This is a genomic window from Acidovorax cavernicola, assembly GCF_003581445.1.
In genome coordinates, this window is record NZ_QXMN01000004.1 from 1 (window position 1) to 56,536 (window position 56,536).

General features: G+C 68.9%; 52 protein-coding genes and 1 pseudogene (1 of these 53 cut by a window edge). 35 read left to right on the forward strand and 18 right to left on the reverse strand.

The genetic code is table 11. The features are described from left to right. The first annotated feature begins 17 nt into the window (after positions 1-17). Entirely contained in the window at positions 18-6,944 is a 6,927-nt protein-coding gene (locus D3H34_RS05950; RefSeq protein ID WP_147400388.1) for an autotransporter-associated beta strand repeat-containing protein, read from the forward strand. 26 nt (positions 6,945-6,970) lie between these two features. On the opposite strand, the gene D3H34_RS05955 is transcribed toward D3H34_RS05950, so the two are convergent. Then, positions 6,971-8,005, reverse strand: a complete 1,035-nt coding sequence (locus D3H34_RS05955) for an AraC family transcriptional regulator (protein WP_119552523.1) — start codon at positions 8,003-8,005, stop codon at positions 6,971-6,973. 139 nt (positions 8,006-8,144) lie between these two features. On the opposite strand from D3H34_RS05955, the gene D3H34_RS05960 reads away from it, so the two are divergent. From D3H34_RS05960 to D3H34_RS05985, 6 genes are read left to right on the forward strand one after another with little or no spacing between them, the layout of a single operon-like run. Then, positions 8,145-9,704 carry a long-chain-fatty-acid--CoA ligase gene (locus tag D3H34_RS05960; protein WP_119552524.1) on the forward strand — a complete coding sequence of 520 codons (1,560 nt, stop codon included), beginning with the start codon at positions 8,145-8,147 and terminating at the stop codon, positions 9,702-9,704. 60 nt (positions 9,705-9,764) lie between these two features. Beyond that, entirely contained in the window at positions 9,765-10,949 is a 1,185-nt protein-coding gene (locus tag D3H34_RS05965) for a lipid-transfer protein (protein WP_119552525.1), read from the forward strand. Between the two features lie 11 nt (positions 10,950-10,960). Next, positions 10,961-11,401, forward strand: coding sequence for a MaoC family dehydratase N-terminal domain-containing protein (locus tag D3H34_RS05970; protein WP_119552526.1), 441 nt, complete (start codon positions 10,961-10,963; stop codon positions 11,399-11,401). Between the two features lie 14 nt (positions 11,402-11,415). After that, a complete protein-coding gene (locus D3H34_RS05975) occupies positions 11,416-11,844 on the forward strand; it encodes a MaoC family dehydratase (RefSeq protein ID WP_119552527.1) in 429 nt (142 codons plus the stop codon). Positions 11,845-11,884: 40 nt separating this feature from the next. Beyond that, complete coding sequence (locus tag D3H34_RS05980) at positions 11,885-12,715, forward strand: SDR family NAD(P)-dependent oxidoreductase (protein WP_119552528.1); 831 nt, start codon at positions 11,885-11,887, stop codon at positions 12,713-12,715. 10 nt (positions 12,716-12,725) lie between these two features. Continuing rightward, complete coding sequence (locus tag D3H34_RS05985; RefSeq protein ID WP_119552529.1) at positions 12,726-13,514, forward strand: enoyl-CoA hydratase/isomerase family protein; 789 nt, start codon at positions 12,726-12,728, stop codon at positions 13,512-13,514. Between the two features lie 15 nt (positions 13,515-13,529). On the opposite strand, the gene D3H34_RS05990 is transcribed toward D3H34_RS05985, so the two are convergent. Continuing rightward, on the reverse strand, positions 13,530-13,952 hold the full coding sequence (locus D3H34_RS05990; protein ID WP_119552530.1) for a cupin domain-containing protein: 423 nt from the start codon (positions 13,950-13,952) through the stop codon (positions 13,530-13,532). Positions 13,953-14,056: 104 nt separating this feature from the next. Between D3H34_RS05990 and D3H34_RS34900 the strand changes: the two are divergent. The 10 genes and pseudogenes from D3H34_RS34900 to D3H34_RS06040 all read left to right on the forward strand — a co-directional run. Continuing rightward, a pseudogene (locus tag D3H34_RS34900) lies at positions 14,057-14,236 on the forward strand (ArsR/SmtB family transcription factor); the annotation flags it as partial. A gap of 149 nt (positions 14,237-14,385) precedes the next feature. Continuing rightward, positions 14,386-14,880: an SRPBCC family protein gene (locus D3H34_RS06000; protein ID WP_119552531.1), complete on the forward strand. Its 495-nt coding sequence runs from the start codon at positions 14,386-14,388 to the stop codon at positions 14,878-14,880. Between the two features lie 29 nt (positions 14,881-14,909). After that, entirely contained in the window at positions 14,910-16,163 is a 1,254-nt protein-coding gene (locus D3H34_RS06005) for an RNA polymerase sigma factor (RefSeq protein WP_119552681.1), read from the forward strand. Positions 16,164-16,235: 72 nt separating this feature from the next. Then, positions 16,236-16,616 (forward strand): YciI family protein, encoded by a 381-nt coding sequence (locus D3H34_RS06010; RefSeq protein WP_119552532.1) that lies wholly within the window; start codon positions 16,236-16,238, stop codon positions 16,614-16,616. Continuing rightward, positions 16,613-16,999, forward strand: coding sequence for a YciI family protein (locus tag D3H34_RS06015; protein ID WP_119552533.1), 387 nt, complete (start codon positions 16,613-16,615; stop codon positions 16,997-16,999). Before D3H34_RS06010 ends, D3H34_RS06015 begins: the two co-directional genes overlap by 4 nt. Further along, positions 16,996-18,600 carry an MFS transporter gene (locus tag D3H34_RS06020; protein ID WP_119552534.1) on the forward strand — a complete coding sequence of 535 codons (1,605 nt, stop codon included), beginning with the start codon at positions 16,996-16,998 and terminating at the stop codon, positions 18,598-18,600. Before D3H34_RS06015 ends, D3H34_RS06020 begins: the two co-directional genes overlap by 4 nt. A gap of 54 nt (positions 18,601-18,654) precedes the next feature. Beyond that, positions 18,655-18,840, forward strand: a complete 186-nt coding sequence (locus D3H34_RS06025; protein WP_056583411.1) for a hypothetical protein — start codon at positions 18,655-18,657, stop codon at positions 18,838-18,840. A 33-nt stretch (positions 18,841-18,873) separates the two neighbouring features. Beyond that, a complete protein-coding gene (gene aroC / locus D3H34_RS06030) occupies positions 18,874-19,986 on the forward strand; it encodes a chorismate synthase (RefSeq protein WP_119552535.1) in 1,113 nt (370 codons plus the stop codon). Continuing rightward, on the forward strand, positions 19,986-21,176 hold the full coding sequence (locus D3H34_RS06035; RefSeq protein WP_119552536.1) for an MFS transporter: 1,191 nt from the start codon (positions 19,986-19,988) through the stop codon (positions 21,174-21,176). Before aroC ends, D3H34_RS06035 begins: the two co-directional genes overlap by 1 nt. A 32-nt stretch (positions 21,177-21,208) precedes the next feature. Beyond that, on the forward strand, positions 21,209-21,835 hold the full coding sequence (locus D3H34_RS06040; RefSeq protein ID WP_147400389.1) for a hypothetical protein: 627 nt from the start codon (positions 21,209-21,211) through the stop codon (positions 21,833-21,835). A gap of 18 nt (positions 21,836-21,853) precedes the next feature. Here the strand turns inward: D3H34_RS06040 and D3H34_RS06045 are convergent, their stop codons facing one another. The 3 genes from D3H34_RS06045 to aspT (D3H34_RS06055) all read right to left on the reverse strand — a co-directional run bounded on the left by D3H34_RS06045 (position 21,854) and on the right by aspT (D3H34_RS06055) (position 27,002). After that, entirely contained in the window at positions 21,854-23,518 is a 1,665-nt protein-coding gene (locus D3H34_RS06045) for a bifunctional aspartate transaminase/aspartate 4-decarboxylase (protein ID WP_119552538.1), read from the reverse strand. A gap of 55 nt (positions 23,519-23,573) precedes the next feature. Next, a complete protein-coding gene (gene aspT, locus D3H34_RS06050; protein WP_119552539.1) occupies positions 23,574-25,262 on the reverse strand; it encodes an aspartate-alanine antiporter in 1,689 nt (562 codons plus the stop codon). A 66-nt stretch (positions 25,263-25,328) separates the two neighbouring features. Next, a complete protein-coding gene (gene aspT / locus D3H34_RS06055; RefSeq protein WP_350308474.1) occupies positions 25,329-27,002 on the reverse strand; it encodes an aspartate-alanine antiporter in 1,674 nt (557 codons plus the stop codon). A gap of 463 nt (positions 27,003-27,465) precedes the next feature. Between aspT (D3H34_RS06055) and D3H34_RS06060 the strand changes: the two genes are divergently transcribed. The 5 genes from D3H34_RS06060 to D3H34_RS06080 all read left to right on the forward strand — a co-directional run bounded on the left by D3H34_RS06060 (position 27,466) and on the right by D3H34_RS06080 (position 32,686). Continuing rightward, a complete protein-coding gene (locus tag D3H34_RS06060; protein ID WP_119552541.1) occupies positions 27,466-28,479 on the forward strand; it encodes a sugar ABC transporter substrate-binding protein in 1,014 nt (337 codons plus the stop codon). Between the two features lie 26 nt (positions 28,480-28,505). Then, positions 28,506-29,465 (forward strand): ABC transporter permease, encoded by a 960-nt coding sequence (locus tag D3H34_RS06065; RefSeq protein ID WP_119552542.1) that lies wholly within the window; start codon positions 28,506-28,508, stop codon positions 29,463-29,465. Further along, positions 29,465-30,262, forward strand: a complete 798-nt coding sequence (locus D3H34_RS06070; RefSeq protein WP_119552543.1) for an ATP-binding cassette domain-containing protein — start codon at positions 29,465-29,467, stop codon at positions 30,260-30,262. The genes D3H34_RS06065 and D3H34_RS06070 overlap by 1 nt, the downstream gene beginning before the upstream one ends. Beyond that, complete coding sequence (locus D3H34_RS06075; protein WP_119552544.1) at positions 30,255-31,490, forward strand: ROK family transcriptional regulator; 1,236 nt, start codon at positions 30,255-30,257, stop codon at positions 31,488-31,490. The genes D3H34_RS06070 and D3H34_RS06075 overlap by 8 nt, the downstream gene beginning before the upstream one ends. 71 nt (positions 31,491-31,561) lie before the next feature. Further along, entirely contained in the window at positions 31,562-32,686 is a 1,125-nt protein-coding gene (locus tag D3H34_RS06080) for a 3-deoxy-7-phosphoheptulonate synthase (protein WP_119552545.1), read from the forward strand. A 10-nt stretch (positions 32,687-32,696) separates the two neighbouring features. Here the strand turns inward: D3H34_RS06080 and D3H34_RS06085 are convergent, their stop codons facing one another. The 5 genes from D3H34_RS06085 to D3H34_RS06105 all read right to left on the reverse strand — a co-directional run bounded on the left by D3H34_RS06085 (position 32,697) and on the right by D3H34_RS06105 (position 35,106). Then, positions 32,697-33,119: an SRPBCC family protein gene (locus D3H34_RS06085; protein WP_119552546.1), complete on the reverse strand. Its 423-nt coding sequence runs from the start codon at positions 33,117-33,119 to the stop codon at positions 32,697-32,699. Between the two features lie 145 nt (positions 33,120-33,264). Continuing rightward, a complete protein-coding gene (gene map / locus D3H34_RS06090) occupies positions 33,265-34,056 on the reverse strand; it encodes a type I methionyl aminopeptidase (protein ID WP_119552547.1) in 792 nt (263 codons plus the stop codon). Next, positions 34,056-34,313 (reverse strand): ParD-like family protein, encoded by a 258-nt coding sequence (locus tag D3H34_RS06095; protein ID WP_119552548.1) that lies wholly within the window; start codon positions 34,311-34,313, stop codon positions 34,056-34,058. Before D3H34_RS06095 ends, map begins: the two co-directional genes overlap by 1 nt. Before the next feature lie 92 nt (positions 34,314-34,405). Then, on the reverse strand, positions 34,406-34,774 hold the full coding sequence (locus D3H34_RS33870; RefSeq protein ID WP_147400390.1) for a hypothetical protein: 369 nt from the start codon (positions 34,772-34,774) through the stop codon (positions 34,406-34,408). 74 nt (positions 34,775-34,848) lie between these two features. After that, complete coding sequence (locus tag D3H34_RS06105; protein WP_119552550.1) at positions 34,849-35,106, reverse strand: hypothetical protein; 258 nt, start codon at positions 35,104-35,106, stop codon at positions 34,849-34,851. A 197-nt stretch (positions 35,107-35,303) separates the two neighbouring features. Here D3H34_RS06105 and D3H34_RS06110 point away from each other — a divergent pair, with 197 nt between their 5' ends. Next, a complete protein-coding gene (locus D3H34_RS06110) occupies positions 35,304-35,954 on the forward strand; it encodes a hypothetical protein (RefSeq protein WP_119552551.1) in 651 nt (216 codons plus the stop codon). Positions 35,955-35,975: 21 nt separating this feature from the next. Here the strand turns inward: D3H34_RS06110 and D3H34_RS06115 are convergent, their stop codons facing one another. The 6 genes from D3H34_RS06115 to D3H34_RS06140 form a co-directional block, all read right to left on the reverse strand. Then, entirely contained in the window at positions 35,976-36,377 is a 402-nt protein-coding gene (locus D3H34_RS06115; protein WP_119552552.1) for a DUF6194 family protein, read from the reverse strand. Between the two features lie 17 nt (positions 36,378-36,394). After that, complete coding sequence (locus D3H34_RS06120) at positions 36,395-37,414, reverse strand: Bug family tripartite tricarboxylate transporter substrate binding protein (protein WP_119552682.1); 1,020 nt, start codon at positions 37,412-37,414, stop codon at positions 36,395-36,397. Positions 37,415-37,434: 20 nt separating this feature from the next. Next, positions 37,435-38,850, reverse strand: a complete 1,416-nt coding sequence (locus D3H34_RS06125) for a sensor histidine kinase (protein ID WP_286185479.1) — start codon at positions 38,848-38,850, stop codon at positions 37,435-37,437. Then, positions 38,851-39,516 carry a response regulator gene (locus D3H34_RS06130; protein WP_119552553.1) on the reverse strand — a complete coding sequence of 222 codons (666 nt, stop codon included), beginning with the start codon at positions 39,514-39,516 and terminating at the stop codon, positions 38,851-38,853. 188 nt (positions 39,517-39,704) lie between these two features. Continuing rightward, positions 39,705-40,709: a Bug family tripartite tricarboxylate transporter substrate binding protein gene (locus tag D3H34_RS06135; RefSeq protein ID WP_119552554.1), complete on the reverse strand. Its 1,005-nt coding sequence runs from the start codon at positions 40,707-40,709 to the stop codon at positions 39,705-39,707. A gap of 96 nt (positions 40,710-40,805) precedes the next feature. Continuing rightward, positions 40,806-41,600: an IclR family transcriptional regulator domain-containing protein gene (locus D3H34_RS06140; protein WP_119552555.1), complete on the reverse strand. Its 795-nt coding sequence runs from the start codon at positions 41,598-41,600 to the stop codon at positions 40,806-40,808. A gap of 199 nt (positions 41,601-41,799) precedes the next feature. On the opposite strand from D3H34_RS06140, the gene D3H34_RS06145 reads away from it, so the two are divergent. The 12 genes from D3H34_RS06145 (at position 41,800) to D3H34_RS06200 (ending at position 55,221) form a co-directional block, all read left to right on the forward strand. Further along, positions 41,800-42,723, forward strand: coding sequence for a shikimate dehydrogenase family protein (locus D3H34_RS06145; RefSeq protein ID WP_119552556.1), 924 nt, complete (start codon positions 41,800-41,802; stop codon positions 42,721-42,723). Positions 42,724-42,757: 34 nt separating this feature from the next. Continuing rightward, the gene (locus tag D3H34_RS06150; RefSeq protein WP_119552557.1) at positions 42,758-43,591 is read left to right on the forward strand and encodes a shikimate dehydrogenase family protein; all 834 of its coding nucleotides are present in this window, start codon (positions 42,758-42,760) and stop codon (positions 43,589-43,591) included. Positions 43,592-43,605: 14 nt separating this feature from the next. Beyond that, positions 43,606-44,820 carry a 3-carboxy-cis,cis-muconate cycloisomerase gene (gene pcaB / locus D3H34_RS06155; RefSeq protein ID WP_119552558.1) on the forward strand — a complete coding sequence of 405 codons (1,215 nt, stop codon included), beginning with the start codon at positions 43,606-43,608 and terminating at the stop codon, positions 44,818-44,820. Continuing rightward, positions 44,817-45,242 carry a carboxymuconolactone decarboxylase family protein gene (locus tag D3H34_RS06160; protein ID WP_119552559.1) on the forward strand — a complete coding sequence of 142 codons (426 nt, stop codon included), beginning with the start codon at positions 44,817-44,819 and terminating at the stop codon, positions 45,240-45,242. The genes pcaB and D3H34_RS06160 overlap by 4 nt, the downstream gene beginning before the upstream one ends. Next, entirely contained in the window at positions 45,239-46,489 is a 1,251-nt protein-coding gene (locus D3H34_RS06165) for an MFS transporter (RefSeq protein ID WP_119552560.1), read from the forward strand. Before D3H34_RS06160 ends, D3H34_RS06165 begins: the two co-directional genes overlap by 4 nt. Beyond that, a complete protein-coding gene (locus tag D3H34_RS06170) occupies positions 46,486-47,262 on the forward strand; it encodes an alpha/beta fold hydrolase (RefSeq protein ID WP_119552561.1) in 777 nt (258 codons plus the stop codon). Before D3H34_RS06165 ends, D3H34_RS06170 begins: the two co-directional genes overlap by 4 nt. A gap of 141 nt (positions 47,263-47,403) precedes the next feature. After that, positions 47,404-49,290 (forward strand): bifunctional sugar phosphate isomerase/epimerase/4-hydroxyphenylpyruvate dioxygenase family protein, encoded by a 1,887-nt coding sequence (locus D3H34_RS06175; protein WP_119552562.1) that lies wholly within the window; start codon positions 47,404-47,406, stop codon positions 49,288-49,290. 64 nt (positions 49,291-49,354) lie between these two features. Next, a complete protein-coding gene (locus tag D3H34_RS06180; RefSeq protein ID WP_119552563.1) occupies positions 49,355-50,764 on the forward strand; it encodes an MFS transporter in 1,410 nt (469 codons plus the stop codon). Between the two features lie 58 nt (positions 50,765-50,822). Next, on the forward strand, positions 50,823-51,497 hold the full coding sequence (locus tag D3H34_RS06185; protein WP_119552564.1) for a DsbA family oxidoreductase: 675 nt from the start codon (positions 50,823-50,825) through the stop codon (positions 51,495-51,497). A gap of 118 nt (positions 51,498-51,615) precedes the next feature. Beyond that, complete coding sequence (locus D3H34_RS06190) at positions 51,616-53,208, forward strand: DUF1800 domain-containing protein (RefSeq protein WP_286185480.1); 1,593 nt, start codon at positions 51,616-51,618, stop codon at positions 53,206-53,208. 11 nt (positions 53,209-53,219) lie between these two features. Next, positions 53,220-54,440, forward strand: a complete 1,221-nt coding sequence (locus D3H34_RS06195) for a DUF1501 domain-containing protein (RefSeq protein WP_119552565.1) — start codon at positions 53,220-53,222, stop codon at positions 54,438-54,440. Positions 54,441-54,465: 25 nt separating this feature from the next. Next, a complete protein-coding gene (locus tag D3H34_RS06200) occupies positions 54,466-55,221 on the forward strand; it encodes a tRNA-uridine aminocarboxypropyltransferase (RefSeq protein WP_119552566.1) in 756 nt (251 codons plus the stop codon). A gap of 21 nt (positions 55,222-55,242) precedes the next feature. Here the strand turns inward: D3H34_RS06200 and D3H34_RS06205 are convergent, their stop codons facing one another. Continuing rightward, entirely contained in the window at positions 55,243-56,145 is a 903-nt protein-coding gene (locus D3H34_RS06205; RefSeq protein WP_119552567.1) for an amidohydrolase family protein, read from the reverse strand. A gap of 111 nt (positions 56,146-56,256) precedes the next feature. Then, positions 56,257-56,536: the 3' portion of a hypothetical protein gene (locus tag D3H34_RS06210; RefSeq protein WP_119552568.1), read on the reverse strand. The gene runs 5 nt beyond the window's last position; only the last 280 of its 285 coding nucleotides appear in the window; the start codon falls outside the window, past its right edge — the gene reads right to left on this strand; the stop codon is at positions 56,257-56,259.

A 56,536-nucleotide genomic window follows, 5' to 3' on the forward strand; every position in this document is an offset into this window, starting at 1 on the left:
GTGCGGGAGTTGCCAATGTGGGGGGCGCTGTCGGCAATGGCGGCAGTGGTGGCCGTGGCGGGGCGGGCCTGTCTCTCTCGGGCGCCGGGCTTTCACTTGTCAACGCCGGTGGCATCACTGGGGGCAACGGCGGCACAGGCGGGAGCAGCACGGACGCAGCCGTAGGCGCGGCAGGTGCGGGTGGAGAAGGCATCGTCGCCAACGGCGCCTCGCGCATCGTCAACAGCGGCACCATCTCGGGCGGACTCTCTGGTGACGGCGTCACTCGCGCAAATGCCATCAGCTTCACCGGAGGCAATGCTTCGCTCACGCTGCAAGCGGGGTCGGTGCTGAACGGCCAGGTGGTCGCCCTCGGCAGCGGTAACACGCTGAATCTCCAGGGCATCGGCAGCGAAGACGATGCGATGTCGGGCTTCTCCGCCATCAACGTCGCGAACGGCGCCAGTTGGACACTGTCGGGCGCGTTCGTACCCACGGGCAACCTTGCCATCAACGTGGGCGACAAGTCTTCACCGGCGACGGCGCTGACGATGAACGGCGTCATCTCCGGTACCGGCAGCCTCACGGCCGACGGCGGCGGCACGCTGTCGTTGGGCGCCATCAACAGCTACACCGGCGGCACGACGATCAGGAACGGCACCACGGTGCAGATCGGCACGGCCGGCGCGCTCGGCGCCGGCACGGTCACGCTCGACGGCGGCAAGCTGGCCGCCACTTCCAGCCTCGACCTGACCAACAGCCTGACCTTCGCCAGCCGTCAGCGCAGCACAGTGGCTGCTGCCAGTGGCAAGGTCTTCGGCCTTGGCGGCGACCTGTACCTGGGCTCCGCTGCGACCGTCGTCTTCGGCAGCGCCACTGAGAACGGCACCATCCGACTGGGCGGCGGCGGCGGCGGCGGCGGCATCTCTTCGGATGCCGTGATCGTCGTGGCCGGCGGCACGCTGCAGGCTGCAGACGCAGGTCTCCCCGGGTTCATCCTGTCCAATGCGGCCTCCACCACGGTGGACACCGGCGCCACGCTCGACCTGAACGGCTACAGCCTCACGATCCGCAACCTGCAGGGCGCCGGAACGCTGAACACCAGCGCCGGTGGCGCGGCCCAGTTCACGAGCGTGCGGTCTGGCACGTTCGCGGGTGCGATCACGGGCTCGGGCCAGTTCGTGAAGACGGGGCCTGAAAGCCTGACCTTGAGCGGCGCTAACAGCCACACCGGCGGCACGGTCATCGCCGCCGGCACGCTGCAAGTGGGCGACGGCGGCACCACCGGCAGCATCGTCGGCAACATCGTCAACAACGGCGCGCTCGTGTTCAACCGCTCCAACGCGGCAAGCTTCTCGGGCGCCATCAGCGGCTCCGGGAGCGTGAGCCAGAGCGGTACGGGCACGCTCACCCTCTCGGGGGCCAACACCTACAGCGGCGGCACCACGGTCCACGGCGGGACGCTGGAGGTCGCGGCGTCCGGCGCGCTCGGCATCGCCGGCGTGACGTTGGCAGGTGGCAAGCTGGCCACGACGTCGAGCTTCGCTTTCTCCTCTCAGTCCCTGACCTTCGCGGCCGGGAAGGCGAGCACGATCGCCGCCGCCACCGGCAGCACGCTGACGCTGCTCAGCACGCTGAGCCTGGGAGCGAACGCCACGGCCACGTTCGGCAGTGCCTCCGAGGCCGGCGTGTTCCACCTCGGCGTTGCCCCTGTCACGGTGGACGGTACCGCTGCCGTGGTCGTCGCGGGCGGCACCTTGCGCGCAGGCCATGGGAGCACGGCCAACGCTGTCTTCAGCAATGTCGTTTCGACCACGGTGAACAGCGGCGCGACGCTCGACCTGAACGCCCTGAGCGTCGGCATCCGCAACCTCCAGGGCAACGGCACGCTCCAGACGGGTCCCAGCGGCGCGCAGGTGACCACGCTCGAAACCGGCCAGTTCGGTGGCGTCATCGCGGGCGCGGGCCGACTGGTCAAGACAGGCGCGGGCACGCTGACACTCTCGGGCGTCAACACCTACGCGGGCGGTACGTCGATCAACGGCGGCACAGTGAACGCGGCGGTCAGTGGCGCGCTGGGCACTGGTGCGGTGTCGGTGGCGGCCAGTGCCGGGCTGCTGTTCACCGGCAATGCGGATGCGGGTAACCTGAGCATCTCCGCCGCTGCAGGCAGCACGGGCGTCAACGGCGGGTTCATCCAGTTCGCGGACAACAGCTCCGCCGGCAGCGCCACGCTGACCACGCAAACACAGGCGGGCATCGATTTCCGAGGCAACGCCACGGCCGGCAATGCCGTCATCGAGAACCATGGCGACACCACCATCTGGTTCAACGCCAATGCGGGCAAGGCGACGATCACCAATTTCGCGGGCGGCCAGACGAACTTCATGGACGACGGCTCGGCCGCCCAGGCCCGGTTGATCAACGAGACGGGCGGACTCATCGACTTCTTCGACCGTGCGACTGCTGAGCAGGCCACGGTGGTGAACAAGGCAGGCGGCCGCGTCCGCATCAGCAAGATGACGACGCCGGGCCTGTCCATCGGTTCGCTCGAAGGCGCCGGCAATGTGGCCCTCGGCAACAAGGCACTGACGGTCGGCGGCCTGAACACCAGCACGGAAATCTCCGGCGTCATCTCGGGCGTGGGCGGTTCCATCGTCAAGGTCGGCAGCGGCACGCTGACGCTCTCGGGCGTCAACACCTACACGGGCGGCACGTCGATCAACGACGGCAGGGTGAACGCCTCGGTCAGCGGCGCGCTGGGCACCGGCGCGGTGGCCGTGAACTCGGGCGGCGTCCTGAGCTTCAGCGGTACCGCGGACGCGGGCCATCTGCACATCACCCTGGCAGCGCCCAGCGGTCCGGCCTTCAGCGGCAACGTCGAGTTCAACGACAAGAGTTCGGCGGGCAACGCCACCTTCGTCGCGAACAAGTATTCGAGCGTGATGTTCAACAACGACGCGACCGCTGGCAACGCCGTCTTCGAGAACCGCGGTGGCGACACCACGTTCATGTTCAACTCCACCGCCGGCAACGCGCGCATCACCAACTTCGCAGACGGCGCGGTTTACCTCTGGGACTTCGCCTCGGCGGGCCAGTCCACGATCATCAACGAGAACGGCGGCAAGATCGGCTTCAACTGGCGCGCCACGGCCGATCAGGCGACGGTGGTGAACAAGGCGGGCGGCGAGGTGCACATCAGCAGTCTGCAGGCAGACGGCACGGCAATCGGTTCGCTCGAAGGTGCCGGCAGGGTGCTCCTGGGCAACAAGGCGCTGACGGTCGGCGGGTTGAACACCAGCACGGAAGTCTCCGGCGTCGTCTCGGGCGTGAGCGGCTCCATCGTCAAGGTCGGCTCCGGCACGCTGACGCTCTCGGGTGCCAACACCTACACCGGCGTGACGCTGGTGAATGGCGGCACGCTGCGCGTGAACAACACCAGCGGCAGTGCCACGGGCAGCGGCAGCGTGGAGATCGCCAGTGGCGCCACGCTGGCCGGCAGCGGCACCATCGCCGGTGCGGTCACCGTGGCCAACGGCGGTTCGCTCGCACCGGGCAACAGCCCCGGCACCCTGACCACGGGCGAGCTGCGCCTGGGCAGCGGCTCCTTCCTCAACTACGAGCTGGGCGCCGTCGGCGAAAGCCCGCTCAACGACCTGATCCAGGTCAACGGCAACCTCGTGCTCGGTGGCACGCTGAACGTCGCGCAGACGGCCGGCGGCAGCTTCGGGCCCGGCCTGTACCGCCTCATCAAGTACACGGGTTCGCTGACCGACAACGGCCTGGGCATCGGCAGCGCCCCGGTGGCGCCCGCCGACCTGTACGTGCAGACCAGCGTGCACCGGGAGGTCAACCTGATCAACAGCGCCGGCGTGCAGCTCGGCTTCTGGGACGGCGGCGACGCGGTCAACAACAACCATGTCGGCGGCGGCTCGGGCACCTGGCGCATCGGTGGTCCGGGCGGCGACGGCTGGAGCAACGTCGACGGGAGCTACAACGCCACCTGGAAGCCCAACCAGTTCGCCATGTTCGGCGGTACGGCCGGCACCGTCACGGTGGACAACAGCGGCGGTGCCGTCAGCATCGGCGGCGCACAGTTCCATGCCGACGGCTACCTGGTCGCGGGCGACGCGCTGACGCTGGGCAACGCGCAGACGATCATCAAGGTCGGCGACGGCACGGGTTCGGGCGCGGCCATGACGGCGACCATCAGCGCGCCGCTCACCGGCGCGGGCGGATTGACCAAGGACGACTACGGCACGCTGGTGCTGACCGGCGCCAGCAACTACATCGGCGGCACCGTTGTCGCGGCCGGTGTGCTGCAGGGCAACACCACCAGCCTGCAGGGCCAGATCGTCAACAACGCCAATGTCACCTTCGACCAGTCGGCGAGCGGCACGTTCACCGGCACGATGAGCGGCTCGGGCAGCTTGCGCAAGATCGGCACCGGCGAGCTGGTGCTGGCGGCAGCCAACAGCTACGCCGGCGGCACCCGGATCGATGGCGGCAGCGTGAGCGCGAACGTCTCCGGCGCGCTGGGCACCGGTCCGGTGGATGTCAACGCCAGTGGGTACCTGGCGTTCCGCGGCAATGCCGCAGCGGACGACCTGCGCTTCACGACCGGCGCCGCCAGCCCCGGCGTCAACGGCGGCTCCATCGACTTTCGTGACAACACCTCGGCCGGCCGCGCGAGCTTCGTCAACAGCAAGGGCGGCAGTGTTTCGTTCGCGGACAACGCGACAGCGGCGGATGCCGTGTTCGACAACCGGGGCGGCAGCGTCACCGTGTGGTTCCAGGCCACGGCCGGGAAGGCGCGCATCGTCAACTCGGCGGGCGGCTCGACCAACCTCTGGGACGACGGCTCGGCCGGTCAGGCGCTCATCGTCAACGAGAGCACCGGCTCGCTCGACATGCAGGACCGTGCAACGGCTGCGCAGGCGACGGTGGTCAACAAGGCGGGCGGCGTGGTCAGCATCCGCCGCATGACGACGGCCGGCGCCAGCATCGGTTCGCTCGAAGGCGGCGGGCGCGTGCTGCTGGGCGACAAGGCGCTGACAACGGGCGGCCTCAATACCAGCACCGAAATCTCGGGCGTGATCTCGGGCGTCGGTGGCTCGCTTGTCAAAGTGGGCACGGGCACCCTGACGCTCTCGGGCGAGAACACCCACACCGGCGGCACCGCGCTGCGCGAGGGCCGCCTGAACCTGGGCCACAGCCTGGCGCTGGGCACCGGCACGCTCTCGATGGACGACGACACCACGCTGGGCTTCAGCGCGGACGGCCTGGCGATCGCCAACGCGATCAAGCTGACCGGCAACAACGACCCGGTCATCGACACCGGTGCGTTCAGCGGCACGCTGGGTGGCGCGATCACCGGCGGCGGCTTCATCACCAAGCAGGGCACGGGCACGCTGACGCTGTCGGGCGCCAACACCTACACCGGTGCGACGAACGTGGCGCAGGGCACGTTGAAGGCCGGTGCGGTCAACACCTTCAGCGCGGCATCCGCGCACAGCGTGGCCGCAGGCGCCACGCTCGACCTCGCGGGCTTCAGCCAGACCGTCGCGTCATTGGCCAACAGCGGCACGGTGTCGCTGGCCGGCGCGACCGCGGGCACGACGCTCACGGTCAAGGGAGCCTATGTCGGCAACCACGGCGTGCTCAAGTTGAGCACCACGCTCAACGGCGCCGGCCCGTCGGACCGTCTGGTGCTCGACGGCCCCGCGGCCATTGCCAGCGGCAAGACCTCGGTGCAGATCGGCAACCTCGGCGGCCTGGGGGCGCTCACGAGCGGCAACGGCATCGAGGTCATCACCGCACAGAACGGCGCCACCACGACCGCGCAGACCACGAAGGACGCCTTCTCGCTGGCCGGTGGTCACGTCGACGCAGGCGCCTACGAGTACCGCCTGCACGCCGCCGATGCGAGCGGCGCGGGCGAGAACTGGTACCTGCGCTCCACCACCGATGCGGTGACGCCGGGCCTGCCCGTCGTCACCTACCGGCCAGAGGCTGCCCTGTACGCGGCGCTGCCGAGCCAGCTGCGCCAGGGCAGCCTCGCCATGCTGGGCGATGTGCGCAAGCGCGTGGGCGACGACGATGTGAAGAGCACCGCAAGCACCCCGACCGGCGCCGAGCGCCGCGCCTGGGCCCGCGTGCTGTCCACCGACATCGACATCCAGCAGGGCGGCACCGTCTCGCCCACCAGCAAGGGTCGCCTGACCGGCTTCCAGGCCGGCACCGACCTGCTCGCCACGGCGAACTGGCGCGCGGGCCTGTACGTCGGCCAGCTCGACGGCGATGCGCGCGTGAGCGGCTTTGCCAGCGGCATCCGCAACCTCGCGGTGGGCCGCAACGACCTGCGCAGCCAGTACGTCGGCGTGTACGGCACCTACACCGCCGACAGTGGCTTGTACGCCGACGTTGTGGTGCAGTCGGGCCGCCACCGCTACACGGTCGAGCCGATGCTCGGTGCCGGCGTGGGCGGCAAGGGGAACAGCCTGCTGGGCTCGATCGAAGTGGGGCAGGCCTTCGCGATCGGCGCCAGCGGATGGAGTGTCGAGCCACAGCTGCAGCTGATCCATCACCACATGGACCTGGGCAATTCGGCCATTGCCGGCGCCATCGCGCAGCCGCAGGCCGACAGCGGCTGGGTCGCTCGCGCGGGCGTGCGGGTCAAGGGCCAGGTCGACACCGGCATGGGCGTACTGCAGCCGTACGGGCGCGTCAACATCTACAAGACCTCGAGCGGCACGGACATCGCTCGCTTCGTGAACGGCGCCACCACGACCGACATCGCGGCGCCGACGGGCGGCACCAGCACCGAACTCGCAGGCGGCTTCACGCTGGCGCTGAGCCGGTCGACCAGCCTGTACGGCGAGGTCGGCAAGCTGTGGTCGTCGGGGGGCAACGCCAAGGTGAAGAGCTCGGTCAACGGATCGCTGGGCGTGCGGGTGAAGTGGTAGATCGGTGAAGCGGTAGAGCGGCGGCTTCAGGCTTCCGGGTCCGGCCCCGGCCTGCGCCGGTACGAGCCGGGCGCGCCGCCGGTCCAGGTCTTGAAGGCGCGCTGGAACGCCGCGCTGTCCGAGAAGCCCAGCTCCTCGGCCAGCGCCGCCAGCGGCACGGTGCTGGTGTTCAGGCGCACGATGGCCACGTCACGCCGCAGCTGGTCCTTGAGCGACTGGAACGACGTTCCCTCGGTCGCCAGGTGGCGCTGCAGTGTGCTGACCGACATGTGCAGGCTGCGCGCGGCGGTCGCCAGGTCGGCCCAGCCCGGGCGGTGCTGCTGCAGCACGGCGCGCACGCGCGCGCTCACCGCCAGCTCGCCCAGCGGCGGCAGGATCACGTGGGCCGGCGCGGCCTTCAGGAAATCGCGCATGGCCCGCGCGTCGCGGTGGATCGGCGTGGCCAGCGCGCTGGCGTCGAACCACACGGCCGACAGCGGTTGGCCGAACTGCAGCGGTCCGGGAAACACCTTGCTGTAGCCGGCCGCGTAGGGCGGCTGCTCGAAACCGAAGTCGAAGCGGCGCGCCGTCAGCCGGCCGCCATGCAGCCAGGCGAAGAGCCGCCAGTACACGCGCAGCATCAGCTCGTGCAGGAAGTTCAGCGGCGCGGTCGGCATCCCCTGCACCCGCAGGCCGAAGCCCGCGAGCGGTCCTTCGTGCAGCAGCACCATCTCGAGGTCGTCCTGCAGCAGGCTGAAGGTGCGGGCCACGCGCCGCAGCGCCACTTCGAGCGTGGGCGCGCCCAGGGTGGCGCGTGTCATGAGCGCGAAGCTGCCCCGGCGCAGGCGGCGCGAGAGGAAGCACAGGGCTTCGTCGTCCAGCCGCTCGATCAGCAGCCCGAACAGCGCCACGTACTGCTCGGCGGTGACGCGCGCGCCCGGCGCGTCGAGCAGGGCGGGGGCGATGCCGGCGTCTTCCAGCACGGTGTCGATGCACAGGGGCGCGTCGTCGCCGCGGGCGCGCACGCCCGAGAGCATGCCCTGGACGAACACGATCGGGATGGTGACGGGCGGTTGCAGCATCGGTGGGCGGATCAGACCCGAGGGCGGCGCGGGTGTCGATTGAGGTTTTCTGCCATGCGGGCGATGCGAAGCGCAATCGCCGCGGCACGGCGCGGTTTCTACCATGCGTGCACAGAAGAACCGAACGGAGACAACCGCCATGTACCTGACCCAGTCCCTGCACCGCAGCGTGCAGCAGCACCCCGAACGGATCGCCGTGCGCGCCGCCGGCCGCACCCTGAGTTTCCGCGCCTACGCCGAGCGGGTCGCGCGCCTGGCGGGCGCCCTGCAGGGGCTCGGCATGCAGGCGGGCGACCGTGTGGCCATGCTGGCGCTGAACTCGGCGCGCTACCTCGAATACCAGATGGCCGTGCCCTGGGGTGGCGGCGTGCTCAACCCCTGCAACATCCGCTGGTCGGCCGCTGAAATCCTGTATTCGCTCGAAGACTCGGGCTCCACGCTGCTGCTGGTGGACGAGACCTTCCGCGCGCTGGTCGAGCAGATGCGCGGGCAGGCGACCAGCCTGCGCGAGGTGATCTACTGCGGCGACGGCCCGACGCCGCCCGGCATGCACGGCTACGAGTCCCTGCTGGAAGCCGCATCGCCCGTGCCCGACGCCGGCCGCCGCGGCGAGGACCTGGCCGGCATCTTCTACACCGGCGGCACCACCGGCTTTCCCAAGGGCGTGATGCTGAGCCACACGAACATGAGCAGCTCGGGGCTGGCGCTGCATGCCGAAGGCCTGGCCTCGCCCGAGGGTTGCTACCTGCATGCCGCGCCGATGTTCCACCTGGCCGACATGGGCCTGGCCGCGCCGCACTGGCTCGAGGGCAACACCCACGCGATCATTCCGGCCTTCAGCCCCGAGGCGGTGCTGAACGCCATCGAGCAGGACCGCGTCACCCACGCGCTGCTGGTGCCCACCATGATCCAGATGCTGGTCGACCATCCCGCCATGCGCGAGCCGCGCGACCTGGGCAGCCTGAAGTGCATCACCTACGGCGCCTCGCCGATCTCCGAAGCGGTGCTGAACCGTGCGATGCAGGCCTTTCCCGGCGTGGACTTCGTGCAGGCCTACGGCATGACCGAGCTGTCGCCGCTGGCCACCGTCAACCCGGCGCGCAACCATACACCCGAAGGCCAGCGCCTGGGCAAGCTGCGTTCGGCGGGCCGCGCGAGCTACTGCACCGAGGTGCGCATCGTCGACGGCGAAGGCATCGAGGTGCCGCGCGGCACCGTGGGCGAGGTCGCGGTGCGCGGCCCCAACGTGATGCAGGGCTACTGGAACCAGCCCGCGCAAACGGCCGCTGCCGTGCGCGGCGGCTGGATGCACACCGGCGACGGCGCTTACATGGACGATGACGGCTACATCTTCGTGGTCGACCGCCTGAAGGACATGATCATCAGCGGCGGCGAGAACATCTACTCGGCGGAGGTCGAGAACGCCATCAACCAGCACCCCGCGGTCGCGGCCTGCGCGGTGATCGGCATTCCGAGCGAAGAGTGGGGCGAGGCCGTGCACGGGGTGCTCGTGCTTAAGCCAGGCCAACAGTTGGCGGCCGATGTGCTCATCGCGCATTGCAAGGCGTTGATTGCCGCCTACAAGTGCCCGCGCAGCGTGGCGGTGGTCGAGGCGCTGCCGCTGTCGGGTGCGGGCAAGGTGCTCAAGACCCGCCTGCGCGAACCCTTTTGGCAAGGCCGTCAACGTGGCGTAGCCTGAGCACCGTCCAGCTATTTTTCTTGTTCGTTCACTTCATTCATTTCATTTCAGGAGACGCTCATGAGCCAGGATGTCCACGTCGTCGGGGTCGGCATGATCCCCTTCACCAAGCCGGGCGCGAACCAGCCCTACCCGCAGATGGCCGCGCACGCGACCAATGCCGCGCTGAAAGACGCCGGCATCGGCTACGAGCTGGTGCAGCAGGCCTACGTCGGCTATGTGTACGGCGACTCCACCGCCGGCCAGCGCGCGCTCTATGAAGTGGGCATGACCGGCATTCCGGTCGTCAACGTCAACAACAACTGTTCGACCGGCTCGACCGCGCTGTTCCTCGCGCGCCAGGCCGTGGCCAGCGGCGCGGCCGACTGCGTGCTGGCGCTGGGCTTCGAGCACATGAGCCCTGGCGCGCTGGGGGCGGTGTTCAACGACCGCCCGAGCCCGTTCGATCACTTCGAGCAGATCACCGACGAGCTGGTCGGCAACGAGCAGGTGCCGCTGGCGCTGCGCTACTTCGGCGGCGCCGGCCTGGCGCACATGCAGCAGTACGGCACGCAGATGTCGACCTTCGCGAAGATCCGCGCCAAGGCCAGCCGCCATGCGTCGAACAACCCGGTGGCGCTGTTCCGCACCGTCGTCACCGAAGACGAAGTGATGGCGGCGCCGGTCATGTGGCCCGGCGTGATGACGCGGCTCATGGCTTGTCCGCCGACCTGTGGCGCGGCAGCGGCCATCATCTGCTCGCCGCGCTTCGCCGAGCGCCATGGCCTGGATCGCAGTGTGCGCATCAAGGCGCAGGCGATGACCACCGACCGCGCCATCACCTTCGAGAGCCGCGACATGCGCGAGGTGGTCGGCTTCAGCATGGCGCAGGAAGCCGCGCAGAAGGTCTACGACGCCGCCGGTGTCGGCCCGCAGGACATCGACGTGGTCGAGCTGCACGACTGCTTTGCGCACAACGAACTCATCAGTTACGAAGCGCTGGGCCTGTGCCCGGTGGGCGGCGCGGAGAAGTTCGTGGTCGACGGCGACAACACCTACGGTGGCAAGGTCGTCACCAATCCGTCGGGTGGACTGCTGTCGAAGGGCCATCCGCTGGGCGCCACGGGGCTCGCGCAGTGCACGGAGCTGGTCCAGCAGCTGCGCGGCACGGCCGACAAACGGCAGGTCGAAGGCGCGCGCCTCGCGCTGCAGCACAACCTCGGCCTGGGCGGCGCCTGCGTGGTCACGCTGTACGAGCGCGTCTGAAGGCGAAGCAGATGATCGACAAGAAATGGATCGGCCACGAGCTGCCAGCCTCGGTGATTCCCATCGAGCGCAGCCGGCTGCAGTTCTTCGCCAAGGCCATCGGCGAGACCGACCCGGTCTACACCGATGCCGCCGCCGCGCGCGATGCCGGTTACCCCGACCTGCCTGCGCCGCCGACCTTCCTGTTCGCGGCCGAGCTGGATTCGGGGGCGTCGAACCAGCTGCTCGACGACCTGCAGATTCCGCTGTCGAAGCTGCTGCACGGCGAGCAGAGCTTCGAGTTCCACCGGCCGGCCTGCGTGGGCGACACGGTGACGGTGCGTTCCACCGTCAGCGACATCTACGACAAGAAGAACGGCGCGCTCGAATTCGTGGTGAAGACCTCGCGCGCCACCAACCAGCGGGACGAACTCGTGGCGGAGCTGCGCTCCGTCATCGTCTGCCGGCACTGAAAGACGCTGCACCCATGACCTCCGCGACCTCCATCACCTACGACAGCGTGCAGATCGGCGACGAGCTGCCCGCCCTGCAACTCCCGCCCGTGAACCGCACCACGCTCGCGCTCTTCGCGGGCGCCTCGGGCGACCACAACCCGATCCACATCGACACCGACTTCGCGCGCAAGGCCGGCATGCCCGACGTGTTCGCGCAGGGCATGCTGGGCATGGCCTGGCTCGGCCGGCTGCTCACGCAATGGGTGCCGCAGGCGCAGCTGCGCCGCTTCGACGTGCGCTTCCAGGGCATCACGCACCTGGGCCATGCCGTGCGCTGCACCGGCCGCGTGGTCGAGAAGCTGGAGCGCAACGGCGAGCGCTGTGTGCGCGTGGAAGTGCTCAGCGCCAACCAGTACGGCCAGGCACGCATCGCGGGCGAGGCCATCGTGGCGCTGCGCTGACCCCTGGAACGAAACAAGACGAGAGAGAAAGACAAGAGACATGACACCCAAACTCGAAGGCAAGGTCGCCCTCATCACCGGCTCGGGCCGCGGCATCGGCCGTGCGATCGCGCTCAAGCTGGCGTCGGAGGGCGCGCGCATCGTCGTCAACGACCTCGACACCGAACCGGCCGAGGAAACCGTGCGGGCCATCCGCGCCGCGGGCGGCCAGGCCGTGGCCTGTGTCGGCAGCGTGTCGGCACCGGACTTTGCGGAGCGCTTCGTCGGTACGGCGGTGAGCGAATTCAAGGGCCTGGACATCATCGTCAACAACGCCGGCTACACCTGGGACAGCGTGGTGCAGAAGATGACCGACGAGCAGTGGTACGCCATGATCGACGTGCACCTGACGGCGCCGTTCCGCATCCTGCGCGCGGCGCAGCCGGTGATCCGGGCGCTGTCGAAGGCAGAGACCGAGGACGGCCGGCGCGTGGTGCGCAAGGTGGTCAACATCTCGTCGGTGGCGGGGCTCTTCGGCAACCCGGGGCAGGCCAACTACTCGACCGCCAAGGCCGGCATCGTCGGCATGACGCAGACCCTGGCCAAGGAGTGGGGCCGCATGAACGTCACGGTGAACTGCGTGGCCTTCGGCTTCATCCAGACGCGGCTCACGGCCAGCACGGCCGAGGCCACCACCGCGAACATCGAGGGGCGCGAGATCAAGGTCGGCGTCAACCCCGGGCTGCTGGCGATGATGGAACAGTCGATCCCGCTGGGCCGGGGCGGCACGCCCGAGGAGGCGGCCGGCGCGGTGTACCTCCTGTGCGCGCCCGAGTCGGACTACGTGAGCGGCCAGACGCTCATGTGCACCGGTGGGCTCACCGGCATCTGAGGTGGCTGGCATGCAACTCGAAGAAGGTATTGCCTGGGGCGTGCAGGACGGCATCGGGCGCATCGTGCTGAAGCGGCCCGAGCGCGCCAACTCGGTGTCGCTGCCGAGCAGCCATGCGTTGGCGCGCGCCATCGACGAGGTGCTGGAAGCGGCGCCGCGCGCCATCCTGTTGACCGGGGAAGGGCGCGTGTTCTGCGCGGGCGGCGACATCGATTCGTTCGTGGCCGCGGGCGACAAGCTGCCCGAGCTGGTCGATGCCATCCTCGACCGGCTGCATCCCGCGCTGCTGCGGCTGGCCCGGAACCCGGCGCCGCTGGTGGTCGCGGTCAACGGCACGGTCGGGGGCGCCGGCGTGGGGCTGGCGCTGTGTGGTGACTTCGTGCTCGCGGCCGAGTCGATGAAGCTGCGCACCGGTTATGCGGCCATCGGGCTGTCGCCGGACGCGGGGAGTTCGTATTTCCTGTCGCGGCGCATCGGGCCGGTGCGCGCGCAGCAATGGCTGATGCTCAGCGATCCGATCGACAGTGCGCGCTGTCTGGCTGCGGGCGCGGTCGATGCGTTGTACCCGGAAGCTGAACTCGCGGCGGCTGCCGAAGCATTGGTGACACGGCTGGCCAGCGGCGCAACGGGTTCGTTCGCGGCCATCAAGGCGCTTTGCGATGATGCGCCGGCACGCCCGATCGACGAACACTTCGAGATGGAGCACCGACTGCTGCGCGAACGCGCTGGCAGCGCGGATGCACGCGAGGGCGTGGCGGCCTTCGTTGCGAAGCGCGCGCCGCGCTTCGCGGGGCGCTGACGGGACCGGCCCGTTTCAGGGCCAGGGCGTCGGCGGCGGAATCTCGCACACCGGCTCGACGTCGATGCTCTTGAAGTCGGCCGGCGAGACGATTTCCAGGTACTCCATGTCGGGCGAGTAGTCGAAGAGAAAGTGCCGGATGCCGGGGCGCTGGTGCACCACGTCGCCGGCTTCGACGCGCGTTTCCTTGTCCTCGTACATGAAGCGCGCCCAGCCCTTGAGCATGAAGACGATCTGGAAGTCTGCCTCGTGGCGGTGCCAGCCGGTGCCCGTTTCCGGTGCCATGTTGGCCTTGACCAGGTGCGCGATCACCTTGCCGTGCGTGGCCGCCGCAATGCCGAGATCGCGGTAGAGGAAGAAGTCACGCAGCCCGCCCGAGACGTACTCGGTGTCGGCGGGCTTGACGTGGGAGAACTGGGTGGCGGTTCGGTCCAGCATGGGCGCTCCTTCGCAAGGTGATGCTGCGCTGCAGCATGCATAAACCGTTCCTGCGCGGGGCCCATTGCTTGACGGCCATCGGGGCGGTCAAGATACTCAACCGCATGGTTCACTCAGATGCTCTGGACGCCGTGTTTGCGGCCCTGTCAGACCCGACGCGCCGCAGCGTGCTCGAAGCGCTGGGCGAGGGCAGCCTCAGCGTGACCGAGTTGGCGGAGCCGCACGGCATGTCGCTGACGGGCTTCATGAAGCACCTGCGCGTGCTCGAAGGCGCGGGCCTCATCTCGCGCACGAAGGCGGGCCGCGTCGTGCGCTGCGAGCTGTCGGCGGGCCCGATGCAGGAGGCCGCCGTGTGGCTCTCGCGCTATGAGAAGTTCTGGACCGGCCGCCTCGACGCACTGGCGCGCTTTCTCTATCACCAGGAGGACACCGAATGGCGAAACCTTCCCCCGGCGGCAACACCGGAAACACCCCCGGCAACACCACCGAGCGCCCCTCGCTCACGCTCCGCCGGCACTTCCGCGTCAGCCCCGCCAAAGTCTGGCGCGCGTGGACCGACCCGCAAGCGCTGAAGCACTGGTTCGGCCCCGAGGAAATCGTCGACGTTCCGTTGGCCGAGGTCGACCTGCGCGTGGGCGGGCGCTTCCGAGTGACCATGTTGGCAGCCGATGGCGAGACGCACGATGTGAGCGGCACTTATCTGGAGGTCGTGCCCGAGCGCAGGCTGGTCTTCAGCTGGGCCTGGCGCAGCACGCCCGAGCGCGAGTCGCGCGTCACCGTTCAACTCGAACCCGATGCGGGTGGCTGCGAGTTCGTGCTCATGCACCAGCAGTTCTTCGACGAAGCGGCGCGCGAAGGCCACACGCACGGCTGGACCGGCTCCCTCGTCAAGCTCGAGAGTTGGCTGCTCGGCGGTGGCAGCGGGTGACGGCCACGCCCAACCCCAACCCCGCGACCATGGCCGACGCGCTGGACGCGATCTACCGCGCCGAGTCGCGCCGCATCTTCGCCACGCTGGTGCGCCTGCTCGGCGATTTCGACTTGGCCGAGGAAGCGTTGCATGACGCCTTTCGCGCGGCGCTCGAGCAATGGCCGCGCGAGGGCATGCCCGCCAACCCGCGCGCCTGGCTGGTGTCGGCGGGGCGCTTCAAGTCCATCGACGGCATTCGCCGGCAGGCGCGCTTCACGGCGTGGGACGAGGCCACCGCCCACACCGACACCCTGGCCGACCCCGCGCCCGCCTGGGACGACGCCGACCCGGATGCCGACGCGCTCGAGGACGATCGCCTGCGGCTGGTTTTCACCTGCTGCCACCCCGCGCTCGCACCCGACGCGCAGGTGGCGCTCACGCTGCGCGAGGTCTGCGGGCTGGCGACGGAAGAAATCGCGCGCGCCTTTCTCGTGCCGGCGCCCACCATCGCGCAGCGGATCGTGCGGGCGAAGGCACGCATCCGCGATGCCGGCATTCCGTACCAGGTGCCGGGCCTGGCCGAACTGCCCGAGCGGCTCGATGCGGTGCTGCGCGTGGTGTACCTTGTGTTCAACGAAGGCTACGCGGCCTCGTCGGGCGAGAGCGTGACGCGCGCGGACCTGTCGGCGGAGGCGATCCGGCTCGGGCGGCTGGTGGCTGAGCTGCTGCCGGACCCCGAGGCGCTGGGGCTGCTGGCGCTGATGCTGCTGCACGACGCCCGCCGCACCGCGCGCACCTCGGCGCAGGGCGAACTCGTGCTGCTCGACGCGCAGGACCGCAGCCTCTGGCACCGCGGGCAGATCGGGGAGGGCGCGGCGCTGGTCGAGCGTGCGCTGCTGTCGCGCCGCTTCGGCCCGTACACCTTGCAGGCGGCCATTGCTGCGGTGCATGCCGAAGCAGCGGAAGCAGTCGACACCGACTGGCCGCAGATCGTCGGCCTGTACGACGTGCTGCTGCGCCTGGACCCTTCGCCCGTGGCCGAACTCAACCGTGCGGCGGCCGTGGCCATGCGCGATGGGCCGGCGGCGGGGCTGGCGCTGATCGACGCGCTGCTCGCACGCGGCGAGTTGGCCCAGTACCACCTGGCGCACGGCGCGCGTGCCGAGCTGTGCCGGCGCCTGGGCCGCATCGACGATGCGCGCGCGGCCTATTTGCGGGCGCTGTCGCTGGCTCGGCAGCAGCCCGAGCGGCAATTCCTGGAGCGGCAGCTGGCGTCGTTGCCCGACGCGAAAAATTTCTGACGCCTCTTGTCGATTTCGGCCGCCGCCGTTCGACCAGTGGTGTCCTCACTCAAATCTGCAAGGAGATCCCGGATGAAATACCTCTGCCTGGTTCATTGCGACGAAGCGGTGCTTCAAGCACTGTCGCCGGACGAGCGCCGCACGCTTGGCGCGGACTCGAGAGCCTACGATGAGTGGCTGGAAGAAGCCGGCCACTTCATCGCCGCCGAGGCGCTGACCTCGGTGAAAGTCGCCAAGGTCGTGCAGGTGCGCCAGGGCCGGCGCTCGCATGTCGACGGCCCGTACGCCGAAGCCCGCGAACAGCTGTGCGGCTTCATCCTGGTCGAGGCGCGCGACCTGAACGCCGCGATCCAGCTGGCGGGCCGCATTCCGATGGCGCGCTACGGCGCCATCGAGGTCCGCCCCATCGAAGTCATGGAAATGATCGAAAACACGGAAGGGAATGTCGCATGAGATACCTTTGCCTGATCTACGGAACCGACGCGCAGACGAGTCACTTCTCGGCGCAGGACATGGACCGCTACATCCACGAACACGTCGACTACGACGCCCATTTGCAGGCGCTCGGCAAGCTCGTCGTGTCCGAGGCCTTGCAGCCTGCCAGCACGGCGGTCACGGTGCGCATGCGCAACCACAAGCTCTCGGTCACCGACGGGCCGTTCGCCGAAACCAGCGAGCAGCTGGGCGGCTTCTACTTTGTCGAGGCCGACAGCGAAGAAGAAGCGCTGCAGCTCGCGGCCGGCATTCCCTCGGCGCGCTTCAGCAGCATCGAGGTGCGCAAGGCTTCGTCAGCCGGCGACAGCGGCAATCGTGGCAGCCAGGGGGCGGGCCCATGAGCGGCGCGCTCGACCGGACGCCGCCCGCGCGCGCCACGGCGCGCGAATGGACCGGGCTGGCGGTCATCGCGCTGCCGTGCATGCTCTATTCGATGGACCTCACGGTGCTGAACCTGGCGATCCCGTCGATCAGCGAAGACTTGAAGCCCACCGCCTCGCAGCTGCTGTGGATCGTCGACATCTACGGCTTCTTCGTGGCCGGCCTGCTGGTCACCATGGGCACGCTGGGCGACCGTATCGGGCGGCGCCGGCTGCTGCTGATCGGCGCGGTGGCGTTCGGCGTCGCCTCGGTGCTCGCGGCCTTCTCGACCAGCGCCAACATGCTGATCGCCACGCGCGCGCTGCTCGGTGTGGCGGGGGCGACGCTGGCGCCGTCGACGCTCTCGCTCATCCGCAACATGTTCCTCGACCCGGCGCAGCGCACCGTGGCCATCGGCGTGTGGATCTCCAGCTTCTCGGCCGGTGCCGTCATCGGACCGGTGATCGGCGGCGTGCTGCTGCAGTTCTTTTCGTGGGGCTCGGTGTTCCTCATCGGCGTGCCGGTGATGGTGCTGCTGCTGGCGCTCGGCCCCTGGCTGCTGCCCGAGTACCGCGACCCCGATGCCGGCGCGCTCGACCTGACCAGCGTGGCGCTCTCGCTGGGCGCGGTGCTGGCGGCCATCTACGGCATCAAGCAGGTGGCCGAGCACGGGCCCGACGTGGTGTCGCTTGCGGCCATCGCGGTCGGCGCGCTGCTGGGCTGGCTGTTCGCGCGCCGGCAGGGGCGGCTGGCCGATCCGATGATCGACCTGCGCCTGTTCAGGCTGCCGGCCTTCAGCGTCTCGCTCGGGGCCTACATGCTGGCCTGCTTCGTGATGTTCGGCCTCTTTCTCTACAACGCCCAGTACCTGCAGCTGGTGCTCGGCCTGTCGCCGCTGGAGGCGGGCCTGTGGAGCATGCCGAGCGCCGGCGCCTTCATCGTCGGTTCGATGATCGTGCCCGCGCTCACGCGGCGCCTGTGCCCGGCCTATGTCATGGGCGGCGGGCTGGGCGTGGCGGCGCTGGGGTTCGGCATGCTGGTGCTGCTGCCCGCGCAGGGCGGGCTGGCCTGGATGGTGACGAGCGCGATCACCTCGTCGCTCGGTCTGGCGCCGGTGTTCACGCTGGCCACCGACCTGGTCGTGGGCAGCGCGCCGCCGGAGCGCGCGGGCGTGGCCTCGGCGATCTCGGAGACCAGTTCCGAGTTCGGCGGGGCGCTGGGCATTGCCATCCTGGGCAGCGTTGGCGTGGCGATCTACCGCGCGACCATGGCCGACGCCGTGCCCGCGGGTCTCGCCGATGCGGCGGCGGTGGAAGCCGCCCGCAGCACGCTGGGCGGAGCGGTCGCGCTGGCCGGGGAACTGCCCGGTACCACGGGTGCCGCGCTGCTCGACACCGGGCGCGGGGCGCTGCTGCACGCCCTGCGGCTGGTGGCGGGCGGGTGCGCGGTGGTGCTGCTGTTCGTCGGCGTGCTGGTGGCGGTGCGGCTGCGCGATGTGGGCGCGGCCCCGGCGCATGGGGCGGAAGAGGAGGAGAGTGGGGGCGCCGCACCCCCGGGCGGCGCCGCATTGCCGGAGCGTTGACGAGCCTCCATACTGGGGCTTCCACGACGTACCCCACGACCGAACGGAGGCCCCATGAGCAACGAACTGCGCAAGAAGCTGCATGACCTGGCAGAACTGTCCGACAGCACCTCCGACCCGCAGACCAAGGCCATCGTCGAGGCGATCCGCCTGCAGACGGCGGTGCTGAACGAGCGGCTGTTCAGCATCGAGCTGCAGCTGGGGGTGCTCGCCAAGCGCATGGAAAACACCACCGACTGAGTCGGCTGCTGCTTTGTGGGGATAATCCCCGCCATGAGCGGCAACACCTTCGGAACTCTCTTCGCGGTCACCAATTTCGGCGAGTCGCACGGCCCGGCCATCGGCTGCGTGATCGACGGCTGCCCCCCGGGCATGGCCCTGAGCGAGGCCGACATCCAGGGCGACCTCGACCGTCGCCGCCCCGGCACCAGCCGCCACGTCACCCAGCGCAACGAGCCCGACGCGGTGCAGATCCTCTCTGGCGTGTACGAGGGCAAGACCACCGGCACGCCCATTGCGCTGCTGATCCAGAACACCGACCAGCGCAGCAAGGACTACGGGCAGATCGCCCAGCAGTTCCGTCCTGGCCACGCCGACTTCACCTACTGGAAGAAATACGGCATCCGCGATCCGCGCGGCGGAGGGCGTTCTTCGGCACGGCTCACGGCACCCATGGTCGCGGCCGGCGCGGTCGCCAAGAAGTGGCTGGCCGAAAAATACGGGATGGTGTTCCGCGGCTGCATGACGCAGATCGGCGAGATCGCCATTCCCTTCGAGAGCTGGGACCACGTGCCCAACAACCCCTTCTTCGCCCCCATCGCCGACGTGAGCGCGCTGGAGGACTACATGGACCGCCTGCGCAAGGCCGGCGACTCGTGCGGCGCGCGCATCCGCGTCACCGCCACGAACGTGCCCGTGGGCCTGGGTGAGCCGCTGTTCGACAAGCTCGACGCCGAGATCGCCTACGCCATGATGGGCATCAACGCCGTGAAGGCGGTGGAGATCGGCGCCGGCTTCGACAGCATCACGCAGCGCGGCACCACGCATGGCGACTCGATCACGCCGACCGGGTTTCTCAGCAACAACGCAGGCGGCATCCTGGGCGGCATCAGCTCGGGGCAGGACCTCGAGGTGACCATTGCGATCAAGCCCACCAGCTCGATCATCAGCCCGCGCCAATCGATCGACGTGAACAACAACCCCGTCGAAGTCATCACCAAGGGCCGCCATGACCCCTGCGTCGGCATCCGCGCCACGCCCATCGCCGAAGCCATGCTCGCGCTGGTGGTGATGGAGCACGTGCTGCGCAACCGAGCGCAATGCGGTGACGTGAACCCGCCCGCAGAGAAGACCGAAGCTGCGTCGCCGCAGGCGTCTTTCCTGTAGTGTCCGCCCCGCCACCTGTGGCCGCCGGGCGCGGCCACCTGTTGGCGTTCGCTGGCCTGTCGGCCAGCTATTTCGCGCACATCGGTTTCTTCAATCCGTACCTGCCGCTGTGGCTCAAGGACCTGGGCCTGCCGATCTTCACGATCAGCCTGCTGGCTTCGGTGCAATCCATCACCCGCGTCTTCGCGCCCTATGCCTGGGGCGCGCTCAGCGACCACACCGGCCAGCGCGTGAAGCTGCTGCGCTTCAGCGCTGCGGTGGCGCTGGCCAGTTCCTTTGGCCTGTGGTGGAACGGCGGCGCCTGGTGGCTCGCGCTGGTGCTGCTGGTGATGTTCACCCACACCAGCTCGATGATGTCGCTCACCGAAGCCGCCATGGCGCAGATCGTCGCGGGCGACTGGGGGCGCTACGGGCGTATCCGGCTGTGCGGATCGGCCGGCTTCCTGGTCACCGTGTTCGTGGCGGGCGAATGGTTCGAGCGCTTCGGCATGAAGCACTTCCCGTTCTGGGCCGCCGGCACCCTGGCCGTGGTGCTGATCGCGACGATGAAGCTGCCCGACCTGCGCGAGCCGCCCGCCGCGCACGACGCCGTGAAGGAACCCATCGGCCCCGTGCTGCGCGTCCCCGCCGTGCGCTGGTTCTTTGCCTCGCTGTTCTTCCAGGTGATGTCGCACTTCTCGGTGTACGCGTTCTTCTCGCTGTACCTCGATTCGATCGGCTACGGCAAGAGCACCATCGGCTTGCTGTGGGCACTGTCGGTGGTGGCCGAGATCGTCTGGTTCTTCCTGCAGGGTCGGCTCATCGGCCTGCTGCCGATGCACCGCTGGATGCTGGTGTGCGGCATTGCCGGCGTGGCGCGGCTCGGGCTCACCGCCGGGCTCGGCGGCTTCATCGCGGCACTGGTCATTGCGCAATGGCTGCACGCGCTGAGCTTCGCGGCGCACCACACCGCGTGCATCGCCGTGGTGTCGCGCCGCTTCCCCGGCCACTTGCGCGGTCGCGGGCAGGCGCTGTTCACGGTGATCGGCTACGGCTTCGGCGGTGTGCTGGGTGTGTTGCTCGGCGGGGCTGTAGCGCAGGAGCTGGGGTATCGCACGATGTTCGCGCTGGCGGCGTTGCTGGCGGTGGTCGGTAGCCTGTGCGCGTGGCAGATGGTGAGGCTTGAAGGCGGGGCGCCTGTCCGCCGGTAAGCCTGTCGGAAATAGCGACACCGATGCGTTCCTTGTCGATCACTGTTGCTGCTGCTGCTGTCGTCCTGGGACTTTCCCAAGGAGAGAGCCACGCACAAGCAGCCCCGTTGCCCGAGCTGGCGTCGCGCGGCGTGCAATGCCAATGGATCGATGAAGCGTTGTTCGCCTTGGTGCAGACCTCTCCCAGGGATGGCGAGGATTCGCTGTCTGTCCAGAAGCTCCGGCGCCTGCAATCCGACATGAAGCCCGCCACCCGCCAGCTCTATGACGAGCTGGCAGCGGGGTATCGAGGGAGCGATGCTTACGACAACGGCGCGGATGCCTATGCAGTGGTGGTCGGCCGGCGCATGGACCGCGGACTGCGAGCCTGTGCCAAGGCCTGGTTTCCCGAGGCCGATGCGAGCCGGGTCGACGACTGTTCGGCCGCCCACCTGGCGGGCATGGCGGCATTGAACAGCCGCAAGCGTGCGCTACCGCAAGCAGCGGCCCTGGAGACTGCGCAAAAGGCCGCCCCCGTGGCCGATGCACTGGCCCGGCAGATCGTGCAGTACTTCTATGACTACCCCATCTCTGCCTATTCCGATGCGCAGAGCGCAGGACGCATCAGCGGCGGCGCCAGGGAGCGCTGCCTTCGGGGCCAATGGCATCGGCAGCCCTAGCGCGAGGATGAGGCAAGGCTACTTCTTGCCGCGCTTGGCGGCCTTGCGGACAGCGGGCTTGTCGACACCGCCCTTGGCAGTCTTGCCTCCGTTGCCGAGTCCGTTCTCCTTCTCGAACATCGCAAAGTACTCCGAAGCCATCTTGCGCAGCGAGCGCCCGATGTTCGCGTAGTCGTACTCGTTGAGGTTGGCCAGCGACACGCGCCCCGACGGGTGCTTGCCGCCGAAGCCGCGGCCGGGCAGCAGGACGATGCTGGTTTCGGCGGCGATGCGGAACAGCGCTTCGTTGGGCTGCAGCTTGGTGAGAATCCACTTGCCGAAGCGCTCGCCGTGCATCTGCGTGGCGATGTCCTGCAGGTCGAGCAGGTGGTAGTAGCTCACCGAGTTCGGGTCGGGCGGCAGGGGCAGGCCCAGCTCGCGGTACAGCGCTTCCTTGCGGCGCGAGACGATGTGCTTCATCGACTTCTTGTAGGTTTCGCCCTCGTCCATAAGGCAGAACAGCGAGAACATCACCATCTGCGCCTGCACCGGGGTCGAGAGGCCGGCCGTGTGGTTGAGCGCCACGGTGCGGCTGTCGGCCACGAGGCGGTCGATGAACTTCAGCTGGCGCGGCTCGGTGGTGATGGAGCTGTAGCGCGCATCGAGTTCCTTCAGCCGGGCTTCGGGCAGGGCGGCGATCTGGCGGTCGAGGATGTTGTCCTCGTGCGTGGCGACCACGCCCATGCGCCAGCCGGTGGCACCGAAGTACTTCGAGAACGAATACACCAAGATGGTGTTCTGGGGGCACATCGCGAACAGCGAGGTGAAGTTGTCCGCGAAGGTGCCGTACACATCGTCCGTGAGGATGATGAGGTCGGGCCGCTGCTTCACGATGTCGACGATGTAGCCGAGCACCTCGTCGCTGATCTTCACCGAAGGCGGGTTGCTCGGGTTGCACAGGAAGAAGGCCTTGACCTTGGGGTCGAGCAGCTTCTGCAACTCCTTCTTCGTGAACTGCCAGTTGTTCTCGGAGGGCGCATCGATCAGCGCCTCGATGAGCTGGTAGTCGTTCAGGTGCGGGATCTCGATGTAGGGCGTGAAGATCGGCATGCCCAGCGCAATGGTGTCGCCGGGCGACAGCAGGTGGTTCTCGCGCAGGCTGTTGAACAGGTAGGTCATGGCGGCGGTGCCGCCTTCCACCGCGTACATGTCGAACCTGCCCACGAAGGGGTGCGTGTTGATCATCTCCTTGTGGATGTACTGGCCCACGATGATCTCGGACAGGCGCAGCATGCGGTCGGGCACCGGGTAGTTGCAGCCCAGGATGGCCTCGCACATCTCGTAGATGAAGTCGCCGGCCGACAGGCCCAGCTGGTCGCGCACGTACGACACGGCGGCCTCGATGAAGCGCACGCCGGGCTCGCCCGCCCGCGACTTGGCAAAGATCTCGAAGCGCGCCTCGATGCCCTCGCGCTGCGGAAAGCCGCCCACGTCCGCCATGTAGATGTACGAACGCTCGGCCTCGGTCATGGCGAACAGGCCGAACTGGAAGAAGCCGTGGCGCGGGGTGGTGGCCAGGAAGTTCGGGTTGCCGCGGCCGGCGTTGAGCATGAGCCGGTCACTCTGTCGTGCGACCTGGATCAGCGCATCCTTCAGTTCGAACGGGCTCAGTCCGCCCAGCTTTTTCACGTCGCCGAAATCCATGGAGTACTCCTTGGTTGAGAAAAAAGGAAGAAAGAAAAAATGAACGATGTGGGGCTCAGACCAGCGCCACGATCAGCGGGCCGAGCAGCGTGAGGAACACATTGGCCAGTGCGTAGGTGATGGCGAAGGGCACGGTGGGAATCGCGTTCTCGGCCTTGCCCAGCACTTCGCCGAAGGCCGGGTTGGCGCTGCGCGAGCCGCTCAGCGCGCCGGCGAAGACGGCCGTGTTGTCGTAGCGCAGCACGTAGCGGCCGAACAGCATCGTGAGGATCATGGGCACGAGCGTCACCACCACGCCGACGCCGAAGATGGTCAGGCCCAGTTCCTTGATCGTCTGCACGGCCTGCAGGCCCGACGACAGGCCGACGACGACCACGAAGCCTGCCAGGCCCAGGTCTTTCAGCAGTTGCACCGCGCTGTTCGGCAGCGCACCGAAGGTCTGCTTCTTCGCGCGGTACCAGCCGAACAGCAGGCCCGACAGCAGCGCGCCACCGCCGGCACCGAGCGTGAGCGGAATGGCGCCGATCTTCACGCTCAGCAGGCCGATCAGGAGGCCCACCACCAGGCCCGTGCCGAGGTAGACGAAGTCGGTCTTGGCGCTGGGCACGATCACGTCGCCGACGAGGGCCGCGACGCGCTTCACGTCCTGTTCGGCACCGAAGATCGACACCAGGTCGCCGACCTGCACGACGGTGTCGGGCTTCATCGGCAGCACCTGGCCCATGCGGCTGAGTTGCACCACGAAGATGCCGTGGCGCACGCCGCCGGCGGTGGCCTGGCGGATCTGGTCCACCGTCTTGCCGCCGAAGTCCTTGTTGGTGAGCACGATCTCGCGCTTGTGCATGGTGAGCTCCATGCCGTCGACCGCATCGACCTCCTTGCCCAGCAGCGGGGCGCTGGCCACCACGGCGTCGCGCCGGCCGACGGTGAGCACGTAGTCGCCCTGGCGCAGCACGAGCGTGGGGCTGACCTCGATGAACCGGCCGTCGCGCTTCACGCGCTCGATGGTGATGGTGGTCGCCGGGTTGGCGTTCTCGATGTCGGCCACCGTGCGCTGCGGGTCGCTGGCCAGCTGGTAGATGCGCCCGACCAGCGGCGGGGCGGCTTCCTGCTGGTCGGGGCCGAGCACCTTCACGCCGGCCTGCATCGCGGTCTCGGCCGCGATGGCGTCGTCGCGGATGCTGCGGCCCATGAGCTTGGGCAGGATGTTGACGCACACGATGATCGCGCCGAACGAGCCGAACACATAGGTCACGGCATAGCCGATGGCCACGTTGCCCTGCAGCCTTGCCGTCTCGGCTGCCGCCAGCCCGAGCTTGCCGATGGCGTCGCCCGCCGTGCCGATGATGGCGCTCTGCGTGAGGCCGCCGGCCGCCACGCCCGCTGCCAGGCCCTTGTCGAGTCCGAACAGCTTGGCCATGACCACCACGGTCGCCAGGCCCGTGGCCGCCATCACCGCGGCCAGGATGATCTCCTTGATCGACTGCTTGCCGAGCGAGCTGAAGAACTGCGGCCCGCTCTCGAAACCCACGGCGTAGATGAACAGCGCGAACAGCACCGCCTTCACGCCGCCGTCGATCTGCACGCCGACCTGGCTGACGATCACCGCCACCAGCAGCGAGCCGGCGACGCCGCCGAGCTGGAACTTGCCGAACTTGATCTTGCCGATCCAGTAGCCGACCGCCAGCGAGAGAAACAGGGCCATCTCCGGCGACTTCTTGAAGAGTTCGTGCAGCCAATCCATGGGTGAGGTCCTTTCAGGGCATCAATGGGAAGAAGAGGAAGAGAAGGGCGTGGGGCGTCGGGGCGCTTATGTCGTGTGGTGAACGAGTCCCGCCAGGGCCACGATCAGCGGCCCCATCAGCGGCAGCACGACGTTCGAGATGGCGTAGGTGATCGTGTAGCCCAGCAGCGGCGTGGCGTTGCCGGCGGCGTTCTGCACGGCGCTGAGCGCGGGCGTGCTGCACTGCTGGCCGGCGATGGCGCCGAGCAGCACCGGCGCCTCGAGCCTGAGCAGGCGATGGCCGACGAACAGCGAGATGCTGGCCGGCACCACCGCGACGGCGATGCCCACCAGCGGCAGCGCGATGCCGAACTTCTGGACCAGCGCCAGCGCCTGCGGCCCCGAGGCCAGGCCCACGCAGGCGATGAAGGTGGCCAGGCCCAGGTCCTTCATGAGCGCGAGCGCGTCGGCCGGCACGCTCAGCCGGTGCGGGTGCTTCGACTGGTACCAGCCGAAGGCCAGGCCGGTGAGCAGCGCACCGCCGCCGGTGCCGAGCGAAAAGGGAATACCGCCGATCTTCGCGCTGAAGCTGCCGATGAACACGCCCAGCAGGATGCCCGTCGCGGCAAAGCTGATGTTGCTGCGCGTGGACGCGATCACGCGGTCGCCGACCTGCGCGATGGCGGTGGCCACGTCGGGCGCGGGGCCGTAGAGCTTGAGCACGTCGCCGCGCTGCAGCGTGAGGTCGTTCAGGAGCGGCATCGCGTGGCCGTCGCGCGCCACACCCACCACCTGCACGGTGGTCGGCAGCACGGCTTCCAGCGCCTGCAGTCCGCGCCCGAACCACTCGCGGCGATTGGCGACGACCTCGGTGGTCTCGACCACGGTGTCGAACGCGGTGGTGTCGGCGAATTCCTGGCCCAGCAATTCGCCGACGTTGACGAGCGCGCTGCGCCGGCCGATGGCCAGCACGCGGTCGCCCACGCGCAGGTGCAGGTCGGGCTCGACCGCCAGGCTCTGGCCGTTGCGCACCACGCGCTCGATGCTGGCCTGCCGCCCGAGGATGGCCGTCAGCTCGCCGACCGAACGGCCGCGCCCCACGGTGACACGGAAGACGCGCCCGACCATCTCGGGTGTGGCGCTGGCGGCGGCCGGGTCGTCGGCGCCGCCGCCCATGGTCTTCCAGAGCTTGTCGGCTTCCGCGCGCAGGTCGACGCGCAGCAGCAGCGGAAACACCTGGCTCGTGACCACCACGATGGCGATCAGCCCGAACACGTAGGTGATGGAGTAGGCCGTGACCACGTTGGCCTGCAGCTGCGCGATGTCGGCGGGCGAGAGCGACAGCTTCGAGATCGCGTCGGTCGCCGTGCCCACCACGGCCGATTCGGTGGCCGCGCCCGCCATCAGCCCGGCGGCGGTGCCCTGGTCGAGCGAAAGCAGCACGGTGGCGGCGAGCACCAGCGCGAGCACCGCCACCACCTCGACCACGCACAGCAGGCCCAGCCGCAGGCCCTTGGCGTCGAGGTTGGCGAAGAACTGCGGGCCGCCCGCGTAGCCGAGCGCAAAGATGAACAGCATGAAGAACACGTTCTTCACGCTGTCGTCGAGGCGGATGCCGAGCTGGCCGACGACCAGCGCGGCGATCAGCGTGCCGCAGATGCCGCCGAGCTGGATCGGGCCGAAACGGATCTGGCCGATCGCATAGCCGATGCACAGCACCAGAAACAATGCGATTTCCGGACTGTTTCTGAGTATTTCCACGAGAGGGCCGAACATTTGCCGCAATTCCTCCGGGTTTATTTATTCGAATGGCTGGCGTTCGCAATGAAAAACTGAGCACTGCACCCATTGGCATCAAGGCTTTGCGGGCGTTGTGCCAAAGCGCAAACTTTGTCTTTCAGCGCAAGGATGGCCGATTTTTCGAATCGGGGTTTACGATAAATCAACATTCATGACAATTGTCAAAATTTGAAAAAAAGCGGATGAACGGTCATTCGAATTAATTCATTTGAATTACATGAATGCCCGCTGCAGTGCAATGGATCGAGCACGCGCCGCCCATCGTGGCCTCGGGTTTTCGATAACTAAAGTGACTTGATTTAGTCGGTCGCCTGCTCGATAGTCCTTCTCGCGTCCGGATGCCTTCCCGCTTTCTTGCGGGGCAACCGGTTCCCCAGCAAGCACGGCAGGCGCCGTGCGCCCGCCCCCTGAAGGAGACACACCCATGTTCATTCCCTCGCGTTTCGCTCCCGCCTTGACCGTCCTGGCCCTGGCCGCATCCGCTACCTCCCTGGCCGTCGCGGCCGATGCGCCGGTCATCGGCCTGGTCACCAAGACCGAGACCAATCCGTTCTTCGTGAAGATGAAGGAGGGCGCGCAGGAAGAGGCCAAGAAGCTCGGCGCCAAGCTGCTGTCGGGCGCGGGCAAGGCCGACGGCGACAACGCAGGGCAGATCACGGCGATGGAAAACATGATCGCGGCGGGCGCCAAGACCATCCTCATCACGCCCAGCGACGCCAAGGCCATCGTGCCCGCCATCAAGAAGGCGCGCGACAAGGGCGTGCAGGTGATCGCGCTGGACAGCCCGGCCGATCCGCCGGACGCCACCGACGCGCTCTTCGCCACCAACAACTACACGGCCGGCGTGCTCATCGGCGAATACGCCAAGGCCGCGATGGCCGGCAAGCCGGCGAAGATCGTCGCGCTCGACCTGCTGCCGGGCCACCCCGTGGGCGCGCAGCGCCACAACGGCTTCATGAAGGGCTTCGGCCTGCCGGCCAACGACGCCAAGTCGAACGAGCTGTCGAAGTCGCCCGAAATCGTCTGCATGGCCGACAGCTTCGGCGACCAGGCCAAGGCGCAGACCGTGATGGAAAACTGCCTGCAGAAGGCGCCCGACGTGAACCTGGTCTACACCATCAACGAACCCGCCGCGGCCGGTGCCTACAACGCGCTCAAGCGCGCGGGCAAGGAAAAGGGCGTGATGATCGTCTCGGTCGACGGCGGCTGCCAGGGCATCAAGGACACGGCCGCCGGCATCATCGCCGCGACCTCGCAGCAGTACCCGCTGAAGATGGCCGCCATGGGCGTGGCCGCGGGCGTCGAGTTCGCCAAGACCGGCAAGAAGGCCTCGGGCTACGTCGACACCGGCGTGACGCTCATCGCCGGCAAGAGCGTGGCCGGCGTCGAGAGCAAGGACACCAAGACCGGCACCGAGCTGTGCTGGGGCAAGAAGTAATCAGGCAGCCCCAGGGAGGCACATCGATGGCGAAATCTCCGACGCACCACATCCCGTGGGGCGCCCTCGGGCCGTGGCTGGCCCTGCTGGGCGCATGCATCTTCTTTGCGACGCAGTCCGACCGTTTTCTCACGGGCGGCAACATGTCGCTGATCCTGCAGCAGGTGATGGTGGTGGGCGTGATCGCGATCGGCCAGACGCTGATCATCCTCACGGCCGGCATCGACCTGTCGTGCGGCATGGTGATGGCGCTGGGCGGGATCATCATGACCAAGTTCGCCACCGAACTCGGGCTGCCGGTGCCGGTGGCCATCCTGTGCGGCATCGGCGTGACGACGCTGTTCGGCCTGCTCAACGGCCTCCTGGTCACGCGCATCAAGCTGCCGCCCTTCATCGTGACGCTGGGCACGCTGAACATCGCATTCGCGATCACGCAGCTGTATTCGTCGTCGCAGACCATCACCGACCTGCCGGCCGGCCTCACCGGCCTGGGCACCACCTTCACCATCGGCAGCGCCGAGGTGGCGTGGGGCTCGGTGCTGATGGTGGCGCTCTACGCGCTCGCCTGGTTCGTGTTGCGCGAGACCGGCGCCGGCCGGCACATCTACGCCGTCGGCAACAACGCCGAGGCCACGCGGCTGGTCGGCATTCCGACGCAGCGCGTGCTGCTGGGCGTGTATGTGGCGGCGGGCGTGCTCTACGGTATTGCCTCGCTGCTGTCGGTGGCGCGCACCGGCGTGGGCGATCCGAACGCGGGCCAGACCGAGAACCTCGACGCCATCACGGCGGTGGTGCTCGGCGGCACCAGCCTCTTCGGCGGGCGCGGCATCGTGCTGGGTTCGCTCATCGGCGTGCTCATCGTGGGCGTTTTTCGCAACGGGCTCACGCTGATGGGCGTGTCGTCGATCTATCAGGTGCTGGTGACGGGCGTGCTCGTGATTCTGGCGGTGGCCGCCGATCAACTCTCGCGCAGGGGAGCACGTTGATGAACGCACAAGCCAACCCAAAGATCGTCATGCAGGCCAAGGGCCTGGTGAAGCGCTACGGCCAGGTCACCGCGCTCGACGGTGTCGACTTCGAACTGCGCGAAGGAGAAATCCTCGCGGTGATCGGCGACAACGGCGCGGGCAAATCGTCGCTCATCAAGGCGCTGTCGGGCGCGGTCGTGCCCGACGAGGGGCAGATTCTTCTCGATGGCGCGCCGGTGCATTTCCGCAACCCGCTGGACGCGCGCCGCGCCGGCATCGAGACGGTCTATCAAGACCTCGCGGTGGCCCCGGCCATGACCATCTACGAGAACCTGTTCCTCGGCCGCGAGCTGCGCCGCCCCGGCTTCATGGGCAACGTGCTGCGCATGCTCGACAAGAAGAAGATGCTGCAGGAAAGCGCGGCCCGCATGGCCGACCTGAAGGTCGGCATCCAGTCGATGACGCAGGCGGTCGAGACCCTCTCGGGCGGTCAGCGCCAGTGCGTGGCCGTGGCACGCAGCGCGGCCTTCGCGCGACACGTGGTCATCATGGACGAGCCCACTGCCGCGCTCGGCGTGAAGGAGGGCAACATGGTGCTCGAGCTGATCCGCCGCGTGCGCGACCGGGGGCTGCCCGTGGTGCTCATCAGCCACAACATGCCGCACGTGTTCGAGGTGGCCGACCGCATCCATGTGGCACGCCTGGGGCGCCGCGCTGCCGTGCTCAATCCGCGCAAGATCAGCATGAGCGACACCGTGGCCGTGATGACCGGCGCCATGACCGCCGACCAGCTGCCCGCGGAGGCGCATGCCTGATCCAGAGATCGATGTCGACGTTGCCGAGCGCCCGCGCGGCCTGCTGCGCCCGCGCGGCTCCAACCAGGTCGGCATGCGCCAGTTCAACGAGCGCGTGGTGCTGCAGGCGCTGCGCGTGCACACCCGCCTGCCCAAGGCCGACCTCGCGCGGCTCACGGGCCTGAGCGCGCAGACCATCGGCCTGATCACCGCGCGGCTGGAGGACGACGGCCTCATCGTCAAGCAAAGCCGCGTGCGCGGGCGCGTCGGCCAGCCTTCGGTGCCGCTGGCGCTCAACCCCGACGGCGCCTTCGCCATCGGTGTGAAGCTCGGGCGGCGCGGCGCCGAGTGGCTGCTGATCGACTTCACGGCGCAGGTGCGCGAACACCACGCGATCCGCTACGAGTTCCCGGATGCCGATGCCTTGCTGCCCGTGATCGCCGAGCACATCCACCGGCTGCGCGACGGGCTCGGGCCACTGGCCGCGCGCAACGTGGGCGCGGGGCTGGCCGCGCCGTTCCAGCTCGGCGGCTGGCACCGCACGCTCGGGCTGTCGAAAGCGCAGTCCGACCTGTGGAACCAGATGGACCTGCTGGCCGAGGTGCGCGCGCGCACCGACGTTCCCGTGGGGTTTGCGCGCGACACCGTGGCGGCCTGCGTGGCCGAACTGGTGACGGGGCGCGGCCACGACCTCAACAGCTTTCTGTACATCTTCGTCGACACCTTCGTGGGCGGCGGGCTGGTCATCAATTCGCACCTGCACACCGGCGCGCACGGCAATGCGGGCGCGCTCGCGTCGATCCCGATGCGAACGGCGAACCCTTCCGAAGGCCCGTCCACGCAGGTCGTGGCCGAGGCCTCGCTGTGGGAGCTCGAGCAGCGCCTGCGCGCCGAAGGCCTGGACGCCACCGCCGCCTACGACGACCGCGCGCTCGCCGCGCCCTATGCCGCGGCCACGCAGGCCTGGCTCGGCAGCGCGTCGCGGGCGCTGGCGCATGCCATCGTCAGCAGCACGGCCGTGCTCGATCTCGCCGACGTGGTGATGGACGGTTCGATGTCGCGCGCGCTGCTCGACGCGCTGCTGGTGCGCACGCGCGAGGCCCTCGCGCAGTGCAACTGGGAAGGCCTGTGGTCGCCGCGGCTGCACGGCGGCAGGGCCGGGGTGCAGGCGTGCGCGCTGGGCGGGGCGATGCTGCCGCTGCATGCGAACTTCGCGCCGGACCACGATGTGTTCCTGAAAGCGGCCTGATCGGGGGAGGGGCCGGATCGTGCTGGGGGACAATCGACGCAATCCCCTCGATATCTGAGCACCCCACGACCATGCCCCGCCTCGACGACCCCCTCCACGACGCCGAAGTCGGCTCCCGCGACAGCACGCTCGACACCACCCGCATCGACGACGTGCGCATCGGCGCCGTGCGTCCCCTCATGACCCCCGCGCTGCTGCAGGAGCGCGTGCCCGTGCGCGACAACACGCTCGCGCTGGTCGAAGGCGCCCGCGCGGCCATCGCCGATGTGCTGCATGGCCGCGACGACCGGCTGGTCGTCGTGGTCGGCCCGTGTTCCATCCATGACCACGACCAGGCCATCGAGTACGCGCAGCGCCTGAAGAAGGTGGCCGACTCGCTGCAGGACGACCTGCTCATCGTCATGCGCGCCTATTTCGAGAAGCCGCGCACCACCGTCGGCTGGAAGGGCTACATCAACGACCCGCACCTGGACGGCAGCTTCGCCATCAACGAAGGCCTGGAGCGCGCGCGGCGTTTGCTGCTGGAGCTGACCACACTGGGCCTGCCGACCGGCACCGAGTTCCTCGACCTGCTGAGCCCGCAGTTCATCGCCGACCTGATCGCCTGGGGCGCCATCGGCGCCCGCACCACCGAGAGCCAGAGCCACCGCCAGCTGGCGTCGGGCCTGAGCTGCCCGGTCGGCTTCAAGAACGGCACGGACGGCAGCGTGAAGGTCGCGGCCGACGCCATCCTCGCGGCGCGCGCGCCGCACGCCTTCATGGGCATGACCAAGATGGGCATGGCCGCGATCTTCGAGACACGCGGCAACGACGACTGCCACGTCATCCTGCGCGGCGGCAAGGCGCCCAACTATTCGGCGGCGGATGTGGCGTCAAGCTGCGAGGCGCTGCTGGCCAACGGCCTGCGCCCGCAGGTGATGATCGACGTCTCGCACGGCAACAGCAGCAAGCAGCACCAACGGCAGATCGTGGTCGCCGAAGACGTGGCCACGCAGATCGCGGCCGGCGAGCGGCGCATCACGGGGATCATGATCGAGAGCCACCTCGAAGAAGGCCGGCAGGACCTGAAGCCCGGCGTCGCGCTGAAGCACGGCGTGTCGATCACCGATGCGTGCATCGGCTTCGCGCAGACGGTGCCGGTGCTCGAGGGGCTGGCTGCGGCGGTGAAGGCGCGGCGGCGGTTGGCGAAGGCCTGAGGTCGGCCTGTCAGGCCCCGTGGCGTTGCTCCGCATACGCCTTCAGCGATCGCATGGTTTTCGGAAGCCCTTCGCGAAGCTGCTTGGCAACGCCGGGTCCGAACAGGAAGGCGAGGGCGCCCGTGAACCACACGCGGTGCGCCACTTCCGAGCCGCCGCCTGTGGGCGACACCGTGTGCTCGAAGTGCATGCGAAAGAGGGGGATGTAGCCCTCCACGGTGAACGAGCGACCCTCGGTGCGCTCCGTGACGGCCATCGGCACGCCCATGCCCTTCTTTGGCACGATCCGGCCCTTGGTTCCCACTGCGAAGGGGCCGTCGAGGCGGGCTTGCTTGGTGTCCGGGTCCCACAGATGCCATCGGTCGACCTCGCTCCAGATCTGGTCGACGACCGTGGGCGGAACTGCGATGCGGATGCGTTCTTCGATGTGCATGAGGATGGGTAGAAGTGATAGGCGCGAAGCCTATCGCAATGCGCTCGCAAGACACGCGAAGCAACCTGAGTGACGAGGGCCATGGCCTGCGGACGTCAGCGGCATGGCCCGGTGCCATGCCTCGCTGCCCTCGCCACTCTGCGCATCAAACCGGCGCGTAGGTCCCCGTACCGCCGGGCCAGGCCGTCAGCACCTCATACCCATCGGCCGTGACCGCCACCATGTGCTCCCACTGCGCAGACAGCGACCGGTCTTTCGTGACGACCGTCCACCCGTCGGCCAACTGCTTGGTTTCGCCGCGGCCCGCATTGAGCATCGGCTCGATGGTGAAGACCATGCCCGGCTCCAGCACGAGGCCTTCGCCGCGTCGCCCGAAGTGCAGCACCTGCGGTTCGTCGTGGTAGATGCGGCCGATGCCGTGCCCGCAGTATTCGCGCACCACGCTGAACCGCTCGCGCTGCGCGACCGACTGGATGGCGTGGCCCACGTCGCCCAGCGTCGCGCCGGGCCGGACCTGCCGGATGCCGGCGCACAGGGCTTCGTAGGTCGTCTCGACCAGGCGTCGGGCCAGCACGCCGGGTTCGCCGACGAAGAACATGCGGCTGGTGTCGCCGAACCAGCCGTCCTTGTTGACGGCGACATCGATGTTGACGATGTCGCCCGCCTTCAGGATCTTGTCCGGCGAGGGGATGCCGTGGCACACCACCTGGTTGACGGAGGTGAGAATGGTCTTCGGATAGCCCAGGTACCCCACGTTGGCGGGAATGACGCCCTGCACTTTCACGATGTGGTCGTGGCAAATGCGATCCAGCGTTTCCGTGCTCACACCGGGCACGACATGCGGCTCGATCATGGCCAGGACTTCCGCAGCCAGTTGGGCGGCCCGCCGTGCCATCGCGAGTTCTTCGGCGGACCGGAGGGGAACGTCGTGTGCCATCAGTGCTTGCCGTTCGCCGGGGCACGAGGCTTGCCGGGCGGTGTGGAGGTGACCGCCGCGGCGATGTCCAGGCCGCCCGAGAGTTCGGCCTGTATCAGCAGCTGGCAGACCTCGCGGTAGTCCAGGTCGGGATGCATCTCGGTCAGCATGCCGACCCGCATCCAGTGCTCTGCCTGTGCATTGATCGACCGGCTGAGGGCGTTGCCCGCCACGCGCAGGTTCTCGTGCATCAGGTCTGAAATTTTGACGATGCCCATGGGCGACCTCTTTATGAAACGTATATGAATTGTATGCGTTTCATTTGGTCCATGCTTCGCCGGCCGCGATGGCGGCTGCGGCGCGAGGTCGCTCACAGGCTCGCGGATGCGTGCAGGTCGCGCGGCAATCGCAGCGTGGTCGCGTGTGCGCCCGCCGGGCACGGTCCGTCGGAGTAGGCGGCATCGCCCTCCGGCGTGACGCACTTGTGCACTTCGACGACAGCAGGCACTGTCCTGGCGGTGGGCGCTGCGGGTGCGATCACGGGTGTGTGGGTGTTGAAGTTCGCGTTCGTCGGCGTGACCGGTGCCGTGGATGCGCTGGTCACCGCATCCGGCAACGCGCGAGCGGTGGCCGATCTGTCGGCTTGCGCCTCGGCGGGCACCACCGCAGTGGTCAAGGCTGCAGCGCGTGCCGCGCTCTCGTGCACCAAGTCTTTCAAGGTCACATAGAAGAGCGACATCGCCACCAATGCGACACCCAGGCAGGGGGGCCAGCAGCGCCGAGGGTCAGGGGCGGAGGCTCGGGCCCGCGAGGTCAGCGACGCGGCCATGCCAGGCCTCCGTTCTGCAATGCCCCGGCCAGCTTGGCGATGCCGCCGGTGCCGCTTGCAGCCCGGCCGATCAGCGCGCCGCCAGCGGCGCCCGCGATGATCCGCAGCAGGAACGACCGGCTGCGGCCCGCTGCCAGCAACAGGAGCACACCGGCACCGAGCACGACGAGGTGTTCGCCGGGGTAGTCGGCGCGAGCGGCATCCACTTGCTTGATCTTGTCGATCGTCTGTTCGAGGTCCATGGCTGAAGCTCCTTGTCGTGTTCAGCCGTTCTTACCGGCGGGCGCCGGGTGCCGCTGTAGGCCGGCGCCATGCGCCTTGACGGAATCCGCCGCGAAAACGCCGTGGAGAAAGCCGCATCGCACGGCAGACAAGAGCGCTCCTGATAATGCAGTCCGCTTGTACGAAACACACACAGAAGCAGAGAGCCCACCGCGAAATGAGTGCAGCAGATTTTCTTTTGGCCCCCGAGGTGCAGAAGCTCTTGATGGTCGCCTACGCGGCGCCTGACCAACCCCTGTCGTCCAGCGAACTGGCCCAGCGCTCGAAGCTCGACCCCGCCGATGTGGCGCGCACCGTGGAGCATCTCGTCGGCAGCGGCATTCTGAAGAAGCAAAAGCCGAAGGCCGACGAAGCCGAGACCGTGGTGGTCGACCGCACCTTCGTCTTTCACGACGAACTGCGCCGCATCGCCATGAAATCGTTCGCCGCCGCCGAGCCGGTGCGCGCGATGCTGCGCGGCAAGTTCAAGGATTCGGTCCTGCGTGCCTTCGTGCTGGGGGAGGACGAGGACGGCGCCCTGGAGCTTTTGGTGGTCCACGGCCAGCTGATGCCCGACGAAACGGCCATGAGGGCCGCCTGCCAGAAGCTGTCGAAGACCCTCCACCGTCACCTGAAGATGCACGTGATCTCGCACGCCCGGTTCAATGGCCTCACGCCGCGCGACCCGCTCGCGTCGAAGCTCGTGGCGGCCGGTGTCATCGAGGTCATCGCGCTCGGGGATACGAAGGCGCAGCTGCCCGTCGAAAAGGTCGGTCTTCTGCAGAGCGCGAAGAAGAAACTGGCAACGCTGTCGCGCCCGTCGCCCTGACGACGAGGCGGCGCCGGATGCCTAGCTTTTTTCTCTCGACGCGAGCAGGTTGCGGGCTTCCGTCAACAGCGGCTTCACGGTCTCGAAGGTTGTGGCGCTCGGGTTGATCACGCTCACCCAGTACATCTTCGCGTACACCGGGTGCGGCATCAGCCGGTCGAGCGCGGTGTGGTCGATGTCTGCCGATGCCTGTTCGCCGAAGAGCGCGCGAAAGGTCGCCTTGCCCACGCCGACGTTCAGGCGGAACACGCCGGGCCGGTTCAGGTTCGAGGCGCTGTCGAACTCGTTGTCCTTCGTGACAAGGGTGGCAAAGGGAAACTTGTTGTCCGCGCCATGAAAGAAGAAGGTGTTGTCGTCGGCCACTTCGAAATGGCCGCCGCCGAGCGTGTCGATGAGGTGTTGGGTGATGTCGTCTTCGGTCATGGCGATCGGGGAGGGAGTCAGGGCTTCCAGCGGCGTAATCCGAGTTCTTCTGCGAGCTGCTGGTAGGCCTTGATGCGTGCCTGCACGTAGTTGTCGAGCGCGGCACCGGTGAGCGCGAAAGGATAAAGGCTGTGTCGTTCGCGCAGCGCCGCATAGCCCGGCGCGGCCGTGGCTTCGGCGAAGGCGGTGGTCCATGCGCGCACGGCGGCGTCGGGCACGTTGGCGCTGAGGTACAGGCCGCGCACGGTCGGCCAGACGATGTCCACGCCTTGCTCGCGCGCGGTCGGTACGCCCGTGAGCGCGCCGACCAGCCGGGTTTCTGACAGCACCGCGAGCAGGCGCAGCGGTGCGCCGCCGGCGATGGCCTGCAGCGCTTCGGCCGCGTCGCCGGGGAAGGCGTCGACGTGTTTGCCCTGCAGCGCGCCCAGCGCGTCGCCGCCGCCTTCGAAGGACACGAAGCGCATCGCCTTCGCCGCGCCGCCGGCCGCGCGCACCAGCAGCGCGGCCTTCACCCAGTCCTGGCTGCCGACGGTGCCGCCCGCGCCGAAGACCACGCGCGAGGGGTCCTGGCGCAGCGCGGCGAGCAGGTCCTGCAAGCGACGGTAGGGCGAGTCGCGGTGCACGGCGACCACGCCGTAGTCGGTGCCCAGCGTGGCGATCCAGCGCACGGCCGACGGCGGGTGCGGCCCGAAGCGGCCCTGCGCGAGGTTCAGCAGCGAGCCGCTGGAGAACGCGACCAGCGTGCCCGGCCCGCCGAGCTGGCCGCTCGCGATGCGGTCGAAGGCCACGGCGCCGATGCCGCCCGGCAGGTAGCGTTGCGCGAGCGGCACGCGCGCGGGGCGCACGGCCTGCAGCGCGTCGCGCGCGAGCGCGCAGGTCAGCGCGAAGCCACCGCCAGCCTTGGCGGGGATCACGCATTCCGCCGGGCCTTCGGACGCATCGCCGGCCGCCGCCGTCGCATGCAGCGCGGCAGGCGCGAGCCACGCGGACAGCGCGCGCAGCGCATGGCGACGGGTGAGGGCGAAGGGGGGCGGCATCGAGATGAAGTCCGGGCGGTTCACCCCGCGGGGCGGGGCCACCAGATGATGGCATGCAGGCCGGGCCCCGCGCCTCGCGCTTCGAGCCGCAGGTCGCCGTGGTGCCGCTGCGCGATGGCGCGCACGATCGCCAGGCCGAGCCCGAAGCCGCCCTGGCCCGCACGGGTGCCGCGACGGAAGCGTTGGCCGAGCGTGGCGCGCTCTTCATCGCTCAGGCCGGGGCCGTCGTCTTCCACGTTGAGGCTCCAGCCCGCCGCGTCGCCGGCCGCGAAGAGCGTGATGGTGCCGGCCACCGGCGTGTAGGTGATCGCGTTCGCCACGAGATTGCTCAGCGCCTCGCGCAGCAGGCCCCGGTCGCCCACCGCGTGCAGATCGGGCGAGGGGGCGTGGATGCCCAGGTCGATGCGCTTGGCGCGCGCCAGCGGCAGCAGATCGACGGCCACCTCGCGCAGCAATTCGGCGGTGTCGAACTCGGCGGGCTCTACCGCCACGGTGTCGCTGCGGCCCAGCGCCAGCAGCTGTTGTGCACTGCGCGTGGCGCGGCCGATCTCGGCGCCCAGAGCGTCGAGCGCGGCGCGCACCTGCGCAGGGTCGTCCTCGCGGCGCGCGTAGTCGGCTTGCATCTGCAGCGTGGTCAGGTGCGTGCGCAGTTGGTGCGAGGCGTCGTCGAGAAACTGGCGCTGCTGGGCCACCAGTTCCTGCGTGCGCGCCATCTGCTGGTTCACGGCCGCCACCAGCGGTCGCACCTCGGCGGGCAGATCGGTCTCGGCGATGCGCGTCAGGTCGTCGGGCGTGCGCGAACGCACCTCGCGCGCCAGCCGCGACAGCGGCCGCAGTGCCGCCGCGAGTGCCAGCGCGGTGCCGCACAGCAGCATCGCGAGGATCAGCCCGTCGCGCAGCACGGCGCTGCGCACGAAGCGCCGTGTGAACTCCTGGCGCGAGCGCGTGCTCTCGCCGACCTGGATCAGCACGCTGCGCCCGGTGCTGCCGGCCGGCGCGCGGTCGAGGTCGCGCCGGTAGGCCGCCAGCCGCACGGCCTCGCCGAAGTAGGTGGCGTCGTAGAAGGCCGGCACGCCCATCGCGGGCTCGACGGGCGGCGCGGGCAGGTCGGCGCTGCCCAGCTCGACCAGCCCGTCGGAGGTCGCGACGCGAAAGAACACCTGCCCGCTGGCCGTGAGCTCGAAGAACTCGAACATCGTGTACGGCAGCTCGACCGAGAGCCCGCCCGAGGCCGTCGAAATGTTCGCGTCGATCGACTTGAGCGCGCCGAGCAGCGAGCGGTCATAGGCCGCGTTGGCGGCGGCCAGTGCGTCGTGCCGTGTCATCCACAACTCGAGGCCCGTCACCAGCAGCAGGGCAGGGAACAGCAGCAGCGCGAGCCGCTGCCACAGGCTGGTGCGGCGCAGGCGGTCGGTGAAGCGGCGCAGCGCGCTCACTCAATCCGCTTCCAGCACATAGCCGAGACCGCGCAGCGTGACGATGCGCACGCCGGTGCCGTCGAGCCGCTTGCGCAGCCGGTAGACCAGCACCTCGATCGCTTCGAGGTGCACCTCGTCGTCGTCGGAGAACACGCGGTCGAGGATCTGCTGCTTCGACAGCGGCTCGCCGCTGCGCTGCACCAGCGCGCGCAGCACCGCCTGTTCGCGCGGCGACAGGGCGAGCGCTTCGCCGCCCAGCGTGAACTGCCGTCGCGCACCGTCGTACACCAGCGGCCCGCAAGCCAGGCGCGGATGCTCCACGCCGCGCGCGCGGCGCACCAGCGCGTGCAACCGTGCCTCGAGCTCGGCCAGCGCGAAGGGCTTGGCAAGGAAATCGTCGGCGCCCGCGTTGAGGGATTCGACACGTTCGTTCAACGAATCGCGCGCCGTGAGGATCAGCGCGGGCAGCCGCTGGTCGCGCTCGCGCAGTCGCTGCAGCACCGTGTGGCCATCCATGCCGGGCAGGCCCAGGTCGAGCACCAGCGCATCGTGGTCGCGCTGCTGCAGGGCCCGGTCGGCCAGCCGGCCGTCGTCGACCCACTCGACCTGGATGCCCGCATGCTCCAGCGCCTTGCAGAGCCAGGTCCCCAGGGTGTGTTCGTCTTCGGCCAGCAGGATGCGCATGGCGCCGATGCTAGTACGCCGCCCCGGAGATTGCGAAACACGAAAGCGCGTCTTCGCACCGATGGCGGCGTTGCAAATCCTCGCGATACCTGCAGGTATCGCTGCGGTTTGCGCCTTGCCCTCGGCGCGAATCCATCGCTTTCGTCATGTTTCGCACTCTCCGGGGCGGCGTACCAAGCCTGCTGGGCTCAGTCAGGCTTGATGTTTGCCCTTGCGATGACCTTCTGCCAGCGGTTCTGTTCAGCCGTGATGAACTGCGCGAACTGCTCCGGCGTACCACCCACGGCCTCGGCCGCATCGGCGGTAAGCCGCTGCATCGAGTCGGGCGACTTCACCGCCTTCATGGTCTCGGCCGAGAGCTTGGCCAGTTGCGGTGGCGTGATGCTGGCCGGTGCCAGCATGCCGTACCACTGCGTCATCTCGAAGCCGGGGAAGCCTTGCTCGGCCACGGTGGGCACGTCGGGCAGTTGGGCCAGGCGCTTGGCCGAGCCGGTCGCGATGCAGCGCACCTTGCCGGCCTTGATGAACGGAATGATCGCCGCTGCGCCGATAGCCGAGGCATCGAGCCGGCCCGATAGCAGGTCGGTCACCATAGGGCCGGTGCCGCGGTAGGGCACGTGCAGCATGAACACGTCGGCCGTCATCTTCAGGTACTCGAAGGCCAGATGGCCGGCGCTGCCGTTGCCGGCCGAGCCGTAGCTCAGCTTGCCGGGCTTGCTCTTGGCGTAGGCGATGAACTCCTTGAGGTTCTTCGCCGGCACGTCGGGGTGCACCACGTACAGGCTGGGCACCTTGGCCAGCAGGCTCACGGGCTTGAAGTCCTTGTTCGCGTCGTAGGGCAGCTTGGCGAAGATGTACGGGTTGACCGCCAGCGTGCCGATGTGGCCGAGGATCAGCGTGTGCTGGTCGGTGGCGCGCGCCACCTCGCTCATGGCGATGTTGCCGGCCGCGCCGGGCTTGTTGTCCACGAACACGCTCTGGCCCAGCGTGCGCGAAAGCTCGGCGGCGGTGGAGCGCGCCACGATTTCGGAGCTGCCGCCCGGTGCAAAGGGCACCACGAAGCGGATCGATTTGCTGGGCCAGGCGTCTTGCGCCGAGGCCAGCGAGGGCAGCAGGCCGCCGAGGGCCAGGGCACCGCCGGCCTGGAGCCAGTGGCGGCGAGTAGGGGCGTCGTTCGGGAAGTGGTCGGACATGGTGCTTGTCTCCGTCGCTTTGTGTGGGAAAGCCTGCATCCTGCCGGGCGGATGCTGTCGGAATGCTGTCAGTCCGCCGGCTTGCCGGCCGGTGCGTCAGATCAGATTGCGCATCGCCTGCGCCGTCTCGCGCAGCACCGGCAGCACGCGCGCTACGGCGTCTTCCGAGCTCTCGTGCCCCATCGGCATCGTGATGTTGAGCGCGCCCACCAGCGTGCCGTGGCGGTCGCGCAGCGGCACGGCGATGCCGCGGGAGTTCAGGTCGAGCTGCTGCTCGGACAGCGCCCAGCCCTGGGCGCGGATGCGTGCCAGTTCGAGCCTCATGCGTTCCATGCTCCCGATGGTGTGCGACGTGAAGACCGTGAGCTGCCGTGTCGCCAGCCAGTCATCGAGTTCGGCGTCGCTGCGCAATGCCAGCATCAACATGCCGGAGGCCGTCACCTGCGCCGGCACGCGCGCGCCGAGCACGTAGCCGGTGCTCATGCTGCGGTTGGGGCCGTTGCGCGCGATGTAGACGACCTCGTCGCCGTCCATCACGCTGAGGTAGGCGATCTCGTTGGTGCCGGCCGCCACGCGCTGCAGGAAGGGCTGCACCACGCGCGGCAGCCGGGCCGATTCGAGGTACGACTGCCCCAGGCGCAGCACGCGCGGCGTGAGCCAGAACAGCTTGCCGTCGCTGGCCACGTAGCCCATGTGCTGCAGGGTGAGCAGGTAGCGGCGCGCGGCGGTGCGCGTCATGTTCGTGCGCTGGCCGGCCTGGCTGGCGGTGAGGCGCGGGTTGGCGTCGTCGAAGGCTTCGATGATGCTCACGCCGCGCTCCAGCCCGGCGATCCAGTCGCGCTTGTCCAGGCCGGCGGGCGGCGTCGAGTCGTCGGGGCGGGTGCTGCTCATGGGCGGAAGTGTGCCCGCGTCCGGTGTGGAGGCGCGGAAGGAATGACTAAGTAAAAACCCGCAATTTGATCGATTAACAGAATTAAAAGATCGATCATCGTTCGTTTGATGGCTGATGAACCAGCACGCCTTCTGCGAAGAGTCTATAAAGCCCGCTGTTCCGCCCCGAAACGAGCGATTGACGAACGGAAGCACGCCCATGAGCCCCTTCATCACCGGCAGCACCCAGGCCTATCTCATCCCCGGCGACCCGGTCCGCAATGTGCGGCTGCCGCGCATGTTCAACGCCGCCTTCGCGCGCTACGGCATCGACGCGGTGCTGGTGCCCGTGCAGGTGCCGGTGCGCGACTTCGCGGTGTTCATGAAGTCGGCCTTCCTGGCGCGCAACGTGCGCGGCATGGTGATCGCGCCGCCGCACAAGCCTCGCGTGGTCGACCTGCTCGACGGCTGCGGCCTGTTCGGTCGCGTGGCGGGCTCGGTCAACGTGGTGCGCCGCACCGAAGGCGACCAGCTCGAGGGCGACCTGTTCGACGGCGAAGGCCTGATCGGCGCGCTCGACCGCTGCAACGTTCCGTTCCGCGGCAAGCGCGTGCTGATCCTCGGCGCGGGCGTGAGCGCCGCCGCCATCGGCGTGGCGCTGGCCGAGGGCGGCACGGTGAACGGCGCGGAGCACATCGCCTTCTTCGATACCGCTTCCGGCAAGGCCGCGGGCGTGGCCGCCAAGCTCGATGCGTTCTTCGACGCGACCGTGGTGGCGGTCGACAGCAACGCGCCCGAGGGCTACGACCTCGTCATCAACGCCACGCCGCTCGGCCTGGCGGAAGACGACGCGCTGCCGGTCGACGTGGCGCGCATGGCGCCGCACGCGGCGCTGTTCGACATCCTGCTGCGCAACCAGCCGACGCCGCTGGTGCGCGCGGCGCGTGCGCGCGGGCTCAATGCGCAGGCCGGCTTCGAGATGCTGGTGCAGCAGATGCCGCACTACTTCCGCTACTTCGGCCACATCGACGCGGCGGATGCGATGCAGGCTGACGCGGACTTCCTGCGCGAGCTGATCTATCCGCCGGCGATGCAGGCCGAGATCGCCACGCCGTTGCGCTACCAGTCTCCGAGCGTGGCCTGAGAAGGCCCGCACCTTCCTGAACGAAACGACTTCCATGATCTCCGGCAAGACCACGCTCATCGCCCACATCGGCTATCCCACCGAGGCCTTCAAGGCGCCGATGATCTACAACCCCTGGTTCGACAAGCAGGGCATCGACGCGGTGGTGGTGCCCATGGGCGTGAAGCCCGAGGACTACGCGGTGTCGCTCGCGCAGATCTTCAAATTCAGCAACCTGCGCGGCGCGCTCGTGACGATGCCGCACAAGGTCACGACGATGTCGCTGGTCGACGAGGTCACGCCCACCGCGCGCGTCGCGGGCGCCTGCAACGCCGTGCTCAAGCGGCCCGACGGCACGCTGCTGGGCGACCAGTTCGACGGCGCGGGTTTCGTGCGCGGCGTGGAGCGCAAGGGGCGCCTGTTCAAGGGCACGCGGGTGCTGGTGTCGGGCACGGGCGGCGTCGGGTCGGCCATCGCCGCATCGATCGCCGCGGCCGGCGCGGCCGAGCTGATGCTGTTCGACATGAGCGACGCTTCGGCGCAGGCATTGGCCGCGCGGCTGCGCGAGCACTACCCGCAGATGAAGGTCGCCACCGGCTCGAAGGACCCGGCCGGCTTCGACATCGTTGTCAACGCCACGCCGTTGGGCATGAAAGAGAGTGACCCGCTGCCGTTCGACATCGACCGCATCGCCCCCGACACCTTCGTCGGCGAGGTCGTCATGAAGACCGAGTACACGCCGCTGCTGCAGGCCGCCAGGGCCAAGGGCTGCCAGGTGCAGGTCGGCACCGACATGCTGTTCGAAATGATCCCGGCCTACCTTGAGTTCTTCGGCTTCGGCACCGCCTCGCCGGAAGAGCTGCGCGCAGTGGCCCAACTGAAATATTAGAAACCGGAACACGCATGAGCATTTTTGAAGGCTTCCTTTCCACCTCCGAAACGCTGGGCGCCTTCAGCGACCGCGCCTTCGTCGACGCCATGCTGCGTTTCGAGGCCGCGCTCGCGCGCGCGCAGGCGGCCGAGGGGCTGATTCCCGAGAGCGCCGCGCATTCGATCGTCGGCAGCTGCAAGGTCGAGCTGTTCGACGTGGCCAAGATCGTGCGCGAGAGCGGACGCGCCGGCAGCGTCGCCATCCCGCTGGTGAAGGCGCTGCGCGAGGCCGTGGGCCTGTTCAATGCCGACGCCGTGCCCTTCGTGCACTTCGGCAGCACCAGCCAGGACGTGATCGACAGCGCGATGGCGCTGGTCACGCGCGAGGCGGTGGCGCTGGTCGAGACCGACCTGGCCAAGGCCGCCGACGCGTTGCTGCGCCTCGCCGTGCAGCACGCCGAAACGCCGATGCTCGCGCGCACGCTGATGCAGCCGGCCTCGGTCACGAGCTTCGGCTTCAAGTGCGCCGGCTGGGCCGCGCCGCTGGTGCGCAGCCGCATCCGCCTGCGCGAGGCCGCGAAGCACGCGCTGCAGCTGCAGCTCGGCGGCGCTGTCGGCACGCTGGCGCAGATGAAGGGGCAGGGCGCTGCGGTGCGCGGTCGCATGGCAAAGGAACTCGGCCTGGGCGATCCCGGCGCGACATGGCACACGCAGCGCGACGAATGGGTCGCGCTCGGCTGCGAACTTGGCCTGATGACGGGCAGCCTCGGCAAGGTCGCGGTCGACATCTCGCTGCTCGGCCAGTACGAAGTGGCCGAGGTCGCCGAGCCCAGCGAGCCCGGACGCGGCGGCTCGTCGGCGATGCCGCACAAGCGCAACCCGGTGGCTTCGATGGTCGCCATCGCCGCCGCGCACCGCGCACCGCAGCGCGTGGCCGCCTTGCTCGGCGCGATGCCGCAACAGCACGAACGCGCGCTCGGCGCGTGGCAGGCCGAACTGGCCGAATGGCCGCAGCTCTTGATGTCGGCGCACGGCAGCGTGCGCGCCATGGCCGGTGCTCTGCCTGGTCTGCAGGTCGATGCCGCGCGCATGCGCGCCAACATCGACCGGCTGCGCGCCGAGCTGCCGCGCGATGCGGCCGACGAATGGTTCGATCCCGCGCTGGCCGTGAACGCCGGCCAGACCGCGCTGGCAGAGGTGAAAGCCCTGCAAGCCCAACTCTCATCCAACAAGGAACTCTCGCAATGACCGCCCCCGACACCCCGCGCAACGACTACGAAGACGGCCTCGTCAACCGCCGCCGTGTGCTCGGCGGCGCCTGGGTCGACAAGTCGCTCGCCAACCGCAACGGCTTCAACGCCGAGTTCCAGGAGCTCATCACGCGCCATGCGTGGAACGACATCTGGGGTCGCCCCGCGTTGGGCGACAAGACGCGCCGCTACATGGTGCTGTCGATGATGCTGGGCATCCATGCGTACGAGGAATTCGCGATGCACGTGCGCGCCGCGCTCGACGGCCCGCCGGAGTCGCGCCTCACGCCCGACGACATCAAGGAAGTGATCATGATGGCCGCCATTTACTGCGGCGTGCCGGTGGCCAACCACGCCTTCGGCATCGCGACGAACATCCTGCGCGAGAAGGGCCTGCTGCCGCCAGTGGCGGCCCAGTGAGCGCGACAGAAGGCGGGCCGCACAAGGGCCGCTTCGACGTCGGCTTCACCTTGCTGCTGCCGCTGCTGCTGGCGGCGCAGCCGGTCGCGACCGACAGCTACCTGCCGGCGTTGCCCGCCATTGCCGGCGAACTCGGCTCGGCCAGCACCAGCCTCACGCTGTTCGTGCTGGCCTTCGGCTTTGCGCAGCTGCTGTGCGGCCCGCTGGCCGACCGCTTCGGCCGACGCCCCGTGCTGCTCGCGGGCCTGGGTTGCTACGCCATCGCGGCCTTCGGCGGCGCCTTCGCGGGCAGCGTCGCGGTGCTCGCGGGCTGGCGCACGCTGCAGGGCTTCTCGATGGCGGCGATCCTCGTGTGCGCGCGCGCCGCGGTGCGCGACCTGTACCCGGCGCACGAAGGCCCGCACGTGATGGCGCGCGGCCTCACGGGGCTGGGCGTGGTCGGGCTGATGGCGCCGCTGCTCGGCGCCTGGCTGGTGCAAGGCGCGGGCTGGCGCTGGGTGATGGTGGCGATGGCGCTCTATGCCGCGGTGCTGTTCGCGCTGTGCTGGCGTTCGTTCGGCGAGACGCGCCGGCCCATGACGGGCGAATCGTCCGCGCCACGTGGCAGCACGCGCGCCGTGTTCGCTAGCCGCGCCTTCCGCGCCTGGGCTTCGGTGGCGGCCACCACGTATGGCGGGCTGTTCTGCTTCTTGCTGCTCTCGCCGATGGTCTACATCGGCTACCTCGGCTGGTCGCCCGCGTGGTACGGCTGGATTCCGGCCGGCGGCTCGCTGGTCTATATCTTCAGCACCACCATGTGTCGCAGCCTGCTGCGCCGCTTCGGCCCGATGCGCACCGTGCGCCTGGGCGCGGTGCTGAGCATCACGGGCGCCGTCATCCAGGCGCTGGGCTGCTGGCTGATGCCGCACAGTGCGGTGCCGCTGCTGGCGGGCCATGCGGTGTACTGCCTGGGCCACGGCATCCACCAGCCCTGCGGGCAGGCCGGCGCCGTGGGCGACCTGCCGCATCTCGCGGGGCGCGCGGTGTCGTGGTCGGGCTTCGGCATGATGATGGTCGCGTTCTGCGTGGGGCAGTTCGCCGCGCTGTTCGTCGACACGCGTTTTTCGTATGGCGCCTGGCCGATGGTCGTGCCGATGCTTGTGGCCGGCGTCGTGCTGCTGGCCATCGCGTTCCTGTGGCTGCCGCGTCTTGCGCAACCTGTTTCGCCCACTTCTCCATCCTCCCTCAAGAAGGACTCCACACCATGACCACCATCACCCCCCGTCTGAATGTCGTGCGCGAAGGCGACGGCCCCTTCGTCGTGCTCAGCCACGCGCTCGGCTGCGACCTGCACATGTGGGACGGCGTGGCCGCGCAGCTGGCGCGCGCCCACACGGTGATCCGCTACGACCACCGCAACCACGGCGGCTCCGAGGTGGTGCCCGGCGTGCTGCGCGTGGAAACGCTGGCGCAGGATGCGGCCGACCTCATCGCGCGCGAGGCGGGCGGTGAGCCGGTGCACTTCGTCGGCCTGTCGATGGGCGGCATGACCGCGCAGGCGCTGGCGGTGCGCCACCCCGAACTGCTGAAGACTGTGGTGATCGCCAATTCGGCCGCGCACTATCCCGACCAGGCCCCGTGGCGCCTGCGTGCAGAGACGGTGGCCGCCAAGGGCGTGGCCGCCATCGCCCCCGGCGCCGTGGCGCGCTGGCTCACGCCCGCTTATGCCGCCACGCCTGAAGGCGCGGTGGCAGCACGCGCATTGCACGACACGCTGGTGCGCACCGACGCGCAGGGCTACATCGAGAGCTGCAACGCCGTGGCGGCCATCGACTTCCGCGACAGCAACCGCCGCATCGCCACGCCCACGCTGGTGATCGGCGGGTTGCAGGACGAGGCCACGCCGATGGCGATGTCCGAGGCCATGGTGGCGCAGATCCCGGGCGCGCGCCTGGCAACCATCGACGCCGCGCACCTGAGCGCGGTGGAGCGGCCGATCGAGTTCGCGCAGATGCTGATCGATTACTGGCGCAGCCTCTGAAAAATCGCCCGGCCCGCACACCCTCGCGGGCTAGGTGTAACCCCTATTTCGTGCGAATGATGATCGATGGCGTGCGATCATCGATCAGAAGGGGCTGATTTGCGTTGTGGCGCGCCCGGGCTCTTTCTACAGTCCATCCCCATGCACCGCGCCATTGCCACCGTATCGCTGAGCGGCACCCTCCGTCAGAAGCTCGAAGCCATTGCAGCGGCGGGCTTCGACGGCATCGAGCTGTTCGAGGCCGACTTCGTCAACTTCCGGGGCACCGCCGCCGAGCTGCGCCGCATTGCGTTCGACCTGGGCCTGTCGATCGACCTGTACCAGCCCTTCCGCGATTTCGAAGCCATGCCCGAGCCGCAGTTCCAGCGCAGCCTGGAGCGCGCCGAACGCAAGTTCGACCTGATGGAAGCCATGGGTGCGCCGTTGGTGCTGTGCTGCTCCAACACCTCGCCGCTGTCGGTGAACGACCCGGCCCGCGCCGCCGCCCAACTGCACGAACTGGCCGAGCGCGCCGCGCGCCGCAACCTGCGCGTGGGCTTCGAGGCGCTGGCCTGGGGTCGCCACACCTCGCGCTATGCGCAGGCCTGGGACATCGTGCAGCGCGCCGACCACCCGCACCTCGGGCTGATTCTCGACAGCTTCCACACGCTGTCGCTGAAGGACGATCCGTCGGGCATCGCCGCCATTCCGGGCGAGAAGATCTTCTTCGTGCAGATGGCCGATGCGCCGCTGCTGTCGATGGACGTGCTGCAGTGGGCGCGCCACCATCGCTCGTTCCCGGGGCAGGGCGATTTCGACGTGACCGGCTTCTTCGAGCAGGTGCTGCGCGCGGGCTACACCGGGCCGCTGTCGCTCGAAATCTTCAACGACATCTTCCGCGAGACGCCGAACCGCCGCACGGCCGTCGATGCGATGCGCTCGCTGCTGTACCTCGAAAGCGAAACGCGCGAGCGGCTGGCCGCCGGGAACGTGCCCGCGCAGCCGCAGCGCGTGGAGCTGTTCAACCCGCCGCCCGCGCCGGCGCTCTCGGGGCTGTCGTTCATCGAGTTCGCGGCCGACGAGGCTTCGGCCGTCACGCTCGGCGCGCTGCTGGGGCAACTGGGATTTCGCCGCGTGGGCCGCCACCGTTCCAAGGCCGTCACGCTGTACCGCCAGGGCGGCATTCACTTCATCGTCAACGCGCAGCCCGACTCCTTTGCGCGTCGCCGCTTCGAGGCGCACGGCACCTCGGTGTGCGCGCTGGGCGTGCGCTGCGCCGACCCGCTCGCGGCCGTGGGCCGCGCAACGGCCATGCGCTCGCAGCGCCATGACAGTCCGGTCGGCCCCAACGAGCTGCGCGTGCCGGCCATCGTGGCGCCGGGCGGCAACCTGATCCATTTCGTGCCCGAGGCGCTGGGCGACAGCGGGCTGTACGAGACCGACTTCATCCTCGAAGACGCGGGGCCCGAAGGCAGCGATGCCGGCCTCACGCGCATCGACCACGTGGCGCTGGGCCTGGCGCTCGACCAGCTCGACACCTGGGTACTGTTCACGCGCGCCGTGCTCGGCCTGGAGCCCGGCGAGAGCCTGGAGCTGGCCGACCCCTTCGGGCTGATCCGCAGCCGCGGCGTGGCCAATGCCGACCGCAGCCTGCGCCTCGTGCTGAACGTGTCGCTGAGCCAGCGCACGCGCACCGCGCGCACGCTGAGCGTGACCGGCGGCGGCGCCGTGCACCACATCGCGCTCGATTGCGACGACATCTTCGAGACCGTGGCCAGGCTGCGCGCCAACGGCACGCGCTTCGTGCCGATCTCGGACAACTACTACGACGACCTGGCCACGCGCATCGACCTCGCGCCCGAACTGCTGGCACGCATGCGCGCGGCCGGCGTGCTGTTCGACCGTTCGCCGGCCGGCGACTACCTGCACATCTACACCGAGAGTTTCGAAGGCGGCCTCTTCTTCGAGGTCGCGCAGCGCGTAGGCGGCTACGACGCCTACGGCGCGCTCAACGCGCCCGCGCGAATGGCGTCGCAGGCGCAGCAGTAACAGCCGCAGCAGGACTGATTTTTTCCGCACCCGTCACCTCAAGTCATACCACTGGAGACAACCCATGGCCCACCCGTCAGCCAAAGAGCCGCAAGGCAAGCACCAGTCGAAGAAAGCCGCCGCCAGCGGCTGGATCGGCTCGGCGCTGGAGTACTACGACTTCTTCATCTACGCCACCGCGGCGGCGCTGATCTTTCCGGAGATCTTCTTTCCCAAGGGCGACCCGACCACGGCCATCATCGCGTCGCTCGCGACCTACGGCGTGGGCTATGTCGCGCGACCCATCGGCGCCTTCGTGCTCGGCCACTGGGGCGACACGCACGGGCGCAAGCAGGTGCTGGTGCTGTGCATGTTCCTGATGGGCTTCTCGACCGTGGCCGTGGGTCTGTTGCCGACCTACGACCAGGTCGGCCTGCTGGCCCCCGCGCTGCTGGTGTTCCTGCGCCTGGTGCAGGGCTTCGCGGTGGCCGGCGAGATCTCGGGCGCCAGCTCGATGATCCTGGAGCACGCGCCGTTCGGACGCCGCGGGTTCTTTGCGAGCTTCACCTTGCAGGGCGTGCAGGCCGGCCAGATCCTGGCGGCCGCCGTGTTCCTGCCGCTGGCGCACTACATGCCTGAAGAGGCCTTCAACTCGTGGGGCTGGCGCATTCCGTTCCTGCTGAGCTTCATCGTGATCGTGGCCGGCTACATCATCCGCCGCGAGGTCGATGAGACACCGGCCTTCGCCGAAGTCGACAAGAAGGGCGAAGTGGCCAAGGCACCCATCGTCCAGGCCTTCACCGACAGCTGGGCCGACATGCTGCGCGTGGTCTGCATGGCGCTGATGAACGTGATTCCCGTGGTCGCCACCGTGTTCGGCGCGGCCTATGCGGTGCAGGCCGCCTACGGCATCGGCTTCCAGAAGGACGTGTACTTGTGGATCCCGGTGCTGGGCAACATCCTGGCCGTGCTGGTGATTCCGTTCGTGGGCAACCTGTCGGACCGCATCGGCCGCAAGCCGCCGATCATCGTCGGCGCGCTGGCCTCGGGCCTGCTGTCCTTCGTGTACCTGTATGCCATCAGCATCAAGAACGTGCCGCTGGCGATCTGCATGTCGCTCTTGATGTGGGGCATCGTGTACCAGGGCTACAACGCGACCTTCCCGAGCTTCTACCCGGAGCTGTTCCGCACCCGCAACCGCGTGTCGGCCATGGCCATCTCGCAGAACATCGGCACCACCTTCACCGCGCTGCTGCCCGCGCTGTTCGCCGCCGTGGCGCCTCCGGGCTCGACCAACGTGTGGTTCACGGTCGGCGCCATCACCTTCGCCGTGACCGTGCTGGCTGCGCTGGCCGCCATGAGCGCCCGCGAGACCTACCGCATCCACATGCGTGACCTGGGCGATCCGAACGCCGTGCCGGTCGACAAGGCGGAGTACGACCGCCTGCGCGAACAGACGCTGACCAGCGCCCGCATGGCCAAGGCCGCCGCCTGAGTCTGGGCCGAAGACCCCGCGCGCACAAAGGGGTTGTGGCGCCATGAAGAATGGCGCCATGACCGCCCATCTCAAGATCGATTTCGTCTCCGATGTGTCCTGCCCCTGGTGCGCCGTGGGCCTCGGCTCGCTGGAAGCTGCCCTGAAACGGGTGGCGCCGGAGGTCACGGCCGAGCTGCACTTCCAGCCCTTCGAGCTGAACCCGCAGATGCCGGCCGAAGGCCAGGACACCTTCGAGCACCTGAACCAGAAGTACGGCTCCTCGCGCGAGCAGCAGGCCCAGGCCCGCGAGGCGATCCGCCAGCGCGGCGCGGCGGTGGGCTTCGAGTTCAGCGCCGAAGGCCGGCCCCGCGTCTACAACACCTTCGACGCCCACCGGCTGCTGCACTGGGCCGAACTGGAAGACGCGGCGAAGCAGGTGGCGCTCAAGAAGCTGCTGCTGAAGGCCTACTTCACCGACAGCCAGAACCCCTCGGACCCCGAGGTGCTGGTGCGCGCGGCGACCGAGGCGGGGCTCGACGCCACGCGGGCCCGCGAGATCCTGAACAGCGACGAGTTCGCGCAGGAAACCCGCGAACGCGAGCGCATGTACACCGATGCCGGCATCCACTCGGTGCCCGCGATCATCATCAACGACCAGCACCTGATCTCCGGCGGCCAGCCGGTCGAGGTGTTCGAGCGCGCACTGCGGCAGATCGCCGGGGCGGAGCCGGGGCGCACTGCCACGGCCTGAGCTTGCGGGGTTTCGTTTCGTCCTGAAACGAGGCTGACCTTCAGCTTTACCTGAGCGCGGCCTGACGCCGGTCAACCGCCTCTATCGCGCAGCGGTTGATCGGTTCATGATGGACCGCATGCCGTTCCCGATGCCGCATCCACCGCGCCGTTCGCGCGCGATCGCCGTGGCGCTGGCCGCCGTGCTGGCGCTCACCGCCTGTTCCACGGGCCTGTTGCGCCCCGAGGGCCCGCCGCTCACGGCGCTGGATCACGCCGCCGACACGCCCGCCGCGCAGCTGCGTTGGCTCGATCGCGTGAGCTGGGGCGCCAACGCTAACAGCCAGGCCGAACTGGCGCGCGATGGCCTGCCGCGCTGGATGGGCCGCCAGCTGCGTCCCGCGCCCCGTGCGCTGCCCGCGGCGGTGCAGGCGCAGATCGACGCGATGGCCATTTCGCGCACACCGTTCGACCAGCTCGTCTTCGCGCTCGACGCCCGGCGCAAGGCCGCCGACGCGCTGCCCGACGAAGAAGCCAAGAAGGCCGCGCGCGCCGCCTACCAGCAGGAACTCAACACGCTCGCGCGCGAGGCCCAGCAGCGCTTCCTGCTGCGCGCGCTGTACTCGCCGAACCAGCTGCAGGAGCAGATGACCTGGTTCTGGATGAACCACTTCAACGTCAGCATCCGCAAGGACCTGGTGCGCGCGATGGTCGGCGACTACGAAGAGAACGCCATCCGCCCGCACGCGCTGGGCAAGTTCCGTGACCTGCTGGGTGCCACCGCGCGGCATCCGGCGATGCTGCGCTACCTCGACAACGCACAGAACGCCGCCAACCGCATCAACGAGAACTACGCGCGCGAGCTGATGGAGCTGCACACGCTCGGCGTGGGCGGCGGCTACACGCAGGCCGACGTGCAGGAGCTGGCACGCGTGCTGACCGGCGTGGGCGTCAGCGTGCAGCCGCCCGGTGCGACGCCGCCCGCAGTGCGGGCGGCCGTGCGCGCCGATTACGTGCGCCAGGGCCTTTTCGAGTTCCATCCGAACCGGCACGACTACGGCCCCAAGACACTGCTGGGCCAGCCCATCCAGTCGCGCGGCCTGGCCGAGACCGACGAGGCGCTTGACCGGCTGGCGCGCGCACCGGCCACCGCGCGCTTCATCTCGCGCAAGCTCGCCGTGTACTTCGTGGCCGACGAGCCGCCGCCCGCGCTGGTCGAGCGCATGGCCGCGACCTTCACGCGCAGCGATGGCGACATCGCCGCCACCTTGCAGACGCTGTTCGAATCGCGCGAGTTCGCGGCCTCGCTGGGCCGCAAGTTCCGCGACCCTGTGCACTACGTGGTGGCGGGCGTGCGGCTGGCCTACGACGAGCGCGTGGTGCTCAACACCACGCCGATGATCGGCTGGATCAACCGCATGGGCCAGACCCTGTACGCCCACGAGACGCCCGACGGCTACCCGCTCAACGAGGCTGCATGGGCCAGCGCAGGCCAGATGAACACCCGCTTCGAAATTGCGCGCGCCATCGGCATGAGCGGCGCCGTGCTGTTCCGCACCGACGACAAGGCGCCGCTCGAGAAGCCGCCGTTCCCGCCGCTGGCCGAGTCGCGCGCCGTGCGCGCGCTGCAGCCCGGCCTGAGCGCCGACACGCAGCAGGCGCTCGCACAGGCGAAGAATCCGCCGGAGTGGAACACCTTCCTGCTCGCGTCGCCCGAGCTGATGCGGCGTTGAAAGGCTCGGTCATGCAACGACGACACCTGCTGCAATTCATCGCCGCCACGCCTTTCGCCGGCGCCGCCGCACGCGTGGCCGCCGCGCCCGCTGCCGAGGGCACCAAGCTGCTGGTCGTGTTCCTGCGCGGCGCCTACGACTGCACCAGCCTGCTGGTGCCGACCGGGAACAGCGACTTCTACTACGCCTCGCGCCCCAACATCGCCATCCCCCGGCCCGGTGCGGCCGACGGCGCGTTGCCGCTGGACACCGACTGGGGCCTGCACCCCGCGCTCGCGCAAAGCGTGCTGCCGCTGTACCAGCGCAAGCAGGCCGCCTTCATCGCCTTCGCCGGCACCGACGACCTCACGCGCAGCCACTTCGAGACGCAGGACGCGATCGAGCTCGGCGTGGCGCCCGACAGCGCGCAGCGCGACTACCGCTCGGGTTTTCTCAACCGGCTGGCCGGCGTGCTTGGCGCCGGGCCGCTGGCCGACGTGTCGCCCATCGCCTTCACCGACCAGTTGCCCATCGTGCTGCGCGGCGACGACGCCAAGGCCGCCAACATGGCGCTCGCCGGCGTGGCGCGCCAGGGCATCGATGCGCGGCAGAGCCAGATCATCGCGTCGATGTACCGCAACACCGCGCTCGCGCAGCCTGTGGCCGAGGGCTTCCAGGTGCGCGACGAGGTGGTGCGCGCCATGCAGGCCGAGATGGACGCCGCCAGCCGCAACGCGATGAGCCCCAGGGGCTTCGAGCAGGTCGCGCGCCGCATGGCGCTCTTGATGCGCGATCGCTTCGACATCGGTTTTGTCGACGTCGGCGGCTGGGACACCCACGTGGGGCAGGGCGCGGCCAAGGGCTACCTCGCCAACCGTTTTGAAGAACTGGGCCGCGGCGTGGCGGGCTTCGCGCAGGAGATGGGCGACACCGCGTGGCGCCAGACCGTGGTGGTGGTCGTCAGCGAGTTCGGCCGCACCTTCCGCGAGAACGGCAACCGCGGCACCGACCACGGCCACGGCACCGTGTACTGGGTGCTCGGCGGCGGCCTGGCTGCGCAGGCGGGCGGGCGCATCGTCGGCGAGCAGCAGGCGCTGACGCAGGCCACGCTGTTCCAGAACCGCGACTACCCGGTGCTCAACGAATACCGGGCGGTGCTGGGTGGGCTGTTCCAGCGCATGTACGGGCTGTCGGCGGCGCAGGTGGCACAGGTGTTCGGCGGCGCGACGGCGAAGGACCTGCGCCTCGTCTAGAACCACGCCGCCGACAATCGCCGGCATGCCTCATGCCGTTTCCCTTCTTCGCGCCGCACGCCTGGCGCGAAGCACCAAGCCTTTTCTTGCCCGAGGTGGTTTCAAGCGCGAGCGCTGTGCGGGCTGCCGACTGGTGCCCAGCCATTGCATGTGCGCCGTGCGTCCTTCGGTGCCGACGCGCGCGGGCGTGTGCCTGCTCATGGCCGATATCGAGCCGCTCAAGCCCACCAACACCGGGTGGCTGGTCGCCGATGTGGTGGCAGATACCTTCGCCTTCGGCTGGGCTCGCACCGAAACCGATCCCGCGCTGCTGGCGCTGTTGAGCGACCCGCAATGGCAGCCCTATGTGGTGTTTCCGGGGCAGTACGCGGCGCCCGAGCGCGTGGTCATGAGCGTTCCCGCTTCATCCGACGCGGCCGGCGGCGATGTTGCCAGGCGCCCGTTGTTCATCCTGTTCGACGCCACCTGGGCCGAAGCCCGCAAGATGTTTCGCCGCAGCCCCTACCTCGACCGGCTGCCGGTGCTGAGCCTGCAGCCCGAGCAGGTCACGCAGTACCGGTTGCGCAATTCCGGCCGCGACGATCACTTCTGCACCAGCGAGGTCGCCGCGATGTGCATGAGCCTGGCCGGCGAGCAGGCGGTGGAACAGACGCTGGAGGCCTACCTGGCGGTGTTCACGCACCACTACCTGCGCGCGAAGAACCAGCAGCCCGTGGCGTGGGACGGTGCCGCGCACCAGCGGTTGCGCGAGGTGTCCGCGCTGCGCGAGCAGGTGGCCTGATCGATCCTGCGCGGGTCCGCCTCAGCGCAGGTCGAACAGCGCCGTCGCATTGCCCCAGGCGACGCGCTGCGCCACGGCGGGCGGCAGATCGCCGAGCCAGGTGCGGTAGCCCTGCATGATCTCGTCGTAGGCGCTCCAGCGCTGGTTGACCCAGGTGTCGGAGCCGACCATGAAGCGCTCCGGGTACTTGAGGATCAGCGCACGCCATTCGGGGCACAGGCGTCCGCCCTCGCAGGTGAGGCCCGGGCGGTACGAGAGTTCGCCCATCAGCAGCGGGTAGCGCTCCAGCATCGCCTGCACGCGCTCGACCGGCGTGCCGCCGATGCCGGTGTGGGCCCAGATCAGGCGCAGCGCGCGGCCTTTCGACGGGGCGTTTGCCATGAGCAGGTCGACGGCCACGTCGTCCACGTGCGCGAGCACCGCGAGCTTCTTCTCCTCGGCCAGCGCGATCAGCTTCTTCGCCACGGGGCCGTTGGCGTTGGCGCTCTCGTACAGGTGGAATTCGCCGAGGCCGCGATAGGGGCCGCTGGCCGTGCCGCGCGCCAGTTCGCTCAGCACCATTTCGTGGATGGTCTCGTCGCGGAACCAGTTGTTGTAGTCGTCGCGGTTGCGGTACAGGCGCACGAAAGGCACCACCGTGACACCGGCGGCGCGCGTCTCGCGCGCGGCGGCCAGGGTCTGCGTGCCGGCGTTGGGCCGCGAGTTCGCGATGATCGCCTTCACCTGGTTGCGCTGCATGCGCGCGAGCGCTTCGGTGGGCGGGAAGGGGCCGGAGGTGCCGTCCCAGGCTTCCTGGTTGTAGTGCAGGTGGGTGTCGAACAGCGGGCCGCTGTAGGGCCCGGTGGTCTGTCCGTGTGCCGATGCCAAGGTCAGGGCCGCGCAGGCGGCGAGCAGCGGGGCTGCGATGCGGGTGAGAGGGCGCATGAGGTTCTCGCGGTGATGACCGGAAGGCCGGATTACATCACCGCACGGACTCAGGCCGCAGCCGCGCCCTTGTCGCCGGACGCGACGTCGAAGCGATCGCGCGGGCCCGCTTCAGCTGCCGGCCGGGTGCGGCGTCGCCTTGCGGCTGCCATCCAGCGAATACAGCTGCGGGCGGTCTTCCACCGCGACCGTGTCGGGTCCGTGCTCCGCGGCGCGCGGTTGCCGGTACAGCTCGTTCTCGAGCCGCCGGGCACGTTCCGCGTACATGCGGGCGAGGGCGCTGTGATGCTCTGCGGCAGCCTGGTGTTCGATGCGTGCCATCTGCGCTTCTTCGAGCAGCGCCGAGGCGCGTTTCAAATAGGCCGTGTGGGTGGGCCGAAACAAGAAGTCG

Excerpts from the sequence above, each read along its gene's own strand:
- D3H34_RS06065 (WP_119552542.1), top strand. The coding sequence starts at position 28,506 with ATGGCGAAATCTCCGACGCACCACATCCCGTGGGGCGCCCTCGGGCCG.
- D3H34_RS06180 (WP_119552563.1), top strand. The coding sequence starts at position 49,355 with ATGGCCCACCCGTCAGCCAAAGAGCCGCAAGGCAAGCACCAGTCGAAG.
- D3H34_RS06195 (WP_119552565.1), top strand. The coding sequence starts at position 53,220 with ATGCAACGACGACACCTGCTGCAATTCATCGCCGCCACGCCTTTCGCC.
- D3H34_RS06130 (WP_119552553.1), bottom strand. The coding sequence starts at position 39,516 with ATGCGCATCCTGCTGGCCGAAGACGAACACACCCTGGGGACCTGGCTC.
- D3H34_RS06070 (WP_119552543.1), top strand. The coding sequence starts at position 29,465 with ATGAACGCACAAGCCAACCCAAAGATCGTCATGCAGGCCAAGGGCCTG.
- D3H34_RS05955 (WP_119552523.1), bottom strand. The coding sequence starts at position 8,005 with ATGCTGCAACCGCCCGTCACCATCCCGATCGTGTTCGTCCAGGGCATG.
- D3H34_RS06025 (WP_056583411.1), top strand. The coding sequence starts at position 18,655 with ATGAGCAACGAACTGCGCAAGAAGCTGCATGACCTGGCAGAACTGTCC.
- D3H34_RS05980 (WP_119552528.1), top strand. The coding sequence starts at position 11,885 with ATGACACCCAAACTCGAAGGCAAGGTCGCCCTCATCACCGGCTCGGGC.
- D3H34_RS06200 (WP_119552566.1), top strand. The coding sequence starts at position 54,466 with ATGCCTCATGCCGTTTCCCTTCTTCGCGCCGCACGCCTGGCGCGAAGC.
- D3H34_RS06120 (WP_119552682.1), bottom strand. The coding sequence starts at position 37,414 with ATGCCGCCCCCCTTCGCCCTCACCCGTCGCCATGCGCTGCGCGCGCTG.
- D3H34_RS05975 (WP_119552527.1), top strand. The coding sequence starts at position 11,416 with ATGACCTCCGCGACCTCCATCACCTACGACAGCGTGCAGATCGGCGAC.
- D3H34_RS06160 (WP_119552559.1), top strand. The coding sequence starts at position 44,817 with ATGACCGCCCCCGACACCCCGCGCAACGACTACGAAGACGGCCTCGTC.
- D3H34_RS06115 (WP_119552552.1), bottom strand. The coding sequence starts at position 36,377 with ATGACCGAAGACGACATCACCCAACACCTCATCGACACGCTCGGCGGC.
- D3H34_RS06095 (WP_119552548.1), bottom strand. The coding sequence starts at position 34,313 with ATGGGCATCGTCAAAATTTCAGACCTGATGCACGAGAACCTGCGCGTG.
- D3H34_RS06105 (WP_119552550.1), bottom strand. The coding sequence starts at position 35,106 with ATGGACCTCGAACAGACGATCGACAAGATCAAGCAAGTGGATGCCGCT.
- D3H34_RS06145 (WP_119552556.1), top strand. The coding sequence starts at position 41,800 with ATGAGCCCCTTCATCACCGGCAGCACCCAGGCCTATCTCATCCCCGGC.
- D3H34_RS06150 (WP_119552557.1), top strand. The coding sequence starts at position 42,758 with ATGATCTCCGGCAAGACCACGCTCATCGCCCACATCGGCTATCCCACC.
- D3H34_RS05965 (WP_119552525.1), top strand. The coding sequence starts at position 9,765 with ATGAGCCAGGATGTCCACGTCGTCGGGGTCGGCATGATCCCCTTCACC.
- D3H34_RS05960 (WP_119552524.1), top strand. The coding sequence starts at position 8,145 with ATGTACCTGACCCAGTCCCTGCACCGCAGCGTGCAGCAGCACCCCGAA.
- D3H34_RS06085 (WP_119552546.1), bottom strand. The coding sequence starts at position 33,119 with ATGCACATCGAAGAACGCATCCGCATCGCAGTTCCGCCCACGGTCGTC.
- D3H34_RS06110 (WP_119552551.1), top strand. The coding sequence starts at position 35,304 with ATGAGTGCAGCAGATTTTCTTTTGGCCCCCGAGGTGCAGAAGCTCTTG.
- D3H34_RS06005 (WP_119552681.1), top strand. The coding sequence starts at position 14,910 with ATGGCCGACGCGCTGGACGCGATCTACCGCGCCGAGTCGCGCCGCATC.
- D3H34_RS06170 (WP_119552561.1), top strand. The coding sequence starts at position 46,486 with ATGACCACCATCACCCCCCGTCTGAATGTCGTGCGCGAAGGCGACGGC.
- D3H34_RS06000 (WP_119552531.1), top strand. The coding sequence starts at position 14,386 with ATGGCGAAACCTTCCCCCGGCGGCAACACCGGAAACACCCCCGGCAAC.
- D3H34_RS06080 (WP_119552545.1), top strand. The coding sequence starts at position 31,562 with ATGCCCCGCCTCGACGACCCCCTCCACGACGCCGAAGTCGGCTCCCGC.
- D3H34_RS06190 (WP_286185480.1), top strand. The coding sequence starts at position 51,616 with ATGCCGTTCCCGATGCCGCATCCACCGCGCCGTTCGCGCGCGATCGCC.
- pcaB (WP_119552558.1), top strand. The coding sequence starts at position 43,606 with ATGAGCATTTTTGAAGGCTTCCTTTCCACCTCCGAAACGCTGGGCGCC.
- D3H34_RS06185 (WP_119552564.1), top strand. The coding sequence starts at position 50,823 with ATGACCGCCCATCTCAAGATCGATTTCGTCTCCGATGTGTCCTGCCCC.
- D3H34_RS33870 (WP_147400390.1), bottom strand. The coding sequence starts at position 34,774 with ATGTCGCTCTTCTATGTGACCTTGAAAGACTTGGTGCACGAGAGCGCG.
- D3H34_RS06020 (WP_119552534.1), top strand. The coding sequence starts at position 16,996 with ATGAGCGGCGCGCTCGACCGGACGCCGCCCGCGCGCGCCACGGCGCGC.
- D3H34_RS05990 (WP_119552530.1), bottom strand. The coding sequence starts at position 13,952 with ATGCTGGACCGAACCGCCACCCAGTTCTCCCACGTCAAGCCCGCCGAC.
- D3H34_RS06060 (WP_119552541.1), top strand. The coding sequence starts at position 27,466 with ATGTTCATTCCCTCGCGTTTCGCTCCCGCCTTGACCGTCCTGGCCCTG.
- D3H34_RS06140 (WP_119552555.1), bottom strand. The coding sequence starts at position 41,600 with ATGAGCAGCACCCGCCCCGACGACTCGACGCCGCCCGCCGGCCTGGAC.
- D3H34_RS05985 (WP_119552529.1), top strand. The coding sequence starts at position 12,726 with ATGCAACTCGAAGAAGGTATTGCCTGGGGCGTGCAGGACGGCATCGGG.
- aroC (WP_119552535.1), top strand. The coding sequence starts at position 18,874 with ATGAGCGGCAACACCTTCGGAACTCTCTTCGCGGTCACCAATTTCGGC.
- D3H34_RS06135 (WP_119552554.1), bottom strand. The coding sequence starts at position 40,709 with ATGTCCGACCACTTCCCGAACGACGCCCCTACTCGCCGCCACTGGCTC.
- D3H34_RS06175 (WP_119552562.1), top strand. The coding sequence starts at position 47,404 with ATGCACCGCGCCATTGCCACCGTATCGCTGAGCGGCACCCTCCGTCAG.
- D3H34_RS06205 (WP_119552567.1), bottom strand. The coding sequence starts at position 56,145 with ATGCGCCCTCTCACCCGCATCGCAGCCCCGCTGCTCGCCGCCTGCGCG.
- D3H34_RS06010 (WP_119552532.1), top strand. The coding sequence starts at position 16,236 with ATGAAATACCTCTGCCTGGTTCATTGCGACGAAGCGGTGCTTCAAGCA.
- D3H34_RS06045 (WP_119552538.1), bottom strand. The coding sequence starts at position 23,518 with ATGGATTTCGGCGACGTGAAAAAGCTGGGCGGACTGAGCCCGTTCGAA.
- D3H34_RS06015 (WP_119552533.1), top strand. The coding sequence starts at position 16,613 with ATGAGATACCTTTGCCTGATCTACGGAACCGACGCGCAGACGAGTCAC.
- D3H34_RS05970 (WP_119552526.1), top strand. The coding sequence starts at position 10,961 with ATGATCGACAAGAAATGGATCGGCCACGAGCTGCCAGCCTCGGTGATT.
- map (WP_119552547.1), bottom strand. The coding sequence starts at position 34,056 with ATGGCACACGACGTTCCCCTCCGGTCCGCCGAAGAACTCGCGATGGCA.
- aspT (WP_119552539.1), bottom strand. The coding sequence starts at position 25,262 with ATGGATTGGCTGCACGAACTCTTCAAGAAGTCGCCGGAGATGGCCCTG.
- D3H34_RS06075 (WP_119552544.1), top strand. The coding sequence starts at position 30,255 with ATGCCTGATCCAGAGATCGATGTCGACGTTGCCGAGCGCCCGCGCGGC.